General features: G+C 67.4%; 52 protein-coding genes and 2 tRNA genes (2 of these 54 running past the window's edge). 17 read left to right on the top strand and 37 right to left on the bottom strand.

What is annotated here, in order from left to right:
- From rodA to C1A15_RS08420, 15 genes are all read right to left on the bottom strand, one after another.
- A protein-coding gene (gene rodA / locus C1A15_RS08490) for a rod shape-determining protein RodA (RefSeq protein WP_101722159.1) crosses the window boundary here: on the bottom strand, positions 1-732 show its 5' portion. The gene continues 462 nt to the left of window position 1, outside the view; only the first 732 of its 1,194 coding nucleotides appear in the window; its start codon is at positions 730-732; the stop codon falls past the left edge of the window.
- Positions 733-755: 23 nt separating this feature from the next.
- On the bottom strand, positions 756-2,951 hold the full coding sequence (gene mrdA, locus C1A15_RS08485) for a penicillin-binding protein 2 (RefSeq protein WP_101722158.1): 2,196 nt from the start codon (positions 2,949-2,951) through the stop codon (positions 756-758).
- Between the two features lie 12 nt (positions 2,952-2,963).
- Positions 2,964-3,491, bottom strand: coding sequence for a rod shape-determining protein MreD (gene mreD, locus C1A15_RS08480; protein ID WP_101722157.1), 528 nt, complete (start codon positions 3,489-3,491; stop codon positions 2,964-2,966).
- Positions 3,488-4,375: a rod shape-determining protein MreC gene (gene mreC / locus C1A15_RS08475; RefSeq protein ID WP_101722156.1), complete on the bottom strand. Its 888-nt coding sequence runs from the start codon at positions 4,373-4,375 to the stop codon at positions 3,488-3,490. Before mreC ends, mreD begins: the two co-directional genes overlap by 4 nt.
- Before the next feature lie 18 nt (positions 4,376-4,393).
- Complete coding sequence (gene mreB, locus C1A15_RS08470) at positions 4,394-5,449, bottom strand: rod shape-determining protein (RefSeq protein WP_101722155.1); 1,056 nt, start codon at positions 5,447-5,449, stop codon at positions 4,394-4,396.
- A gap of 130 nt (positions 5,450-5,579) precedes the next feature.
- Positions 5,580-5,909 (bottom strand): hypothetical protein, encoded by a 330-nt coding sequence (locus C1A15_RS08465; RefSeq protein WP_101722154.1) that lies wholly within the window; start codon positions 5,907-5,909, stop codon positions 5,580-5,582.
- A gap of 3 nt (positions 5,910-5,912) precedes the next feature.
- Complete coding sequence (locus C1A15_RS08460) at positions 5,913-6,203, bottom strand: type II toxin-antitoxin system Phd/YefM family antitoxin (protein ID WP_101722153.1); 291 nt, start codon at positions 6,201-6,203, stop codon at positions 5,913-5,915.
- A 142-nt stretch (positions 6,204-6,345) separates the two neighbouring features.
- On the bottom strand, positions 6,346-7,638 hold the full coding sequence (locus C1A15_RS08455) for a Ni/Fe hydrogenase subunit alpha (RefSeq protein ID WP_101722152.1): 1,293 nt from the start codon (positions 7,636-7,638) through the stop codon (positions 6,346-6,348).
- Between the two features lie 11 nt (positions 7,639-7,649).
- Complete coding sequence (locus tag C1A15_RS08450; RefSeq protein WP_180953043.1) at positions 7,650-8,435, bottom strand: NADH-quinone oxidoreductase subunit B family protein; 786 nt, start codon at positions 8,433-8,435, stop codon at positions 7,650-7,652.
- Positions 8,436-8,451: 16 nt separating this feature from the next.
- Positions 8,452-9,363, bottom strand: coding sequence for an FAD/NAD(P)-binding protein (locus tag C1A15_RS08445; protein WP_101722150.1), 912 nt, complete (start codon positions 9,361-9,363; stop codon positions 8,452-8,454).
- Positions 9,353-10,390, bottom strand: a complete 1,038-nt coding sequence (locus tag C1A15_RS08440; protein ID WP_101722149.1) for a 4Fe-4S dicluster domain-containing protein — start codon at positions 10,388-10,390, stop codon at positions 9,353-9,355. Before C1A15_RS08440 ends, C1A15_RS08445 begins: the two co-directional genes overlap by 11 nt.
- A 112-nt stretch (positions 10,391-10,502) precedes the next feature.
- Positions 10,503-10,907, bottom strand: a complete 405-nt coding sequence (gene ndk / locus C1A15_RS08435; protein ID WP_101722148.1) for a nucleoside-diphosphate kinase — start codon at positions 10,905-10,907, stop codon at positions 10,503-10,505.
- A gap of 105 nt (positions 10,908-11,012) precedes the next feature.
- Positions 11,013-12,368, bottom strand: a complete 1,356-nt coding sequence (locus tag C1A15_RS08430) for a tetratricopeptide repeat protein (protein WP_101722147.1) — start codon at positions 12,366-12,368, stop codon at positions 11,013-11,015.
- A 45-nt stretch (positions 12,369-12,413) separates the two neighbouring features.
- Positions 12,414-12,947, bottom strand: coding sequence for a peptidylprolyl isomerase (locus C1A15_RS08425; RefSeq protein ID WP_101722146.1), 534 nt, complete (start codon positions 12,945-12,947; stop codon positions 12,414-12,416).
- Positions 12,948-13,142: 195 nt separating this feature from the next.
- Positions 13,143-13,218: transfer RNA gene (locus tag C1A15_RS08420), tRNA-Arg, on the bottom strand.
- Positions 13,219-13,286: 68 nt separating this feature from the next.
- Between C1A15_RS08420 and rlmD the strand changes: the two genes are divergently transcribed.
- Together rlmD and dcd are read left to right on the top strand one after the other, a co-directional pair.
- Complete coding sequence (gene rlmD, locus C1A15_RS08415) at positions 13,287-14,630, top strand: 23S rRNA (uracil(1939)-C(5))-methyltransferase RlmD (RefSeq protein WP_101722145.1); 1,344 nt, start codon at positions 13,287-13,289, stop codon at positions 14,628-14,630.
- Between the two features lie 23 nt (positions 14,631-14,653).
- Entirely contained in the window at positions 14,654-15,193 is a 540-nt protein-coding gene (gene dcd, locus C1A15_RS08410) for a dCTP deaminase (RefSeq protein WP_101722144.1), read from the top strand.
- Positions 15,194-15,245: 52 nt separating this feature from the next.
- Here the strand turns inward: dcd and C1A15_RS08405 are convergent, their stop codons facing one another.
- Both C1A15_RS08405 and C1A15_RS08400 read right to left on the bottom strand, forming a co-directional pair.
- Positions 15,246-15,665 carry a GtrA family protein gene (locus C1A15_RS08405; protein WP_101722143.1) on the bottom strand — a complete coding sequence of 140 codons (420 nt, stop codon included), beginning with the start codon at positions 15,663-15,665 and terminating at the stop codon, positions 15,246-15,248.
- Between the two features lie 15 nt (positions 15,666-15,680).
- Positions 15,681-17,930: an ATP-binding protein gene (locus C1A15_RS08400; RefSeq protein WP_245864978.1), complete on the bottom strand. Its 2,250-nt coding sequence runs from the start codon at positions 17,928-17,930 to the stop codon at positions 15,681-15,683.
- Between the two features lie 186 nt (positions 17,931-18,116).
- Here C1A15_RS08400 and C1A15_RS08395 point away from each other — a divergent pair, with 186 nt between their 5' ends.
- Positions 18,117-19,100 (top strand): glycosyltransferase family 2 protein, encoded by a 984-nt coding sequence (locus tag C1A15_RS08395; RefSeq protein ID WP_101722142.1) that lies wholly within the window; start codon positions 18,117-18,119, stop codon positions 19,098-19,100.
- A gap of 742 nt (positions 19,101-19,842) precedes the next feature.
- Here the strand turns inward: C1A15_RS08395 and C1A15_RS08390 are convergent.
- Both C1A15_RS08390 and C1A15_RS08385 read right to left on the bottom strand, forming a co-directional pair.
- A complete protein-coding gene (locus tag C1A15_RS08390; RefSeq protein WP_101722141.1) occupies positions 19,843-23,334 on the bottom strand; it encodes a UvrD-helicase domain-containing protein in 3,492 nt (1,163 codons plus the stop codon).
- Positions 23,331-26,267 carry a PD-(D/E)XK nuclease family protein gene (locus C1A15_RS08385; protein WP_101722140.1) on the bottom strand — a complete coding sequence of 979 codons (2,937 nt, stop codon included), beginning with the start codon at positions 26,265-26,267 and terminating at the stop codon, positions 23,331-23,333. Before C1A15_RS08385 ends, C1A15_RS08390 begins: the two co-directional genes overlap by 4 nt.
- A 50-nt stretch (positions 26,268-26,317) precedes the next feature.
- Here C1A15_RS08385 and C1A15_RS08380 point away from each other — a divergent pair, with 50 nt between their 5' ends.
- Complete coding sequence (locus C1A15_RS08380; RefSeq protein ID WP_245864977.1) at positions 26,318-27,241, top strand: EamA family transporter; 924 nt, start codon at positions 26,318-26,320, stop codon at positions 27,239-27,241.
- On the opposite strand, the gene C1A15_RS08375 is transcribed toward C1A15_RS08380, so the two are convergent.
- Positions 27,221-28,117 (bottom strand): LysR family transcriptional regulator, encoded by an 897-nt coding sequence (locus tag C1A15_RS08375; protein ID WP_101722138.1) that lies wholly within the window; start codon positions 28,115-28,117, stop codon positions 27,221-27,223. The genes C1A15_RS08380 and C1A15_RS08375 overlap by 21 nt on opposite strands.
- 239 nt (positions 28,118-28,356) lie before the next feature.
- On the opposite strand from C1A15_RS08375, the gene C1A15_RS08370 reads away from it, so the two are divergent.
- Positions 28,357-28,431 (top strand) — tRNA-Glu (locus tag C1A15_RS08370).
- 134 nt (positions 28,432-28,565) lie between these two features.
- Positions 28,566-29,984 (top strand): glycosyltransferase, encoded by a 1,419-nt coding sequence (locus tag C1A15_RS08365; RefSeq protein ID WP_245864976.1) that lies wholly within the window; start codon positions 28,566-28,568, stop codon positions 29,982-29,984.
- A 56-nt stretch (positions 29,985-30,040) separates the two neighbouring features.
- On the opposite strand, the gene C1A15_RS08360 is transcribed toward C1A15_RS08365, so the two are convergent.
- A complete protein-coding gene (locus tag C1A15_RS08360; protein WP_180953042.1) occupies positions 30,041-30,250 on the bottom strand; it encodes a helix-turn-helix domain-containing protein in 210 nt (69 codons plus the stop codon).
- Positions 30,251-30,384: 134 nt separating this feature from the next.
- Here C1A15_RS08360 and C1A15_RS08355 point away from each other — a divergent pair, with 134 nt between their 5' ends.
- From C1A15_RS08355 to C1A15_RS08345, 3 genes are all read left to right on the top strand, one after another.
- Positions 30,385-30,810 carry a cytochrome c3 family protein gene (locus tag C1A15_RS08355; RefSeq protein ID WP_180953041.1) on the top strand — a complete coding sequence of 142 codons (426 nt, stop codon included), beginning with the start codon at positions 30,385-30,387 and terminating at the stop codon, positions 30,808-30,810.
- Between the two features lie 45 nt (positions 30,811-30,855).
- Entirely contained in the window at positions 30,856-32,391 is a 1,536-nt protein-coding gene (locus C1A15_RS08350; protein ID WP_101722134.1) for an FAD-dependent oxidoreductase, read from the top strand.
- Positions 32,392-32,645: 254 nt separating this feature from the next.
- Positions 32,646-34,115, top strand: coding sequence for a DEAD/DEAH box helicase (locus C1A15_RS08345; RefSeq protein WP_101722133.1), 1,470 nt, complete (start codon positions 32,646-32,648; stop codon positions 34,113-34,115).
- Positions 34,116-34,554: 439 nt separating this feature from the next.
- On the opposite strand, the gene C1A15_RS08340 is transcribed toward C1A15_RS08345, so the two are convergent.
- From C1A15_RS08340 to C1A15_RS08330, 3 genes are read right to left on the bottom strand one after another with little or no spacing between them, the layout of a single operon-like run.
- Positions 34,555-34,821 (bottom strand): hypothetical protein, encoded by a 267-nt coding sequence (locus tag C1A15_RS08340; protein ID WP_101722132.1) that lies wholly within the window; start codon positions 34,819-34,821, stop codon positions 34,555-34,557.
- Between the two features lie 49 nt (positions 34,822-34,870).
- Complete coding sequence (locus C1A15_RS08335; protein ID WP_101722131.1) at positions 34,871-35,242, bottom strand: DUF1667 domain-containing protein; 372 nt, start codon at positions 35,240-35,242, stop codon at positions 34,871-34,873.
- Positions 35,242-38,160 (bottom strand): FAD-dependent oxidoreductase, encoded by a 2,919-nt coding sequence (locus C1A15_RS08330; protein ID WP_101722130.1) that lies wholly within the window; start codon positions 38,158-38,160, stop codon positions 35,242-35,244. Before C1A15_RS08330 ends, C1A15_RS08335 begins: the two co-directional genes overlap by 1 nt.
- Positions 38,161-38,260: 100 nt before the next feature.
- On the opposite strand from C1A15_RS08330, the gene C1A15_RS08325 reads away from it, so the two are divergent.
- Entirely contained in the window at positions 38,261-38,617 is a 357-nt protein-coding gene (locus tag C1A15_RS08325; RefSeq protein ID WP_101722129.1) for a NifB/NifX family molybdenum-iron cluster-binding protein, read from the top strand.
- Positions 38,618-38,712: 95 nt separating this feature from the next.
- Here the strand turns inward: C1A15_RS08325 and rplT are convergent, their stop codons facing one another.
- The 4 genes from rplT to C1A15_RS08305 all read right to left on the bottom strand — a co-directional run bounded on the left by rplT (position 38,713) and on the right by C1A15_RS08305 (position 40,918).
- Positions 38,713-39,066: a 50S ribosomal protein L20 gene (rplT, locus tag C1A15_RS08320; RefSeq protein WP_009304642.1), complete on the bottom strand. Its 354-nt coding sequence runs from the start codon at positions 39,064-39,066 to the stop codon at positions 38,713-38,715.
- Positions 39,067-39,089: 23 nt separating this feature from the next.
- Positions 39,090-39,287, bottom strand: coding sequence for a 50S ribosomal protein L35 (rpmI, locus tag C1A15_RS08315; RefSeq protein ID WP_101722128.1), 198 nt, complete (start codon positions 39,285-39,287; stop codon positions 39,090-39,092).
- Positions 39,280-39,876 carry a translation initiation factor IF-3 gene (gene infC, locus C1A15_RS08310; RefSeq protein WP_101722127.1) on the bottom strand — a complete coding sequence of 199 codons (597 nt, stop codon included), beginning with the start codon at positions 39,874-39,876 and terminating at the stop codon, positions 39,280-39,282. The genes rpmI and infC overlap by 8 nt, the downstream gene beginning before the upstream one ends.
- 256 nt (positions 39,877-40,132) lie before the next feature.
- The gene (locus C1A15_RS08305; RefSeq protein WP_101722126.1) at positions 40,133-40,918 is read right to left on the bottom strand and encodes a class I SAM-dependent methyltransferase; all 786 of its coding nucleotides are present in this window, start codon (positions 40,916-40,918) and stop codon (positions 40,133-40,135) included.
- A 172-nt stretch (positions 40,919-41,090) separates the two neighbouring features.
- Here C1A15_RS08305 and C1A15_RS08300 point away from each other — a divergent pair, with 172 nt between their 5' ends.
- A complete protein-coding gene (locus C1A15_RS08300) occupies positions 41,091-41,504 on the top strand; it encodes a DUF454 family protein (protein ID WP_101722125.1) in 414 nt (137 codons plus the stop codon).
- A 295-nt stretch (positions 41,505-41,799) separates the two neighbouring features.
- On the opposite strand, the gene C1A15_RS08295 is transcribed toward C1A15_RS08300, so the two are convergent.
- From C1A15_RS08295 to C1A15_RS08250, 9 genes are all read right to left on the bottom strand, one after another.
- Positions 41,800-42,123: a VOC family protein gene (locus tag C1A15_RS08295; protein ID WP_101722124.1), complete on the bottom strand. Its 324-nt coding sequence runs from the start codon at positions 42,121-42,123 to the stop codon at positions 41,800-41,802.
- A gap of 21 nt (positions 42,124-42,144) precedes the next feature.
- Positions 42,145-42,987, bottom strand: coding sequence for a class II fructose-bisphosphate aldolase (locus C1A15_RS08290; protein ID WP_101722123.1), 843 nt, complete (start codon positions 42,985-42,987; stop codon positions 42,145-42,147).
- Between the two features lie 9 nt (positions 42,988-42,996).
- A complete protein-coding gene (locus tag C1A15_RS08285; RefSeq protein WP_101722122.1) occupies positions 42,997-43,995 on the bottom strand; it encodes a dihydroxyacetone kinase subunit DhaK in 999 nt (332 codons plus the stop codon).
- Between the two features lie 73 nt (positions 43,996-44,068).
- Positions 44,069-44,701: a DAK2 domain-containing protein gene (locus tag C1A15_RS08280; protein WP_101722121.1), complete on the bottom strand. Its 633-nt coding sequence runs from the start codon at positions 44,699-44,701 to the stop codon at positions 44,069-44,071.
- Between the two features lie 252 nt (positions 44,702-44,953).
- Positions 44,954-46,093, bottom strand: coding sequence for a histone-lysine N-methyltransferase (locus C1A15_RS08270; RefSeq protein WP_101722120.1), 1,140 nt, complete (start codon positions 46,091-46,093; stop codon positions 44,954-44,956).
- Between the two features lie 33 nt (positions 46,094-46,126).
- The gene (locus tag C1A15_RS08265; RefSeq protein WP_101722119.1) at positions 46,127-46,474 is read right to left on the bottom strand and encodes an SURF2 Surfeit locus protein 2; all 348 of its coding nucleotides are present in this window, start codon (positions 46,472-46,474) and stop codon (positions 46,127-46,129) included.
- 26 nt (positions 46,475-46,500) lie between these two features.
- Entirely contained in the window at positions 46,501-47,307 is an 807-nt protein-coding gene (locus C1A15_RS08260) for an ABC transporter permease (protein WP_101722118.1), read from the bottom strand.
- Positions 47,304-47,960 (bottom strand): ABC transporter ATP-binding protein, encoded by a 657-nt coding sequence (locus tag C1A15_RS08255; protein WP_180953040.1) that lies wholly within the window; start codon positions 47,958-47,960, stop codon positions 47,304-47,306. The genes C1A15_RS08260 and C1A15_RS08255 overlap by 4 nt, the downstream gene beginning before the upstream one ends.
- Positions 47,961-48,070: 110 nt before the next feature.
- Entirely contained in the window at positions 48,071-49,456 is a 1,386-nt protein-coding gene (locus tag C1A15_RS08250; RefSeq protein ID WP_101722116.1) for a TrpB-like pyridoxal phosphate-dependent enzyme, read from the bottom strand.
- 609 nt (positions 49,457-50,065) lie between these two features.
- On the opposite strand from C1A15_RS08250, the gene C1A15_RS08245 reads away from it, so the two are divergent.
- From C1A15_RS08245 to C1A15_RS08220, 6 genes are all read left to right on the top strand, one after another.
- A complete protein-coding gene (locus C1A15_RS08245) occupies positions 50,066-51,700 on the top strand; it encodes an ABC transporter substrate-binding protein (protein WP_101722115.1) in 1,635 nt (544 codons plus the stop codon).
- 259 nt (positions 51,701-51,959) lie between these two features.
- The gene (locus tag C1A15_RS08240; protein WP_101722114.1) at positions 51,960-52,979 is read left to right on the top strand and encodes an ABC transporter permease; all 1,020 of its coding nucleotides are present in this window, start codon (positions 51,960-51,962) and stop codon (positions 52,977-52,979) included.
- Between the two features lie 5 nt (positions 52,980-52,984).
- Entirely contained in the window at positions 52,985-53,917 is a 933-nt protein-coding gene (gene nikC / locus C1A15_RS08235; RefSeq protein ID WP_180953039.1) for a nickel transporter permease, read from the top strand.
- Between the two features lie 4 nt (positions 53,918-53,921).
- A complete protein-coding gene (locus C1A15_RS08230) occupies positions 53,922-55,049 on the top strand; it encodes an ABC transporter ATP-binding protein (RefSeq protein ID WP_101722112.1) in 1,128 nt (375 codons plus the stop codon).
- Positions 55,046-56,095 carry an ABC transporter ATP-binding protein gene (locus tag C1A15_RS08225; RefSeq protein ID WP_101722111.1) on the top strand — a complete coding sequence of 350 codons (1,050 nt, stop codon included), beginning with the start codon at positions 55,046-55,048 and terminating at the stop codon, positions 56,093-56,095. Before C1A15_RS08230 ends, C1A15_RS08225 begins: the two co-directional genes overlap by 4 nt.
- Positions 56,096-56,567: 472 nt before the next feature.
- Positions 56,568-56,630, top strand: the 5' portion of a protein-coding gene (locus C1A15_RS08220; RefSeq protein ID WP_101722110.1) for an insulinase family protein. The gene runs 2,934 nt beyond the window's last position; 63 of the gene's 2,997 nt are visible here — the first part of the coding sequence; the start codon lies at positions 56,568-56,570; its stop codon lies off the right edge, out of view.

Below are 56,630 nucleotides of genomic sequence, written 5' to 3'. Positions count from 1 at the left end.
GAGGAACACGAGCAGACGGTTGCGCTGGTACTGCTTGAGCAGCTTGTATTCGCCGGTGGCATCGTGGATCACCTGGTCCACGACAAACACGGCGACGATGGCAGCGATGAACAGCCCGAGCGTGATCAGCAGGTACTTCGGACGCGCGCCGCCCACCACCAAGGCGACCGCCCCGATGAACAGGTACACGAGACCCGTGCCCAGGTCGGGCTGCGTCATGATGCAGGCGAACGGGATGAGCATGAGGCCGAGCGCCTTGGCGTACTCGCGCGGGTCGTCGAGCCTGCCGCCGTAACGCGCCATGATGCTGGCGTCCAGCAGGATGACGGTGATCTTGGCGAACTCGCCGGGCTGCACCTGTATGCCCAGCTTGATCCAGTTCTTCGCGCCCATGCCCGCGTCGGTTCCCAAGCCCGGAACATGCGGCGAGAGGATGAGCACGATGCTGACGACGAGGAAGATCGTGGTGAAGTCCGAGAGCCGTCGGTAGTCGAAGCGCCAGACCAGCACCATGAACACGACGCCCAGGGCGACGCCTGTCAGCTGGTTCGTGAACGAGTAGTCGGGATCGTTGGCTATCGCCGACATCAGGATGACGAGCCCGTACGACACCAGCAACGCGATCACGAGGATGAACGGGAGGTTGAGCCAGGGGAACCGGCGCGTGCGCGTGGCCTGCGCCACGATCTTGTCGGGCGCCTTCACGGAATCGATCTGCGGCAGCTGCGGCATGACGCCTCCTTTCCTCGTCTCGTTTAGTCGGTACGTCCGCCGGACGTCGCGGCGCCCGCGCCCTCGAGCGATTTTCCCGTAGATCCGGCGACCACGCCCATGCCGGCGCCCGGATCCTCCTCGGCAGCGGCATCGCTCGCAAGCGCCGCCGCCAGCACCTTCGCACCGAGCGGGGCGGCCACGGCCGAACCGCCGCCGCCGTGCTCGACCACGCAGGTCACCACGTACCGGGGGTCGTCCACCGGCGCGTAGCAGGCGAACCAGGCGGTGTCGGCCATGTCGGTGTACTCGGCGGTACCCGTCTTGCACGCCACGGTGGCCGGATCGATGCCCTGCTCGCCCAGCAGCTTCGACACGTCGGCGTTGTCGGTGGCCACGCCGTTGAGGGCATCGCGCATGAAGGCCAGGTTCTCCTCGGGGACGTCGAGCTCTCCCGCCGTCTCCACCTTGCGGGTGGCGGCCACGTCGCCGCTCGCGTTGCGCACCTCTTTGAGCAGGTGCGGCTTCAGCAGCTTGCCGGTGGCGACGGCGCCGTAGGCCACGGCCACCTGCAGGGGCGTGACGAGGACGTAGCCTTGGCCGATGATCATGTTCGTCATATCGCCGCCCTTCCACACCGCCTCCTCAGGCGTGTTGCGGAAATGCTCCGCCTTCCACTCGGGCGTGGGGATGACGCCCACGGATTCGCCGCCCAGATCGATGCCGGTGTACTGGTCGAAGTGGAACTTCGCGAGATAGTCCTGCAGAGCGGTATTGCTCGCCGTCGGCGACGGATTGTTGGAAAGGGAGCTTGCCTCAAAAAAATCGTGCGCGATCTGGTAGAACACGACGTCGCACGACTGTACGATGCCGCCGCGCAGGTCGAGCGTGCCATGGCCCGAGTGGTTCCAGCACATCTGCTCCTGGCCCGTGCCCCAGCCGTCCCACGAACCGCCGCACGTCCACGTGCGCTTCATGTCGGCGAAGCCGTTCGCCAGCGCCGCGAGGCCCGTGAACGTCTTGTACGTCGATGCCGCGGGGTATGTACCCGCGATGGCACGGTTGAGCAGCGGCTTCTGCGCTTCTACGGAATTGTACACAGCGTACACGTCCTCTGAAACGCCGCCCGTGAACTCATCGGGCGAAAAGGTGGGGTAGTTCGCCATGGCGACGATGCCGCCGTCGCGCAGGTCCATGACCACCACCGAGCCAGCCACGCCACTGCCCGTGCCGATCGTCCCGTTCTCGGGCGCGATGAGCGCGGCCAGCTCGCGATCGGCCACGTACTGCACCGGCCCCTTGAGGGCGAGGTACACGTCGGATCCCTTCGTGGGCTGGGTCTCGCTCACCACGCGCACCACCTCGCCATCGGCGTTGGCCACCACCTTGCGCTTGCCATGCTCGCCCGCCAGCAGACGATCGTACTGCAGCTCGATGCCCGACGTTCCCATGTCGTCGCCCAATTCCACGTCGCGGCCTTCGCCGACGGTCTTCAGACCGTCTTCGGTAACCGAACCCGTATACCCCACCACGTGCGCCGCGAGCGCGCCGTAGGGATAATCGCGCACGTAACGCTCCTCGGTCTTGATGCCGGGGAACGCGTCGGAGTGCTCGGTGATGAAGGCGACGTCGCGCAGCCGCACGTCGCTCGCCACGACGCGCTGGCTCTGGGCGCCGCCCGTCGCATCCTGGATGCGCTGGCGCACCACGTTGTACGGGATGCCGAGCACTGCGGACAGGCGTTGCACGACGTCGCGGTCGTTGGCCACTTCCGCGTCGGCCAGCACGGTGAGCGACACGCGGTTCTTCACGAGCGGCAGCCCGTTGGCATCGCAGATGTAGCCGCGCGGCGCGGGCGTGGACACGGTGGCGTATTGGTTGTCGTCGGCCTTGCTGCGATACGCGTCCGACGACAGCACCTGCATGGTCCACAGCTTCGCCGTCAACGTTCCGAAGATGCCGGCGGCCAGCACGCCCATGGCCACGAACCGCGATTTGAGGTTGTCGGCCGGGTTGGATGCCGGGCGCTGCGCGGAGCCGGGGCGCGCCTGCATCGAGCCGTTGACGTGGCCGCCCGCGTTCCCAAGGCTCGACTTCACCCCCACCGAGCTGATGGAGCGGACGTCCTTCTTCACGCTCACGTTCGACGACTTCGTGTTGTTGCGCACGACGAACACGACGGAAACGACGATGATTGCCACGACGAGCGTGACGATGGCGGCGGCGATGGCGGCGATCACGGCAAACGCCCCCTACCGCAGCCGAGGCGTGCGCGGTCCGCGGTCCTGCGCGCCGTCGGCAAGCAGGCGCGCGATGATCGGATACAGCACGAGGCCGATGGCGCAGTCGTACAGCGTGCACGGCAGGGCGCGGTACAGAAACGCGTCCACGGGGCTCACCGACAGGCCCAGCCCGATGAGCAGCGCGCCGTACAGCATCTCCACGGCGAACGTCGCGATGACGAAGATGGTCAGGGGCATGAACAGCGTATCGTTGTCGAGCACCGAGAACGCGCGCGACGCGACGAACGACACGATGACGAACAAGAACGCGTAGCCGCCGACAGGGCCCGAGCCCAACAGGTCGCAGACGAGTCCCAATGCGAAAGGCAGCACGGGGCCGGCATCGAGCGGACGCACGATGGCCACTACGAGCACGTACGCCAGCAGGATGTTCGGCTGCGCCGAGAACAGCGCGATGTTGGGAGCCACCACGATCTGCAGCAGCAGGGCGACCACCGCGCCGACGGCGATGACGATGCTCTCGCGTGTCAGGTTCACGACGCATCGCCTCCTTCGTTGCCGTCGTTTTCGTCGGTGTCGTCTCCGGCGCCCACGCCGAACACGACGAGCACCTCTTCGAGGGCTCCCGTCGTGTCGTTCGGCGACACGACCACGCGGCGCGTGGACTCGCCTTGGCGGGTGTCGACCTTCACCACGGTGCCGATGATGAGGCCGGGCGCGTAGCTGCCGCCCAATCCGGACGTGACCACCACGTCGCCGGGGTTGACCACGGCATCGGCGTCGAGGTTCTCGAGGTACAGCAGCCCCTCGAGCGATCCGCGCACCACGCCTTCGGCGCGGCTCGACTCCACGCGCGCCGCGGCGCCGGAATCGGGATCGGTGAGCAGGCGCACCTTGGCGGTGTGCTCGGCAGCGCTGTACACCTGGCCGACGACGCCGGAGGTGCCCATCACCGTCAAGCCGGTCTCCACCCCGTCGGCGGTGCCCTTGTCGATGGTGACGGTCTGGCTCCACGCCTCGTCGGGGTTGCCAACCACGCGCGCGCCCACGCCGTCGATCTCGTACAGGTCCTTGAGGTCGAGCAGCTGCTGGAGGCGCTGGGCCTCCTGCTTGTACTCGTCGGCCTGGCTCAGCAGCTCGCGCAGCTCGGCGTTGCTCTCGCGCAGGCCCGACAGCGTGCTCTCGTCGGCCGTGAGGTTGCCGAAGCTCTCGCCGGCGCTGTTCACGCCCGAGTTCGCGACCGCGCCGACGAACTTCAGGGGCGCGACGGCTCCCGACACGCCGCTCTGGATCGCGTGCAGCGGGCCGTCCTGGCCCTCGCGCGAGTACAGCGTCACGAGCGCAAGCGATATGACGAGGAATGCGACGAGCAGAACTCGGCGCAGGAACACCGAGCTTCTCTGTTGGAAATTAAGCGCCATAGACGAGTCGGCTCAGCCTTATTTCGAGCGCATGAGCGTCTGCTTGAGCGCCGTCGGCGTCTCGAGCACCTTGAGGCAGCCCATGACCACGTTCGTGAGCGCCGTCTCGCTCGTCCACACGGGGATCTCCAGCTTGTCGGTGAGGTAGCGGTCGAGGCCGGACAAAAGGCCGCCGCCGCCCGTCAGCAGGATGCCGTTCTGGATGATGTCGGAGGCGAGATCGGGGTTCGTCTTCTTGAACGTCTCCTTGATGTGCACGACCATTTCCTCGCAGGGGGCCTGCAAGGCGGCGCGCACGTCCTCGGACTGGATGGTCACTTCCTTCGGCTGCTCGGTGATCACGTCCTGGCCGGAGATGATCATGTCGCGCTCGCGGCCGTCCTCGAACGGCAGGATGGAGCCGATCTTGATCTTGATGATCTCGGCCGTGCGCTCGCCGATCTTGATGCCCAGAAGGTCGCGCAGGTGCATGGCGATGGCCTCGTCCATGCGGTTGCCGGCCAGGCGCAGCGACGACGAGGTGACGATGCCGCCGAGCGAGATGACGGCCACTTCCGTGGTGCCGCCGCCGATGTCCACCACCATGGAACCCGTGGGCTCGGTGACGGGCAGGTCGGCGCCCATGGCCGCGGCCATCGGCTCCTCGATGAGGTAGGCCTGGCGCGCGCCGGCCTGGACGGCGGCCTCGAACACCGCGCGCTTCTCCACCGAGGTGGCGCCGCACGGGATGCAGATGACGATGCGGGGCTTGGCCTGCCAGGGGTACTTGCGCGGCGCCGCCTTGCCGATGAACGCCGAGATCATGGCCTCCGTCACGTCGTAGTCGGCGACCACGCCGTCGTGCAGCGGGTGCTCGGCGGAGAACGCCTCGGGCGTGTGGTTGATCATGTTCTTGGCTTCATGGCCCACCGCGAGCACGCGATGGGTGGCCTTCTCGATGGCGACGACCGAGGGCTCGTTCACAACGATACCCTCGCCAGGGATGGCGACCAATGTATTAGCAGTTCCGAGGTCGATGGCCATGTCCGTGGACATCTGGCCGGTCAAACCCGAAAACATATCTAAGAAGGACATACAGGAAACCCCTTGAATCTCGATTCCAGGTGAAACCGAATTCTAGCACAGGCGTTGACTCGATGATGAAAATCCACGAGGGGCACACCCGCCCCGGCAGACGGACCCGGGACCCGGGCGAACCCGCTCGTCACCAATCCACGACCGACCAATCGAATGACGAGAAGCGCGCGTTGGGTTCGGTTCGTTGATATTCGATGCAGAAGACGACTATGCGGCGCAGGTCGTCGTCCTTGAGATAGTACAGCGAAAACGGCGTATCGGGAACGGCGATGCAGCGACACGGAAACGGAGGGCGCGCAGCGGGATAATCCGGATCGTATGCCCGACCGAGATCGGGGGCGGTTTCCAGCAGCGCGCGATACGAGAACAGCTTCTCCGCAACGCGTTCGCTCCGTACCTCGGCCACGATGAAATCGATGGCGCTTCGGGTGTAGACCGTCGTCCAACCCTCGTCCATAGCCTACGACCAGCCCTTCGCGCGCCTGATCTCCTCTTCCGCCCGATCGGCATCGACCACGCGTCCCTGCCGGACGTCGTCGTACCCCTTCATCAGGCTGTCGTACACGCGCATCTCGTTCGCGTAGGCGCTCGCGCGAAACGACATGGCCCGATCGAACGCCCCAGCGTCCATGACCACGATCGACGCGGTCCCATTGCGCGTGAGGTATATGGGCCGTTGCGTCTGTTCGAGCTCGTCGATGATCGACGACTGGTTGCGGTTGAAATCCGAAAGCGGTTTGACGATAGGCATGGCTGCTCCTCTCTTTTGCCGCCATTATACCGCCAGCAAGAAGCAGCTGCAAATATACTATGAATTTACAACATATGGTTACCGAGCGCTGGAGCGCAAAAAAAGGCGCCGGTTCCGGACCGGCGCCTTCGTCGGGGCTCACTCAGTGCACGCTGCAGCTGAGGCAGGGGTCGTAGGCGCGGACGAGCTTCTCGATCTCGAGGCGGACGACGTCCTCCGCCGCCCCGTCGGCGACGAGCGTCTCGGCCAGAAGGCGCATGTCGGCCTCGAGGTTCGCCACGTTCTGGGCCGTGGGCGTGAGGATGGACGCGTGCGTCACGCGGCCCTCGCCGTCCAGCGTGAGGTCGTGGAACAGCGCGCCGCGCGGCGCCTCGGTGAAGCCCACGGCGCGGCCGGCCTTCACCTCGAAGGGCACGGGCTCGCTCGAGCTGGCGATGGCGCCGGGCTCGGCCAGCATGCGGCAGAGGTTGGCGCAGCGGTCGAGCGCGTCCACGATCTCCACGGCCTGGGCCACGTTGTTCATGAACGGGTTGGCCTCGGGCGGGCGCAGACCCGCCTTCGCCGCGGCCACCTTGGCGTTCTGGCCGAGGTTCTGCCACGAGGCGTTGATGCGGGCGAGCGCGCCCGTGAAGTACGGCGACCCGGTCTCGCGCACGCGGGCCAGCAGCGCGGCCGAGTGCGGCACGCCGTACTCCTCGATGCGCTCCTGCACCTCGTTCGCATCGAACACGATGCCGGCGTTCAGGAAGAACGCGTTGTCGGAGCACTCCACCGGGTAGTAGTCGTCCTCCACCATGGCCAGCATGTCGCCCGCCGTGGCGATGGCGGGCACCTTGAAGCCGCGGAACAGGTCGACCGCCTCCAGGGCGAAGTCCATCGCGGCGTCCATCTTGGCGGCCAGCTCGAGGTACTCCGACGGCTCGATCTCGTGCGTGAAGCCGCCCACCACGGCGGTGATGGGATGGATGCTGCGGCCGCCCACCCGCGTGCACAGCTCGTTGCCGAGCGCCTTGAGGCCGAGTGCCTGCTCGAACAGCTCGGGGTCGGTCTGGGCCAGCGGGAACACGCTCGGCATGCCGAGGAAGTCGGGAGCGGCGAACACGAACAGGTGAGACGCGTGGTTCTGCAAGTAGGAGCCGTACACCAAAAGCTCGCGCAGGGCGCGCGTGCGGTCGGTCACCTCCACGCCGAAGACGCGCTCGATGGCCTTGAGGTCGGTCACCACGTGGCTCGACGAGCAGATGCCGCAGATGCGCGAGGCGATGTAGGGCACCTCCTCGAAGCGGCGGCCGCGCACCATGCTCTCGAACAGGCGGGCGGGCTCGACGACGTTCATCTCGACCGTCTTCACCGCCCCGTCCTCGATGACCACGTGCACGTTGCCATGGCCTTCGACGCGGGCGATGTGGTCGACGTGAATTGCGGTTTTCGTCATGGGATCCGTCCTCACTCGCTGCCCGCAAGGGCGGGATTCGTCTGGTTGAACATCTCGAGCGCCTGATCGAAGTCGGCGACCGACACGCCGTAGCGCGCCACCGCGTCGCGGGCCGATTCGAGGTTCGCGTCGGGCGACAGCCCTCGGCAGCCGTTGCATGGCCGTCCCAGGTTCACGCACTTCGCGCCGCAGCCGGCCCTGGTCACGAGGCCCAGGCACAGCTGGCCTTTGCCGAAGAAGCAGCTCGTCTCGTTGCGCTTGCAGTCGCCGCACATCGTGCGCGAGGGGTAGGCTTTGTTCGAGCCGTACAGCGCGCGCTGCAGCACGTCGATGAAGTCGTACGAGTCGATGGGGCATGCACGCACCTCGTAGTCCACGTCGATGACGGCTCCCACCGCGCGCGGGGCCACCATGTCGCCGCAGGCCGACGGCACCCGCTCGTACACCTGGCCCGGTCGCTCGAGGAACCCGTCGGCGGCCATGCCCGGGATGCCCGCCGTCGTGGCGCACGCGCCCACGGCGATGACGGCTCCGGCCTTCTCGCGCAGGCTGCGCACGAGGCCTTCGGCCTCCTCGGTGGTGACGGCGCCCTCTATGACGGCCACGTCGAAGTCCTCGGGCATGGGATCGCTCGAGGCCAGCTGCCAGTAGCGCAGGTCGATCTGACCGAGCACGTCCAGCAGGTGCGCCTCGGCGTTCGTGACCTGCAGCTGGCAGCCGAAGCAGCTGGCCAGGCCCACGACCACCACGCGCGGCGCGGACGGCTTGTCCTGGCATGCTATGCAGTTTCCGCTCATGTCGCTCCGCTCCATCCTACATCGACCCCTGGATGTTCTTGGCTTCCCAATAGTTGAACACGGGCCCGTCGATGCACACGTACTGGTGCCCGATCTGGCAGTGGCCGCACTTGCCCATGCCGCATTTCATGTGACGCTCGAAGCTCACGTAGATATGATCGTAGCTGATGCCCTTCTTGCGCATCTCGTCGATGGCGAACCGGTACATCACCGGAGGCCCGCACAGCGCGCCGAACGTGTTGGACGCGTCGATCTCCAGATGCTCGAACGGCTTCGTGACCAGGCCCACTTCCCCGTCCCACGAGTCGTCGGGCCGGTCGACCGTCAGGTACAGGTCGAAGTCCTTGCGGTGGCGCCACATCTCGAACTGGTCGCGGAACATCACCTCGGAGGGGTTCTTCGACCCGTAGATGATGGTGACCTTGCCGAATTCGGAGCGCTCGTCGTGGATGTTGTTGATGAGCGAGCGCAGCGGCGCGATGCCGAGGCCGCCGGCCACGAGCAGGATGTCGTGCCCCTTCATGTCCTCGAACGGGAAGCCGCGGCCGAAGGGGCCGCGCAGCCCCACGATGTCGCCGCACTGCATCTTGTGCAGCACCTCGGTGAAGCGCCCGGTGCGGCGCACGCACAGCTCGATGAAGCCGCGCTTGGACGGCGAGCTGGATATGGAGATGGGGGCCTCGCCCACGCCGAAGATGGACACCTCGACGAACTGGCCCGGCTCGTGCGAGAACGCGTCGCGGATGCGCTCGTCGATGAGGCGGAACTCGAACAGCTTCTCCGTCTCGGTGAGGTCGATGATGGACGTGATGCGCGCCGGCCAGGGCCGGTACGGGTTCGCCGCCATCATCTGCGCGCCCGTGAGGGGCGCCGCCTCGTCGAAGAACGGCTTGACCTGGACGGTGGACACCGCGCAGCTACTGGGCATCGTCGGCCCCCTTCCTCTCGAAGAACTCGAGCACCTCGATGGGGTTGATGTTCGCCTTGCAGGCCTTCACGCAGCGCCCGCATCCCACGCACAGCATGCGGTCGTGGTTCGCGAGGAAGCCGTTGAGCTTGTGGTACATGCGGTGCCGCACGCGGTTGCGGCCGTCGCCGCGGAAGTTGTGGCCGCCGGCCACCTCCGCGAACTGCGGCGCGGTGCACGCGTCCCACACGCGCTCGCGCCGTCCGGTGCGGCCGGAAGGGTCGAGCGAGTCCTGGATGTCGAAGCAGAAGCACGTGGGGCACACGGCCGAGCATGCCGTGCACGACAGGCAGCGGCCGCCCAGCTCCTCCCAGAACGGATCCTTGTGGAACGCATCCATGAGCATGGCCACGTCCTGGATGTCGGGGATGTCGCCGTTGAACGCCTCCTGGCGACGACGCGTGGCGTGGCGGAACTCGATGCGGTCCTCGTCGGTTGCCACGCGCGGGTTGCACGCGGCCTCGAGGATGTTCGCCGCCTCGACGCTCGAAATGCTGACCAGGTACTTGTCGCCGATGTCCTGCAGGAACAAATCGTAGCCGAAGCGCGCCTCGTCGGCGCCCCACAGATGGCAGAAGCACGTCTCGGTCGGCGTGCAGCTGAGGCCCACGATGAGCGTGGCGTTGCGCCGGGCGACGTAGTACGGGTCGGGATAGCGCCCGTCCTTGAACACGAGGTCGAGGCGGTTCACCGCGTTGATGTCGCAGGCGTGCGCGCCGAAGATGACGCGCGGCGTGATCTCGGAGGCGAAGTCCGTCACGCTGTTCGTGCGCGCGTCGAAGGACATGAGCGTCTCCTCGGGCGGCAGGAAGTACTTCTTGGGCGATGCCATGGTGGTGGGATAGCCGAGCTCGATGTCGTCCGGCGACTGGACGGCCTCGAAGGCGTAGCCCTGGTCGCGTTTGACCGGAGCCACCACCTCGTAGGTTTCCATGAACGCCGAAACGAGCGCTGGCAACTCGGATGCATCGATGACACGATAGAGCATGCTCTCGTCCGTTCTCTCGGGAGACACAGGTCGTTCGTAGAGTCAGCGAGAAGGGCCCCGGTGCCGACAATCGGTCCCAGGGCCCTTCGCAGCGTCAAACCGGAGCAACACCTTACGCGAAGAAGATGCCGATCTCGCGCTCGGCGGACTCGGGGGAATCCGACCCATGGATGACATTCTCGTCCATGATGAGGCCGAAATCGCCGCGAATCGTGCCGGGGGCAGCTTCCGCCGGATTAGTGGCGCCCATGAGCGAGCGGCACTTCGCCACCGCGCCGTCGCCGGACACGACCATCTTCACGACCGGGCCGCTCGTGATGTAGGAGATGAGGCCGTCGTAGAACGGCTTGCCCTCGTGCTCGGCGTAGTTGGCCTTCGCCTGCTCGTCGGTCACCATGCCCAGCTCCATGCGCTCGATCTTGAGGCCCGCGCGCTCGAAGCGGTTGACGATCTCGCCGACGTGGCCGTTACGCACGCCGTCGGGCTTGATCATCGTGTAAGTCTTCTGCTGTGCCATGTTTCAGTGCCCTTTCTCTCTCTTTCGAGTACGAACGCTCTTGGGGTGACGCAGAAAACGGCCCCGTCGTCCCGCGCGTCGGCGCGGGCGGCAGGGCCGCGCGGGTTAGTTCTGGCTCGGGGAGTAGATCTCGGCGTTCGAGACCTTCCACCCGATCATGTTGCGGACGAGCGACACCTTGAACTGCATGTCGCCGCCCTCGGCCGTCTTGGCCGTCACGTAGACGGTGGAGTCGCTCATGGACTTGTCCATGCCGTCGATGACCGGGCTGCTGACCAGGTCGAGGACCTCGGTCATGTCCGCGGCGTTCTCCTCGGTGACCTCGCTGGCGAAAGCAGCCTGCGGATCGGAGAACAGCTGCTCGACCACCTGCTCCTGCGACGGATAGCCCCAGCCCTGCGTGTACAGGAACACGGCGGCGCCGAAGGCGACGAGCACGAGCAGGATAATGGTGACGAGGATCTTGAGGCCCACGTTGCGGCGCTTGCGATCCTGCTTGGCGAGGCCCTTCGACCACTGCTCGAGCTCCTCGTCGCTGGCGTTGAAGAAGTGGTCCTCCGCGCCCGGGGCGCCGTAGGGGTTCGTCTGCGCCTGCGAGTACGGATCGGCGTAGTAGTACGGGTCCTGGCCGCCCGCGTAGGGGTCCTGGTCCACGTACACGGCCGTGCCGTCGGCGGCCACGTCGAGGCCCGACATGTCGGCAACCGGCGCGACGGGGGCCATCACCTGGGTCACTTCGGAGGTGCCCTGCGCGACGGCGGCGATGGCGCGCTGGTAGTCGACGCTGGCCGAGTCGCTGAGGAAGTACGTCTTGTCGGCGATGGACTCGTCGAAGGCGTTCACGGCCTTCTGCATCTGGCCGCTGGCCACGTAGGCCTGCCCGAGGTTCGCGTACAGCTTGTTGCGCGTGTCGGGCTGCATGTCGAACTGCAGCGCGCTCTCGTAGGAGGCCACGGCATCGGCCGGGCGGTCGAGCGCCATGAAGCACACGCCGAGGTTGAGCAGCGCCTTCGTGGGATCGGGGTTCGCCTCGTCGAGCGCCGCCTCGCGGAAGGCCACGCCGGCCTCCGCCGACTTGCCCAGCTTGAGCAGCGCGTTGCCCATGCCCGAGTACGCCTTGTACGACGCGTCGTACTTGGCGTCGGACACGGCGATCTCGAAGTGCTTGACGGCGTCCTCGTAATCGTGGAGCGACGCGTAGGCCATGCCGAGGTTGTAGTTCACCGCGCCGCACGCGTCGTAGGCCGCGTCAGCGGTGGCCTGCGTGTAGGCATGGATGGCCTCGTTCGGGTTCTTGAGCTTGACCAGGCAGTTGCCGATCTGGTGGTACAGCAGGCCCACCTCGCCGGGAGCGAGGGAGCTGCCCGCATCCTGCAAGCACTGCGTGTACGCCGCGAGGGCGCCTTGGAAGTCCTTGCGCGCGTACGCCGCACGGGCTTGCTGGAATAAGTCGTTGTTCATCTGCTTCCTTCGTATCTTCGCGGAATCGCCGTGGCGGCAAGGGCGCTATTCGGCGGCGTTCTCGATCTCGATGCTCTCGATCACGTCGCCCACGCGCAGCTCGCCGATGACGTCCATGCCGTCGATCGTCTGGCCGAACACCGTGTAGCCCGAATCGAGCATGGGCTGGGCGCCCAGGCACAGGTAGAACTGCGAGCCGGCGGAGTTGGGATCCTGCGAGCGCGCCATGGCCAGCGAGCCGTCGAGGTGCTTGTTGTTGGGGTTCGTGGAGAACTCCTCCTTGATGGAGTAGCCCGGGCCGCCCGTGCCGAGGCCCGCGAACGGGTTGCCGGCCTTCTTCACGACCTCGTCGGAGGACAGGTCGCGGGTGTTGGGGCAGCCGCCCTGGATCACGAAGCCGGGGACGTGGCGATGGAACTTCAGGTCGTTGTAGAAGCCTTTGCGCGCCAGCTCGACGAAGTTGCCCACGTGGATGGGGGCGTCCTTGCCCGCCAGCTGCACGCGGATGGTGCCCTTCGACGTGGTGATGACGGCGATCTCGTCGCCGGTCGGCTGGTATTCCGGAGTGTACTGCGCCATAGGTCGGCTCCTTTTCGTTTGCTTGCTATCATGCGCCCACGCGAAACGGGGCGAAGGTATCGCATACAAGGGTGAAGTTTAGCAGGTCAAGCCCGCCCAACCGGAAAAATCGTAGAACATCCACGGCATGATTCGACGCGGAAGGGGTTCGCGTGCGTCGAGACGTTTCGGCGGCCGCAGCCGGGAAAACGAAGATGGTGCCCTTGACAGGATTCGAACCTGCGGCTTTCTGCTCCGGAGGCAGACGCTCTATCCCCTGAGCTACAAGGGCACGGTGGAGGAGATTATACGCTATCATGGACGAAACGGAAAAACAAAAACAAGATTTGGGCGTATTCAATGGAAGAAACCATAACGATAGAGCGCATGGGCTACGGCGCACAAGCCGTCGGCCGGCTCGAGAACGGCAAAACCGTGTTCGTGGAAGGCGGCGCGCCCGGAGACGTGGCCGCCCTCGAGATCGTCGAGGACAAGCCGACGTTCGCCCGCGCGCGCATCGCGCGGCTCGAGGAGGCCTCGTCCCTGCGCGCGAAACCGCGCTGCGACGCGGGCGCCGTCTGCGGCGGCTGTCCGTGGCAGCACCTGGCCTACGACGCGCAGCTCGAGGCGAAGCGGGCCAACGTGGTGGCGGCCCTCGAGCGCACGGCGAAGCTCGGCGCCGAGCGCGCCGAGGAGCTCGTGCGCCCCTGCCTGCCGAGCAAGCGGCAGTGGGGCTACCGCAACAAGCTGGAGCTGGGCGCCGCGTTCGACGGACACGGCACGTTCCAGCTGGGATTTTACCGCGAGGGCACGCACGACATCGCCTCCCCCGGCGCCTGCCCGCTGGCCCACGACGCCATCGCGAAGGCGCCCAAGGCGCTGCGCGGCGCGCTCAGGTTCGCGCAGGGGTCGGCCGACCTCGGCATCTTCCGCGTGGGCGTGCGTCACAGCCTGCGCACGGGCGACCTCGAAGTGGCCCTGTGGACGACCCCCGGCTCGTTCCCGCGCGGCCATATCGCGAAAACCGTCAAGAGCGCCGTCAAGGCGACGAGCATCGTGCGCGTCATGGCCGACCCCGGCAAGGCCCGCAAGATCAAGGGCGTGGAGACGCTCGACGGCAAGGGCTGCTGGGAGGAACGGCTGGGCAGCGCCCGCTACCTGACCAGCGCACCGTCGTTCTTCCAGGTGAACACCGCGCAGGCCGAGAAGCTCGTCGCGTGCGTGATCGAGGGCCTGGGCGGCCGCATGGGCGAAGACGGGCCCGAAGGTCTCGACGACCTTCTCGTGGCCGACCTCTACGCCGGAGGCGGCACGTTCTCGATCCCGCTCGCGCAGGCGGGCGCCGAGGTGCTGGCCGTGGAAGCCGCCGGATCGTCGGTGCGCGACCTGCGCCGCAACGCCGACATGAACGCCGTGGACATCGAGGTGATCGGCGGCGACACGGCGCGCGAGCTGCCGGAGCTCGGCGACCTCGACGCGCTCGTGGTGGACCCGCCGCGGGCGGGGCTGGCCGACGGCGTGGTGGGGAGCATCGCCGCCGCCGGGCCGACGCGCGTGGCCTACGTCAGCTGCGATCCTGCCACCTGGGCACGCGACGTGGCGCGCTTCGAAGCCTGCGGCTACCGCCTGGAGAGCGCGCAGCCCGTCGACCTGTTCCCGCAAACCTACCACGTCGAAGTGGCCAGCGTATTCACGCGCCTTTAGCCGCACGCACGAAAGGAACGATCATGATCCTGTCCGACGCCACCATAGAACGCCTCCTCGCGGAGGGCAGCTTGGCCATCGAACCGCTCGAGCCCGAGCAGATCCAACCCGCCAGCGTGGACATTCGCCTGGGCGACACCTTCAGCATCGTCGAGGACACGCCGAGCGGCATCGTGGGGCTCGAGGACGAGATCGCCTACAAGACGATCCGCACCGACCGCTACATCCTGCTGCCGGGCCAGTTCGTGCTGGCCACCACCATGGAGTACGTGCGCCTCGGCGCCGACCTGACGGCCTTCGTGGAGGGCCGCAGCTCGCTCGGGCGCATGGGGCTGTTCGTGCAGAACGCCGGCTGGGTGGATCCGGGCTTCGAGGGCGAGATCACGCTCGAGCTGTTCAACGCGAACCGCTGCGCGCTCGAGCTGCGCCGCGGGCGGCGCGTGGGCCAGCTCGTGTTCGCCCAGCTCGACGAGGCGGCGAAGAACCCGTACGCCGGCAAGTACCAGGGGCAGCGCGGCGCGACGGGCTCGCGCGTGTTCCTCGACCCGGAGGCGGCGCGCTAGCACGCTCCCGCCAGCGCGCCCCGGATGCTTCCGCGGCGCGCGCCCGCGCGGGCTACTCGATGTCCGAGAGGATCTCGCCGGGCTGGTCGCCCGCGTCGAGGAACATCTTGCGCGTCACGAAGTTCCACACCATGACGATGAACGTGGCGCCTATCTTCACGAGCAGGTAATGCACGCCCAGAAGCTCCACGCCCGCCCACATGCAGCCGTTGTTGATCAGCAGGCCGATCACCGACAGCACGACGAAGATGGCGAACTCGCGCCGACGGCTCATGCCCTCCTTATGGGTGAACACGTAGCGCATGGACGCCACGTAGTTGAACACGACCGAGGCCGTGAACGAGATGGTGGCGCTCACGAGGTAGTTCACGCCGAACACCTCGGTGAGCAGGGCCAGAAGGCCGTAGTCGATGACGAATGCGATGACGCCCACCACGCCGAACTTCATGATCTGAGCAATGAGCTTCTTCACCGCGCGTCCTTTCGCCTACGCTCCCCCGCCCCGGGGCCGCTCCCTCAAAAACCCGTCTATTGTGGCATATACGAGCCGGATATCAAGGGGTTTGCTCAGATGGCCATCCATTCCGCTCATGCGGCTGCGCTCCTCGTCCTCGACGAACGCGTTGGCCGTCATGGCGATGATGGGCACCGAGCGCGCGTCGTCGCGGTCGAGCGAGCGGATGAGGCGCGTCGCCTCGTAGCCGTCCATCTCGGGCATCTGGATGTCCATGAGCACCAGGTCGATCGACCCCGGGCGCGAGCGCTCGAACGCGCGCACGGCCTCGGCTCCCGTGGATGCCGCGACCACCTCGGCCCCCGTCATGGCGAGCACCTCGGTGGCGATCTCGCGGTTGAGCTCGTTGTCCTCGGCGACGACGATCCGCTTGCCGGAGAAATCGTAGGCGGCGTTCGCATCCGGGCGCAGTTGGCGAGGCGAGCCGAACGCGTCGCCGCGCTCCGCGGCGCCGTCGCGTGCGCACGCGCGGCCGAAGGGGATGTCCACCGTGAACGTCGATCCCTTCCCCACCTCGCTGGCGAGCGCGATGGAGCCGCCCATCATCTCGGCGAACCGCTTCGTGATGGCAAGGCCGAGGCCCGTGCCGCCCCGCATGCGCGAGGCGTCGTCGCCCTGCTCGAACGACGAGAATATCCGCTCGCGGTTCTCCGGCTTGATGCCGCAGCCGGTGTCCGTCACCGAGAAGCGCAGCCAGATAGGGTCGTCGTGGTGCGCGGCGTCGCCCGGCGGCACGGGCAGCTCCTCGATGCGCAGCGTGACCCTTCCCCCGCACGGCGTGAACTTGAACGCGTTGCCCACGAGGTTGTAGATGATCTGGTTGAGCCGCAGCCCGTCGCCGACGAGCAGCGAAGGCAGCGCGCCAACCTCCTCCGTCTCGTAGCGGATGCCCTGCTCGATCGCCTGCGTGCCGAACACGGCGCTGAGCGAGCCCACGAACGCCTCGAAGTCGAACGTCTCGCGCTTGATGTCGATCTTGCCGCTTTCGATCTTGCTCATGTCGAGGATGTCGTTGATGAGCGCCATGAGGTGCTCGGACGTCACGTCGATCTTCTCGAGGCAGGCACGCGTCTTCTCCTCGTCGTGCGCGTTCTCCAGCGCGATGGCGGTCATGCCCATGATGCCGTTCATCGGCGTGCGGATCTCATGGGACATGCGCGAAAGGAACTCGCTTTTCGCCAGGCTGGCGCGCCGGGCCTCCTCGGAGGCGCGCTCGGCGCGGTCCTTCTCGTCGGATAGGAGGCGCGTGTTGCGCTTGACCAGCCGGTAGTAGATCAGGAAGAAGATGATTATGACCGCCACGATCATGGTTGCCATGAGGACGGCGTTCTGCATGAGCACCATGCTGAGTCCCGCGATGTCCTCGTCCACCACGCCGTAGGGCATCGCGGTGCACAGGTACCAATCCTGGTTTTCCATCGGCCGGAAGTACAGGTACTCGTGATGATCCCCGTACCAGAAGGGGAGCAGGAACGACTCTCCGTCGTCCACGGCCTTGCGCACCTGCTCCATGGTGTATCCGTCATCGAGGCTCGCGTTCGCCTCGAGCGCGTCGAACAGGTTGTCGCCGTTGCACAGCCCCTCGGCGTCGCAGCCGGCGATGCAGGTGCCGTCGAAGCCGATGACGCTCGATCGCGAGCTGCCCTTGACCAAGTCGAGGTTGAGCCTTCCGGAGATGATGTTCACGTCGTAACCGGCAACCACGGCGGTGAAGGTCACGTCCCCGCAGGTGACGGGCTCGAAGGAGTCCACGAGCGCGATCGTTCCGTTATAGAGCATCACGTCGTGCCCGTTCGCGTCGCGGTACGACAGCGACAGGTCGCCGCGCGCGGCCGCGTTGCTTTCGGAAGCCGTCGAGCCCTGCGCCGTGTAGTAGCGCCCGTCGCTGCCGCGCAGCGCGAGGTAGGCGTACTCCTCGTCGTCGGCTTCCATGCAGGCGAGGAAGTCCCGCACTTGGCCGAGGTCGTCGGGCCGGTAGAGCGACAGCGAGCTGCCCACGGTGTCGATCTGGCAGAACTTGCCGTCGATGCCGGTGTTGAAATGGGCGATGACCTGATCGCTGAGTTCCTGCAGGTACACTTCGCTCATCGTCTCCACCGCATTCGACGTCGCCTCGCGGGACGACACCACCGTGTAGACGAGCGCGATCAAGAGCGTGAGGACGAGCACGATCGCGACAAGCGCGATGCGCCGCCGCTCGCGCGAGCGGGTAACCAATTCCATGGGAGGACGCCCCTCTTCCTATCGTCGTGGGCGTTCCCCATTGTAACAGGAGGTTACAGGCGCAATATTACCGGTCGAAAACAGCTTCCTTACCGCGTTTCGTCTGGAAAACAACGGAGCCGTCTGGCGCGGGGCAGCCGTTTCGAGTAGGATGAACCTCACCTATACAGAACCGAGGAGTGATTCGTGGACCAGAAGAACGATACGCCGCGCGACACCGCGGACGCCGGCACCGTCGCCGTGCTCATCCCCTGCTACAACGAGGCCGTGACCATCGGCAAGGTCGTCGACGACTTCAAGCGCGTGCTGCCCGAGGCGACCGTGTACGTCTACGACAACAACTCCTCCGACGGCACCGCGGCCATCGCCCGCGAGCACGGCGCCGTGGTGCGCACCGAGCGCCGCCAGGGCAAGGGCAACGTGGTGCGCCAGATGCTGCGCGACATCGACGCCGACTACTACGTCATGGTGGACGGCGACGACACCTACCCCGCCGAGGCCGCGCCCGAGCTTTTGGCCCCGCTCATGGCCGACGAGGCCGACATGTCGGTGGGCGACCGCCTGTCCAACGGAACCTACGGCGAGGAGAACGACCGGGCCTTCCACGGCTTCGGCAACGACCTCGTGCGCACGCTCATCAAGTGGATCTACGGCTTCGAGTTCTCCGACGTCATGACCGGCTACCGCGCGTTCAACGCCGTGTTCGCCAAGACCATGCCGGTGCTCTCGCCTGGCTTCGAGATCGAGACGGAGCTGTCCATCCATGCCGTGGACAAGCGCTGGCGCATCGCCGAGGTGGCGATCGACTACCGCGACCGCCCCGAGGGGTCGGAGAGCAAGCTCAACACGTTCTCGGACGGCATGAAGGTGCTCGCCATGATCATGTCGCTGTTCAAGGACTACCGCCCGCTCGCGCTGTTCAGCTGGCTCGCGCTCTTGTTCTGCGTGCTGGGACTCGCGGCCGGCATCCCGGTCATCTGGGAGTTCGCGGCGACCGGCCTCGTGCCGAAGCTGCCCTCGGCGCTTCTGGCCGTGGCGCTGGTGTTCGTGGGCATCCTCGCGTTCGCAAGCGGCCTCATCCTGGACACCGTGGTCAAGGGCACCCGCAAGGAGTACGAGCTGCAGGTGACGCAGGCCTACGAGCGCTACGGGAAGAAAGGCCGGGCGTAAGGACGCAAACGACGAGAGCGGCGCTTTCGGAAGGAAAGGCCCGGCACATGCCGGGCCTTTCTATATAGGACGCGAATCGCACCATGGCCGCCTCGCCGCGCACTCTCCCGATCCGCGCCCTTTGCAGCCCACATGCTAGCAAACGGCCTGCTCGAAATGCAGTCGTGATTTGTGACCGAATTGCTGAGAGAATTGAAATTTTGGGTGTTACGCCTGATGAATGGGCAATATGTAGTCTTATGATTACATCATAGCACGTTGGGATGGAACAGGGAGTCGTCCGAGCGAAACCCACAGCCGCAGCGGTTCGCATGCTTCAAGCGCGCATGCGACGGCGATGTCGCGCCGGTCGCCGCGGTCGCCGCTACGAAGCGCCTGCGAGCACTCGAAGGGGAACGCGGCGGGCAGGGTCCCGACGTTTCGCGGGCGGTTCTTCTCGACGGATCGCCGTTCAGGAGCCCAAACGCTTCACGGCGGCGATTCGAGCAGAAACGCGCCTGCATCGGAACGCGCAGAAACCCTCGGCCCTATCTGATGCAAAACCGGGTTTTTGGCAGCATTTCCCCGTATCGGCCGCCGCTGAGAGCGTTCGGGCGCGGCGCTCGCCGAAGAAACCGCAGGTCGCGCTTCGCTTGACCTCCGAGAGGGCCGAACGAGGCTGCCAAAAACCCGATTCTGCAACGTATCGCGGCGGAAGTCTTGCACGAGCCGGACGCGCAATCGGCGCCGCCCCGGGTTCGAGCTACGCCCCCCGCGCTTGCATGATGCTGGCGGCCAACCCGTCACGATCGGCGGCGGCGAAACGATACCGCACCGTCTGCACGTCGTCGGCATCGGCGTGCTCGACGCGCGCGAAACGCAGCTCGACCTCCGCGCACCCCTGCGACAACAGCGCGTACGCGTAGCATTGCGCCTGCAGGAGGTGCTTGCCCCTCAGCGTTTCCGGCAGCTCGTCGTCGCTGCCGCCGGTCTTGTAGTCCACGACGAGGGCGCGGGCGCCGTCGAGATCCGGGCCGTCGGTGCACAGGAGGTCGATCTCCCCCTCCATGAGCGCGCCGCCGACCTCGACGCCGAACGGCACCTCCGCGCGCCGCAGCTTCCAGGCGCGCGTCTCGGCGCACGTCGCGCTGGCGAACCAGCGCGCGCAGGCGTCGGCCAAGCGCGCGCGTTGGGCGCACGATAGGCCGTACGCCGCCCCGAGCGCTTCGAGGCGCTCGGGGCCCGGCTCGCGCCCGGTTTCGACGGCCAGCTGCGCCGCCCGATGGAAGGCGCTGCCGAGATCCGTCGCCTTGTCGGCGTCCGCCGCGCGGGACGCGTCGCCCTCGAGCGCCACCAGGCTCGGGGCGATGGACGAGTACGAGAACGCCCCCTCGCGCGCGGCGTTCCATGCGAAGCGGACCGGTGCGGGCGCATCGTCCACAACGGGGACGAAGAACCTGGCCGGCTCGTCATCGGGCCCTGCGCCCTGGTCGCCCGGCTCTTCCGGCGCCTGCACGAGAATGCGCTCGAAGCGCGCCGGGGCGGTGCCGCCGTACGCGAGCTCGGCCTCCCCCTCCGGGAAATCGCCCGAACCGCACAGCGCGCTGCGGATGTCGTCCACGAGCGGCGCGTACGTCGGGAGCTTGCCCGCAGCAGGGGCCTTCGCGTCCATCGCCACGACGAGCGCCTCGCTAGCGCGCGTGAGGCCCACGTAGAGCTTGCGGCGCGCCTCGGCCAGCTCCTCGTCGGCGGCGCGGCGGGCGAGCTCGGCGCGATAGGCCGCCTGCGTGCACGACGGCGCGCCGGGCGCGCAGCCGGAGACGTCGGCGCCCTCGACGTAGCGGCGCGCCGCCAGCGCGTCGGCGTCGTCGGGCTCGTCGCCGGCGGAAGCCGACACGCCCGAGCGCTTCGCCAGCTGCGGGAAGGATTCGAGCGACACCGCGGGAGCAACCGAGGCGCGCGCGACGGGGCCGCACGTTTCCACGAGCAGCTTGCCGCCGCCGGCGCGCGCGTCGGCGAAGTCGGCCAGGGCCACGATGGGGAACTCGAGCCCCTTCGAGGCATGGATGGTCATGATCTTCACGACGTCGCCGCCGGCGCCCGACAGCGCGCCGGGAGCCTCCTTCAGTCCCACGGCCAGCTCGTCGGCCAAAGCGCGCGCCGTCGAGGCCAGGCCCAGATGGCGTTCGGACTCGAGGCTCTCGATGAGCCGGATCGTCTTCAGCACGTTCGCGGCGCACGCCGTTCCGACCGCGCCCTGCCGCTCGAGCCGCGCCATCCATCCCGAGCGCACCACCGCGTCGCGCACCACGTCGGCCACGGGGCGCGTGCGGGCTTCGGCGCTCGCGCGGTCGAACAGCCGCACGGCATGGGCGAGCCGCGGCGGCAGGTCGTCGACCTGCGACGCGAGCCGCGCGAAGCCGCGATCGAGGTCGCGACGCCGCACGCATCCGGTCTCGGGATCCTCCTCGGTGGACAGCGCGAGGAAGTCGTCGGCCGCGAGCCGCACCATGTCGCTGGTCAGCACCTCGAACAGCGCGGCGGTGTTCGCCGGGTTGGCGAGCGCCTCCACGAACCGCGCCACCACGCGCACCTCGGGCGCCGACGCGAACAGCGACCCGCCCGTCACCACGCACTCGAATCCCTCGGCGCGCAGCGCCTCGGCGTACATGCCCGCACGGCTCATCTTTCCCAGCAGCACCACCATGTCGCCGGGAGCGTGGCCGTCCTCGCGCAGCGCGGCGAAGCGGCGGGCGATGGCCTCGGCCCCGGCGCGCTTCGCGTCGACCGTCCGCACCCCGGTGCCGCGACCGGCGGGCTGCATCGACAGCACGAGGTCGATGCGCGGCGCGCGGCCCCGGTAGCGCGATGCGCGGCGCTCGTTCGGGGCGAGCGACATGAACGCGTCGCCGAACACCGTAGGCTGCTCGAACACGCGGTCGACGAACGACAGCACGTCGCCGTGGCTGCGGAAGTTCTTCGTGAGCTCGACGTAGAGCGCGCCCACCTCGTCGGAGCGCATCGCGCGCTTGTGCGCCTCGTACACGTTCACGTCGGCGCCGCGGAAGCGGTAGATGGACTGCTGCGCGTCGCCCACGGTGCACAGGTGCGCGCAGTTCGGGCCGGCCAAGCGCGCGATCATGTCGATCTGCAGCTGGCTCGTGTCCTGGAACTCGTCCACCATCACGAGCTTGAAGCGGTCTTCGTAGCGCGCGGCGATGTCGGGGCAGCGTTCGAACGCGTCGAGCGTCCGCACGAGCAGGTCGTCGTTGTCGAGCTTGCACGCGACGCGCTTCGCGTCCTCGTAGCGGGCGGTCACGTCGCGGGCGAGCGCAAGGAGCTCGGCCGACAGCGGGTACGCCAGCGCGAGCGCGATGCCCTGGGCGACGCGCGCGTGCACGGCCTGGTACGCCTTGACCTCCGCCTTCACAGCCGCGCCGCCGAAGGTGCACGGCAGGTAGGCGCAGCCGTCGACCACGGAGGCCAACGCACGCGCGTCGTCGGCTGCGGACGCGTCGGCCAGAAACGCGCCGAGGGCGCGCACCGCGTCGGCCGCCTGCACGCGCGCCCGCTCGGCCGACGCGCTCTTCCCCGCCTGCTCGAGCGCGGGCAGCACGCCCTCGTACGCCAACAGCAGCTCGCGCGCCATCGCCGACGCCCGCGCCGGCTCCGGCCCGAAGTCGAGCGCATCGAGGCCGCCGCGCAGGCCCGCCGCCTTGTCGAGCAAGGTCTGCAGCATCGAGGCCACCGACGGCGCGAGCGGCATCGCCGAGCGCGCCGGGTACTCGTCGAACAGCGCGGCGTACGAACCGCGTGCGACGATGTCGTTGTCCTCGCCGAGCGCGCCGTCGATGGCGTCGGCGATGAGGTCGGCGCGCTCGGCGTCTCCCAAGATGCCGAACGCCGGGTCGAGCCCCAGGTCGAGCGCATGGGCGCGCAGGATGCGGGCGCACATGCCGTGGATGGTGGATATCCAGGCGCCGTCGACGCGCAGGGCCTCCTCGGCCAGGCCTTCGGCGCGCAGCGTGCGCTTGACGCGCGCCTTGATCTCGGCCGCGGCCTTCTCGGTGAACGTGATGGCCAGCACCTCGTCGATGCCCGACACCGCCGGGCCGCTCTCGGGCAGCAGCGCGTAGGCGATGCGCTGCGTGAGCGTGAAGGTCTTGCCCGAGCCGGCGCCGGCCGACACGAGCAGCGGGCCGTGCACGTGCTCGACGCTCTGGCGCTGGCCGGGCGTGCAGGTGGCGAGGTTCATAGCGCGCGCCTCCTCTCGCAAGCGAGCACGGGACAGTAGCCGCACGGGTCGCCTCCGCGCGGGTCGGGGCCGATGCAGCCGCCGGCCAGCGTGCGCACGGCCTCGGCGATGCGTTCCTCCACCGCGTCCACGAGCTCGTCGAACGACGAGACGCCCAGGGCCTCGCCCGCCGGCCCCGGCACGCCGCAGCGCTCGACGTCGATGCCCGGCGCGTCCCCCTCGCCGAGGACCGTACGGTCGAACGCTCCGGACAGGCGGCGGTCGCGCCCGTACGACACGTACAGCGCGCCCACGACGTCGAGGCCCAGCACCCTGCGCGCCACCTGGGCGTACATGAGCGTTTGCACCTTGTGGGGCAGCGGCGCGCCGCCCGCCTGCGCGGCGCTCGACGCCGAATCCAGCAGGTAATCGCCGTTGAGGGAGCCCTTGTAGTCGATGACCACCGCCTGGCCGGCCGCGTTCACGTCGATGCGGTCCACGCTGCCGCGCAGCAGGCAGCCCGCGTACGGAAACGGCTCGCTCGAGCCGAAATCGAGCTCGAAATGCGTCGGCTCGAAGCCCGGCAGCAGCAGCGCCTCGCGATCGAGGAACGCGACGAGCTTCTTCCTCAGGTCGTTCGTCTCGGCCTGCTCGAACGCGGTGCGCGGAATGAGCGGGTTGGCAGAGCGCTTGAGCTTCGTCTGCGACTCCAAGTGGCGGTCGAACGTCTCGCCCAACAGCGCCCGCGCCTCGGGCAGCACCGCGGCCTCCACCTTCGCGTGGCCGGCGGCGCGAAAGCGCTCGTAGAAGCTGCGCAGCACATTGTGGGAGAAGCTCCCCATCTCGAGCGGGCCGAACCCGGCGTCCGGCTCCGACAGGCGCAGGCGGCGCAGGGCGAACCACTTGTAGGGGCACTCGAGGTAGCTCTCCAGCGCCGACGGCGACAGCGCGAGCGGTGCTCCGGCCGCGGGCAGCCCCTCGCGCGGCGAGCGCGGCAGCACGATGCGCGAGCGCTGCTCGGCCGACACCGCGCCGGCCGCGGGAAGCTCCCAGGACCGCGTGGCGAGCTCGTCGCCCGGGCGCGTCCGCGCGCCGGCGCACGCGAGCGCGAGGTTGTCGTGCAGGGCATCCTCCCCCGCCTGCGCCGCGAACGGCGCGAGCGCGGCGGGAAGCCCCGTGGCGCGATCGTCTTCGGCCGCATCGGCATCGGGGGCGCGGTAGCAGTCGAGCAGCTCCTCGTACATCACCGCCGCATACGCCTCGTCGGCGTCCACCGTGTTCAGCACGCGCTCGCACACCACCGCGTCGCGCGCCGTCGAGAGCGCGCGGAAGAACCGGCGGCGCGCGTCGGCCAGCGCGTCGGCGGGACGATGGAGGCCGAGCTTCCCCATCAGCAGCGTGCCCCCGTCTTCCGCCGAGCGCACCGGGTAGGCGCTCGCGACGAGGTCGCACAGCACGAGCGCGCAGCACGAGCACGAAGGCCGCTCGGCCGCATCGGCCAGCGACATGAACAGCGCATCGGGAGCGTCGTCCCCGTCTGCCGCCGTGCGGGCGCACGCGGAAACCGGCGCGCGCTCCAGCAGCGCCGTCGCGTCGGCGAACGAGGCTTTCGTGCGAGCGCACGCCGCCGCGAAGGCGCGGGCGCTCGACACCGCCGCCAGCTGCTCGGCACGGAACGCTGGGTCGAGGTCGATGCGGGCGCGCAGGCGCGCCTCGAAGCTCGCGAGCGCCCCGTCCACATCGTCGGCCGCGAGCGCGGCGAGGGCCTCGGCCGCAGCCTCGCTCTCGCGGGAGAGATCGGCGACGATGCGCTCGCGCTCCACCGTGCGGTCGCCGCGCCATGCGGCGTCCAGCTCGCAGGCCGTGCGTCGCCCGATGCCCGAGAAGGGGCCGAACGCGAAGTCGGAGGCCTGCGCGATGCGCCACGGGCCGTGCACGAACGCGTGGAGGGCCAGGAAGGCGCGGCCGAACGCGGTGTCGGCGAACGGGCGGGTCGCCTCCACCGCCGAAGCCGTGCCGTGCTCGGACAGCGCGTCCGCCACTTCGTCGAACAGCGCGCGCGGATCGCGCGCCGCGACGACGACGGGCAGCGCGGCGCGCCCCTCGGCCGCGGCGAGCGCGCGCTCGCAGGCCGCCGCCCGCGCCACCGCGCCCGCCACGAGCGCGGGCACGGCGTAGCGCCCGGCCGGAAGCAGGAAGCGCACGCGCCCCGTCGGCTCGAGCGGCTCGGCCGTCGTCTGCTTGAACAACCGCCCCAACAGCCCCTGCAGCTCGGGCGCTCGCGAACCCGTCGGGGACGGGGCGCGGCATCCGTCGTCGAGGCGCACGACGTCGACCTGCCGCGCGAGCGCGGCGACCATCTGCTCGTCGGCGTAGCCCAGCTCGTCGAACCCCGCCAGCACGAGCGGCTCCGCGGCGCAGCCCGTCGCTTCCGCGCCGTCCGCGAACGCCGCCGGCAGCCATGCTGCCGCCTGCGACGATTCGCACAGGCCGCTTTCGACCAGCAGGTCAGCGTAGCGCCCAAGCGCCGCGAGCACGTCGCGCTCGGCAGGGCTGAGCCCGGCCGTCGCGCCGTCCGCCTCGAGCAGGTACGGCAGCGCCTCGCGGGCCAGACGCGCGAGCAGGTCCACGGTGCCCGCCGTGACGTCGAGGGCCGAGCGCTCGGTTTCCAGACAGGCGCGGCGCACGAGCAGCGCGCGCTCGGACGACGAGACGATGCGGCGCCCGTCGCCGAACAGGTCCCAGCGATCGCGTACCCACGACGCGGGGGTCTCCACCCGCACGCCGAGCGCGCAGGGGCCCTCTGCGAAGACGCGCCGCGCACGAGCCGCCGCCGCTGCGCTCGGCACCAAGAGCGCGGGAACGCGCCCCGCGGCGCGCTGGGCGTCCAGATGGTCGCGCGCCGCTTCGAGCACGGCGTCCGCATGGTCGAGTATGTAATGATGGAGGGGCATGGCGTCTATTGTACTCGCATACCGCACAAACGTGCGCTACAATGGCCGCCATGCAGAAGAACACCTTGAAATACTCGACCATCGTCTTTCTCGGCGGCGCCAGCTACGGCGTGATGGCCGCCACGGTGAAGTCCGCGTTCGCCGAGGGGTTCGCCTGGGCGCAAACCGCCGCCAGCCAGGCGTTTTTCGGCGCTCTTCTGTTCGCCGTCGCGCTGGTCGCGCTCGCCGCGTTCGGCAAGCGCCCCGTGCCGCTGTCGCCCAAGCGCGTTTTCGCCCTGCTCGGCCTCGGCCTCACCACGTGCACCACCTGCGTGCTGTACAACTTCGCCCTCACGATGCTGCCCGTGTCGGTGGCCATAACGCTGCTGTTCCAATTCACCTGGATCGGCATCGTCTTCCAGGTGATCGCCACCCGGCGCAGGCCGCATCCCGCCGAGCTCGGCGCTGCGGCCATCATCCTCGCCGGCACGCTCTTGGCAAGCGGCCTGTTCTCGTCCACGGTGGGCGACCTCAATCCGCTCGGCATCGCCTGCGCGCTGCTGTCGGCCGTCAGCTGCGCGACGTTCATGTTCCTGTCCGCCCGCGTCGGATGCGACGTGCCGCCCATCGAGCGCGGCCTCGTCGTGTGCCTGGGCGCGTGCATCCTCGGGTTCGCCGTATGCCCCGACTACTTCGCCAGCGGCGCACTCGAGACGGGCATCTGGAAGTACGGGCTGATCCTCGGCGTGTTCGGGCTGTTCGTGCCCGTGGTGCTGTTCGGCATCGGAACGCCGCACCTCTCGGCGGGGCTGTCCACCATCATGGCGTCCTCCGAGCTTCCCTGCGGCATCGCCGTCTCGGTGCTCATCCTGTCCGAGCCCGTGGATGCGTTCCAAGTGGCCGGCATCGTCGTCATCATGCTGGGGGTGGTGGTGTCGCAGCTTCCCAACCTCGTGCCCCGGCGCAGCGCGACCCTACAGGCCGAAGAAGGATAGCCCGACCGAGAAGAGCCCTTGCAGAAGGTCCTCGATCGCCTTCTTGCGCTCCTTGAGGTAGACGGCGCAGATGGGCACCGTCACCGAGTCCTGCGGCGCGAACGGGCGCACGGCCGTCATCCCATGCGTCTTCTCGAGCGCCGGAATGCCCGTGGTGAGGATGACGCCGCCGCTTTTGAAGTGCTGCTCGATGCCCGCCAGGTCCAAATCCACGAAGCGGAGGTTCGTCTTCTTCGCACGGTACTTCGAGGCGATGCTGTCGTTCGATGCATCGAACCAGCTGGAGGCGGCCACCGGGTAGGGCTCGACGTCGGCCAGCGTCAGCTCCCCCTTCATGGCCAGCGGATGGCCCTTACCCATGATGACCGCCGATGGGACGGTGCCCACCGGGCGGCATTCAACGTCGGGATGATCGAACGTGCCGACCGTCACCAACACGTCGAACGCGCGCGACCAGAGCCCGACGAGCCCGTCTTCGCCCGTGGCCAGCGCCATGGAGGTCTCGACGCCCACCTGCGCCTGCACGAGCGCGGCCGTGTTCTCGCGCACCACCTCGTTGCCCAAGAACGGCGGCGTGTTCAGCGCCAGGCGCAGCCGGTCGATCCTCTCGTCCGCCTGCCGGTAGCGGGCGGCGAACGTCTCGAGCTCGGAGAACTGGACCAGCACGGGGACGGCTTGCTCGTATAGCGTCTGAGCGAACGAGGTGGGCCTCATGCCCTGGTTGTTGCGCACGAACAGATCGCATCGCACCTCTGATTCGAGGTCGGCCATGCTCTTCGAGATCGCCTGCACGGTCACGTGCCGGCTCTTGGCGGCGGCGGAAAGGCTGCCTTGCTCGACCACTGCGGCGAAGTATTGAATCTGTTTGATATTCAAGGGCGCGACCTTCGGAACACGGGCGATTGTAATGGAAAAAATCCTACCACTCCGGCAACGGGCAGCCCGAGCAGCCCATCGTGTTCAACTAATTTTTGAATCGCCCGCCCCCTCGCAGGATCGACGCGCTGTTCGCCCTCACGAGAAATCGCCGTATCGCAGGAAAAAAGAGCTTGCAATGACGCGCCCGCTTTGTAATAATGTTCAGGCTGCTTTTCCAGCTTGGAATCGCGCAGACCGTCCCCATAGTCTAGAGGTCAGGACGCGGCCCTTTCAAGGCTGAGACACGGGTTCGATTCCCGTTGGGGGCACCACATTCGATACGCGCGCAGGTTCGCCCTGCGCGCGTTTTCGTTTTCCCGGGGGTCTGCGGCGGGCAAGATACGGCGATGCGATGAGGACGCGTCGGAGCCCTTCGCTTGCGGCCCGTTTGCGGTATGATGGAAGCATGAACACCGACGAGAACACCATACGCCCGCTCGCAGCGGAAAGCGGCCCTACCCCCCTCGAGCTGGCGATCGCCGACGACCAGGGCGAGCTCGCAGCCGCCGAGCCCGAAACCGAAGCCGAACCGGAGCCCGAGCCTGTCAAGCCCACCGTCATCGTGATGCACGCGTCTGTCGGCTCCGGCCACCGCAGCGCCGCCTACGCGGTGGCGCAGGCCTTCGAGCTCATGCGCGACGCGCGGGCCGACGACGGCGAAGGCGAGGGCTCCGCCGAAGGCGCGCAGACCCCCATTCCGGACGACCTCGACATCGAGGTGATCGACGTGCTGGACTACGGGCGCATCGTGTTCGACGGCAACAACGCCGCTTCGCTGTTCACCGGCGCCACACGCCCCATCTACGACCTCACCTGGCGTTTCACGCTCACCGGGCGCCTGTTGTGGGGAGGCGGCTCCATCTGGTCGCACCTCATGTACTCCAAGTTCACCGACTACGTGCGCGAGAAGCGGCCCCTGGCCGTCGTATGCACGCACATCACCGCCGCCAACGTGGCCGTGGCGGCGCGCATGCTGACCGGGCAGCACTACCCTATCGTGTGCGTCCCCACCGACTACGAGACCGAGGGCCTCTGGCCGCACCGCGCCGCCGACCTGTTCTGCGTCGCCAACGAGTCGATGGCCGAGACGCTGCGCCCGCGCAAGGTGCCCGAGGAGAGCATCCTCATCACCGGCATCCCCACGCGCGACGACTTCCGCCGCACCTACGACCGCGCCTCCACGCGCGAGCAGCTGAAGCTGCCGCAGGACCGCCGCGTCGTGCTGGCGCTGGCCGGGGCCTACCTGCCACGGCCCTACGTGCACTTCCGCACCGCGCTCGACAAGCTGCTGCCCTACCTGCACGGCTTCGACGACACGCTGCACTTCGTATTCGTTGCGGGAAGCGATGCCGACTACGCGCGCCACCTGCGCCAGGAGTGCGCCGATCTGGGGCTGGCCAACGCCACCGTGCTCGACTACGTCGACGACATGGCGGCGCTCATGGCGGCCAGCGACCTCGTCATCTGCAAGTCGGGCGGGCTCACGGTCACCGAGTGCCTGTGCGCCCAGGTGCCCATGATCCTGCTGGGCAAGGCCTACGGCCAGGAGAAGGTGAACGTGCAGATGCTCACCTCGCTCGGCGCCGCCATGCACGTGACCACCGCGCGCGAGCTGCTCGACACGCTGCGCCACGTGGCGCGCAACCCCGAGAGCGCCCACGCCATGCTGATCAACGGCAGCTTCCTGCGCCACCCCGACGCGGCCGAGGACATCGCGAAGGCCACGTTGCGCCTGATCGCCGAGCCGAAGAACCCCGACGACCCCCGCTACCGCAAGCACTTCCTGCACTTCTACTGGGGAAAGAAGCCCGCCCACATCCGCTAGGGACGCGTCGAAGCGGACCGATCAGGGAGCCGTTGCAGGGAGAAATTCGTGACGGATCAGAAGTCGATGAGGTCGCGCACGCTCACGTCCAGAGCCTTCGCGATTCGGCACAGCACGTCGATGGTGGCGTTCTTGTCGCCTTTTTCCAGGGCTGAGATGTACTGCTTGGTATTGTTGCCGATCATGGCGGCCAACTGACCTTGCGTCAGGCTCTGCCCCTCGCGCAGCGTGCGGATCCTGCTGCCGAGCATCTGTCTCTGTGTCATTCCCATTGGACAAGCTTAGGGTTCCCCGGTATCATATGGTCATCCCATGGGATGACTTTTGCCGTGCAGTGGGGATACCGGCACCAGCTGGAAACGAGAAAGGCGGCAACGGTCGAGACATTGAAGGAGGAGCAGTGAGAAGAGTACTAGCAGGCTTGGTCGTCGTTTCGCTTGCGGCGGGAGCGCTCTGCCTCGGGTGCGCGAGCAGCCAAAACGTCGAGGGTTCCGCCCCTGCGAGCCAAAAGGAGCTCGCGGCCGCCTGGCCGCTCAGCAACGAACAGCACGCCAAGAGCAACATGAAATGCACGGCCTGCCACGACGAAGAGGATCCGACCCAAGGCGTCGGCGCGGTGCCCACCGAGACATGCCTTTCATGCCATGGCAGTTACGAGAAGGTCGCCGAAAGAACGGCGGCCATCGGCGACGAGATCAATCCGCACGACAATTTCCACTACGACATGCAGCTCGATTGCACCACCTGCCACAAAAGCCACGGCGAGTCCGTCAACCTCTGTCTGAGCTGCCACGACGCGGATCTCTGGATGAACGACATCCCGTAGCCGCACGAGCACATCGAGCATGCCGACACAATAGGAAGGATTCGCATGGACAGGAAATGCTTTCTGAAAACCAGCCTGATCGCAGCAGCCGCCACCGTCGCGTCGGTCGCCGGCGCGGGCCAGGCTTTCGCATCGCCCGCGCAGCAGGACGACGAGACCGAGGGCTTCGATGAAATCGTCGACGTCGTGGTCGTGGGAAGCGGCCTCGCAGGCACGGTTGCCGCAGTCACCGCTGCGGAAACCGGCAGCACGACCCTGCTGCTGGAGAAGATGGACCAGCTCGGCGGAACCTCGCGCGTCAGCGGGCTGAACTTCGCCTGCACGGGAAGCGACGAGCAGGCCGCCGAGGGCATCGAAGACGACCCCGAATCGCTCTACCAGGACATGAGGAAGGTTGCCGAAGACTACGGCGATCCCGAACTCGCCCGCATCGTCGCTTCGAAGTCGGCGGAATTCTACCGATTCCTCACCGAGCGCGGCGTCGTCTTCAAGCAGTTCAAGAACGGCGGCGGCCACAGCGTCAAGCGCATACTGTGGGCGGGAGGCGGACGCTTCCTCCTCGATCCTCTGCTCGCCCACGCCAAGCAGAACCTCCCCGACGCCCTCGAGACGAGAACGCGCTGCAAGGTGGACGACCTCATCATGCGCGACGGTCGCGTCGTCGGGGTGACCGCGCGGGAGAGCTACTCGTTTCGCTACGAATCGCCGGAGAAGGACGATACCGAGAATGCGGGCGGGCAAGCGCGTCGCATCGGAGCACGAAAAGGCGTGGTGTTCGCGACAGGCGGCTACGCGCGCGACAAAGACCTGCTGCGCGCCGAAAGCGCCATCCTCGCCCAAGCGGATTCCATGACCAACCCCGGCGCGACCTCGGGGACGTTGAAGATGCTCGCGTCGCACGGCGCGCAAGCGGTGAACCTATCGCTGTTCAGGCTCTCCTATCCCATCCCCACCGAGGACGTGTGCTGGGGCATGCTCGTGAACCCCGACGGCGAGCGCTTCGTCAACGAGCTGGGAAGCCGAAACGATCTCGGCGTCATCATCTTGAAGGAGATGCTGGACCACGACGGAAGGCCTCCGCTGCTCATGTACGACTCCGTGGGCATCGAGTTGTTCCGCGACAAGCAGCGCCTCGAGATGTCTCTTGCCGGGAGGAACTTCAAGAACGGCAGCATGTACGCGTTCGACACCGTCGAGGAGGTCGCCGAGCACTTCGGCTACGAGCCTTCGGTGCTTTCCGCGGCCGTCGACCGCTACAACCGGATGTTCGACGAGGGAGCCGACGAAGACTTCGGCAAGGACATGGCCGCCTTGAACGGAGCCGCCCTCAAGCAGCCGCCGTTCTACGCCATGAACCTGATCCCGAACAACAACTACACGCCCGGCGGAGTGCGCATCGACACGTCGGCGCGCGTGCTCGACGCGTACGGCAGCCCCATCGACGGCCTGTACGCCGCCGGCGAAGCCACGGGAGGCGTGCACGGGGCGCAGCGCCTCACCGCCTGCTCGTGCCCCGATTGCGGCGCGTTCGGCATGATCGCCGGCGAGGAGGCGGCGAAGCGGAGCCCCGTCGAGCTGTAAGGGTCGAGGGCAAGGCGCGGCGAACGTCCCGCGGCAACGCCGCAGGGCGTTCGCCGCGCTCGTCGGGATGGTTCCAGGTTTGTGCATTATGCGCTCATCGGCTGAAACGTCGGCTGATGAGCGTATACTGGTTGCTCGGCGCCCGACGCTCGTTCGGCTGCGCCTCGATCTTCCGACATGCATGACGCGGCGGATCGACCCCGCACCTGCAATCAGCGGCGCCCGCGCCGCACCGACACAGAAAACAGAGACATATGAAGCAATTCAACGAACTCGGCCTGTCCGACCAGGCTCTGCAAGCCGTCGCGCGCCTGGGCTACGAAGCGCCCACGCCCGTCCAGGAGCAGGCCATCCCGCTGGCGCTCGAAGGGCGCGACCTCATCGCCGCCGCCAAGACCGGCACCGGCAAGACCGCGGCCTTCTCGCTGCCCTCGCTCGACCGCCTCGGGCACGCCAAGGGCGGCCAGGGCCCGCTCATGCTCGTGGTCACGCCCACGCGCGAGCTGGCCCAGCAGATCGGCGAGGTGTGCACGGCCATCGCCGCGTCCACGCACCACCGCATCCTCACCGTGGTAGGCGGGCTGTCCTACACCCCGCAGATCAACAAGCTGAAGCACGGCGTGGACATCCTCATCGCCACGCCGGGACGCCTCGTCGACCTCATGGAGCAGGGCGCTGTGCGCCTCGGCGACGTGGAGGTGCTCGTGCTCGACGAGGCCGACCGCATGCTCGACATGGGCTTCTGGCCGGCTATGAAGAAGATCATCGGCGCCACGCCCTCATCGCGCCAGACGCTGCTGTTCTCGGCCACCATCGACGCGTCCATCAAGAACAGCGTTGGCAAGCTGCTGCACGACCCGGCGTTCGTCGAGATCGCGCACAAGGGCGAGACGGCCGACACCGTGGACCAGTACGTCGTCCACGTGGCGCAGACGCTCAAGCCGGCGCTGCTCAAGGCGCTGCTGGCCGAGAAGGGCGCCGAGCGCGTCATCGTGTTCGCCCGCACGCGCAGCCGCGCCGATTCCACCTGCCGCCGCCTCAAGCGCGCCGGCTACACCGTGGAGGCCATCCACTCCGACCGCAGCCAGGCGCAGCGCCGCCGGGCGCTCGACAACTTCGCCAGCGGCAAGACCGGCGTGCTCGTGGCCACCGACGTGCTGGCGCGCGGCATCGACGTGGAGGAGGTGGACTATGTCGTGAACTTCGACCTGCCCACCCAGCCCGAAGACTACGTGCACCGCATCGGCCGCACGGGCCGCGCGGGCGCCGCGGGCTTCGCCGTGTCGTTCGTGAGCCCCGAGACCGCCGACGCGCTGCGCGACATCGAGAAGCTCATCAAGCGCCCCATCCCCGTCACGGAGGTGGCCTCGTTCGACGCCGAACAGGCCGCCGAGGAAGCCGCCGGCAAAGCCGCGCGCGCCGATGCGCGCCGCGACCCCGAGATCAAGCAGGCCGCCAAGGAAATGGCCGCGCGCGAGCGCAAGAAGGCCAAGGCCCGCGAGCAGAACCAGGCCGACGCCGCCGGGTCGGGCAAGCGTCCGCTCGCGAAGAAGAAGCCGTCGGGCGGCCAAGGCGGACAGGGCGGTCGTCCGCAAGGCCCGCAGGGCAAGAAGCCGAACGCCCCGCAGGGCGGCGCGCCGAAGAAGCGCGGCGGCTCGGACCTGCGCCCCGGCCGCACCCATCGCGCCGCCGTCGCCCAGCAGAGGGGCAAGCGCAGCAGGTAGAACGAAAGAGGGTCGCCGTTGCGACCCTCTTTTTTTACGTTCGGGGCGAAGGTGGCGCGCATTCCGAAACGGCGCCGGAAACGCTGCACGCGATCTCGCTCGCGGCAAGCAATTTTTTCGTTTTGCGTGTCCCAAAGCCGTTCGGATCGCGTTTCGATAGACACTCCGAATCTTCGACCTGGGCTTTTGCACGCATCCTGCAGCTGGTTCCCCCTTTCGGGAGAAGAAAAGTTCGCAAAACGAAAAAACTGCTTGGAATAGCCCGTTTTGCGTGCCGAAACCAATTCCGCCTCCCCCGTCGCTCGATCCGCGGCGCCGCGCCGACCGCGTGCCGTCCCTTATCGCGAATCGACGCGGACGCACGTCACAAACCGCACGCTTTCCTCCGCGCTAAGGGGAATCGCATCGACGCTCCCAGGTCGGGGCGAGGTCGTCCGTCTTACCCCAGCGGGTCCTTGTTCTGGTTGGCGGCGACATGGACGAGGCGGTTGCCCAGCCACAGCAAGAACGCGAGCACCACGACGGCGCTGCCGGCCAGCATCCATTCGCCCTGCAGCAGCTCCGCGATCAGCAGGAACACCGCCACCGCGGCGGCGAACAGCAGCGCGAGCGTGCCGAGCGCCACCAGAGCCGTGGCCGCGAGGCGCGCCCGGTCGCCTCCGGCGCGCCCGGATCCCTGCGTTTCGTTCAAAGGTTCATCGCCCATATCCGAAAGCCTCCCTCCATCGACAACGGCCCGACGGGGTCGCTTTCCCTCAGCATACGCTCTTCGTGGCGACGACGGCCACGCCGGTGCCGCATACGTCCTCTATGAGCACGTCGCCGGCAGCGACGGGCGCGGAGAGGTCGAGCACGGCGATGGCGGCCAGCACGTCGCGCATGGCGGCCTTCGGCACCGGGCGCTCGGTCTTCACGCTGACGGGCTCCAGGCAGCCGGACACGCACAGCACGGCCGTCACCATGCGCTCGGGCGCCACGGCCTCCTGAGCCGCATAATCCGCGCCGCGCTTGCACGTGTAGCCCGAGACGTCGGCAACCCGGCCGTCCTCGTCGAGCGCCACCTCCACGCGGCAGCCCAGCGGGCAGCAGATGCACGTGAAGGCGACGATGTCGGTGGCGAATTGCATCAGTCGGCCCCTCCCCCTGCGATGTGCGCCTCGTTTGCGGGCGCCGCGGCCGCGTCGCGGCCCTCCACGCGCACGCGCACGGCCGAACAGCCCGCCACGGCGCCGGCGGGCAGGATGACGAGCACCATCTCGGCAGGCACGGCGATCATCGTCTTCGCGCGCTTGAGCTCGCGCACGCGCCCTGCGGCGTCGATGCCCTCCACGATGAAGCGCGGTTCGCTCACGGTGCGCGTCACGCGCAGCGACAGCATGAGCTTCTCGTCGGGCCGCATGGCAGCGTCCACGGCCTGCGGCACCACGTAGCGCACGCCGTCGCCCGCCATCACGGGGATGCCGTCTCCGGACGCATCGACCGGCTCGGCGCCGTCTTCGCAGCCCGCAACCCGACGCTTCGCGTAGGCCGCCGCCGCGGCGCCGGCGCGCTCGCCCTCCTGCGAGGCATGGTCCACCAGGTCGTGCACGTGCAGCGCGTTGCCGCAGGCGAACACGCCAGGCACGTCGGCGGCCAGACGGTTGTCCACGCGCGCGCCGCCCGTGACGGGGTCGAGCGACACCCCGGCCGACTTCGCCACCTCGTTTTCGGGCACGAGGCCCACCGACAGCAGCAGCGTGTCGCAGGGGATGCGCTGCTCGGTGCCGGGGATCACCTGGATCGTCTCGGGATCCACCTGCGACACGTACACCGCGCTCAGGCGCCCCTCCCCTTCCAGGCGCGTCACCGTCGAGCTGAGGTGCAGCGGGATGCCGAAGTCGTCGAGGCACTGCACCACGTTGCGGCGCAGTCCCGACGGATGCGGCATGAGCTCGTGCACGCCGACGACCTCGGCGCCTTGGGACGCCAGACGGCGCGCCATGATGAGCCCGATGTCGCCGGAGCCGAGGATGACCGCGCGGCACCCCGGCAGGCATCCTTGGAGGTTCATGAAGTTCTGCGCGCTGCCCGCCGAGAACACGCCCGACGGGCGGGAGCCCGCCATGTTGAGCGCGCCGAGCCCGCGTTCGCGCGAACCGGTGGCCAGCACCACGGAGCGCGCCCGATACGCGTGCGCGCCGCGCGCGTCCACCGCGTGCACCGTGAGCGGCGAGCCCGCGCCGTCGTCCGGGCGTCCCGGATCGACGGACGTCACGCTGGCCCCCGCCAGCACGTCCACCGCGCCTTCGGCTGCAAGCGCGTCGATCTCGCGCTGCGCGTACTCCGGGCCCGTCAGCTCCACGCCGAAGCGGTGCAGCCCGAAACCGTTGTGCACGCACTGCTTGAGGATGCCGCCCAGCTTCTCCTCGCGGTCGAGCAGAAGCACGCGCGCGCCTCGGCTCGCGGCCGCCTGGGCTGCGGCGATGCCGGCGGCTCCGCCGCCCACCACCGCCACGTCGTACGTGTCGCCCGCGCCCGTCGAAGCCTGTGCGCGCGCAGCGGCGTGGGCGTCGGCGCAGGCCAGCTGCGCGTAGTCGGGGCGCGCCTTCGCCACCACCGGCGAGCCCGCCAGGCGCTTGTCCAGCGCGTCGGGAGCGACGCCCGTCTCGCGCGCAACGATGCGCGCGATCTCCGGCGAGCAGAACCCGCCGTGGCAGCGGCCCATCATCGCGCGCGTGCGCCATTTGAGCGCGTCGAGCGACAGCACCGGCAGCGGCCCGTGCAGCGCGGCTGCAAGCTCGGCCTCGGTCACCTCGCAGCAGCGGCACACGACGTGCCCCCAGCGCGGATCGGCCTCGATGGCGCGGGCGCGGGCGGCCTCGTCGAGATCGGCGAACGGCGCGCAGCGCTCGCGGCGCGCCCGGAACGCCCCGTTGGGCTCGGCCCCCAGCTGCTCCGCCACCGCGCGCGCCACATGCTCGGCCACGGCAGGCGCCGAGGTGAGCCCCGGCGAATCGAAGCAGGCGATGTTGAAGAACCCGGGCGCGTCGTCCGGCTCGCCGATGACGAAGTCGTCGCCGTCGGCATTCGAAGCGCGCAGCCCTGCGAAGTTCGCGATCATGCCGCGCGCGCTGGCGTCGGGCCATGTCTTCCTCGCGGATTCCAGCACGAACCGCAGGCCCTCCGCGCTCGTCGACAGATCGGTCTTGCTCGCCTGCTCCACCGCGTTCGGCCCCACGAGCAGGTTGCCGTGCACGGTCGGCGTCACCAGCACGCCCTTGCCCGCCGACGACGGCGCTTGGAACACCGTATGGGAGAACAGCGGTCCGTACTCGGAATCGTACAGGCAGTACTCGCCGCGCCGTGCCGTGATGTGCAGACGGCGCGCGCTCACCATGTTGTTCAGCTCGTCGGCGAACACGCCGGCGGCGTTCACCACCGCGCGCGCCGCGTAGCGCGCGCCCGAAGACGTGACCAAAAGGTAGCGCGCGGACGTCGCCGATGCGGCCGAGAGCCGCTCGACGGACACGACGCGCTCGTTGAAGCGGAACGCCGTGCCGTGCAGCGCAGCCTGCTCGGCCGAGAAGAGCGCAACCTCGTACGGGTCGCAGATGGCGCCCGTCTCAGCCACGAGGCCGCCGCGCACGAGCGGGCTCACCTGCGGCTCGAGCGCCCGCACGTCGGCCGCGTCCAGCTCGCGCACGCCCTCCACGCCGTTCTCGGCCGCACGCGCCACGAGCCGGCGCACGGAGGCCCGCTCCTCGTCGGAGAACGCGAGCACGAGCGAGCCGTTGCGCACGTAGGAGAATCCCAGCTCGTCGGCCCATTGCGGGAACAGCCGCGAGCCTTCCACATTGAAGCGGGCCTTGAGCGTTCCGGGCAGCGGGTCGTGCCCTGCGTGCACGATGCCGGAGTTCGCGCGGGTCGCCCCGCACGCCACGTCGTTGCCCGCTTCGAGCACCACGGCGGACAGGCGCCATCGCGCCAATGCGCGCGCCGCCGTCGCACCGGCGACGCCGGCTCCCACGATCGCAACGTCGACGCTCTGTAGAGGTTCGGTATCCATGTCGTTCAGCTTACTATTTATCCCCGTTGAGCGAAAGGGCAGACACGCAATCCGCCAAGCGCGGTATCGTACTTTTCAACGAAGCGATGAAAGGAACCTTATGAGGATAGCGGTGGCAAGCGAGGGGCTTGCGGTCTCGCCCTATTTCGGGCATTGCGCGAGCTTCACCTGCTACAAGATCGAACGGGGCATCATCGTCGAATGCCAGAACATGCCGAACCCCCATCAAAGCCCCGCCCGCATCGCCGCCGTGCTGCGCGAGCTCGACGTGACGGCGGTCATCACCGGCATCATCGAGCGCGATGCCGTGGAAGCGCTGGAGGCGGCCGATATCGAAGTGGTGGCCAACGAGAAGGGAAGCGCCCGCGGCGCGGCCGAAGCGTACCTGGCCCACACCCTCATCGGCGCCGACGAATGGCACAACGACGAGGAGACGCTCAACGCCCTCGAAGCGTGAGAAGCCCCTCCCCCGAACGCACGAAGGCCCCGCAGATGCGGGGCCTTCGTCATATCGTCGTGCGGTTCGCAGGCCGTAAGCCGCGAAACGAGAAACTACAGGGCCTTCTTGGCGACCTCGGTGATGGCGGTGAACGCCGCGGGGTCGTTGATGGCCATGTCGGACAGCACCTTGCGGTCCAGCTGCACGCCGGCCTTCTTGAGGCCGTTCATGAGCACCGAGTAGCTCATGCCGTTGATGCGAGCGGCCGCGTTGATGCGGGTGATCCAGAGGCGACGGATCTCGCGCTTCTTGTTGCGGCGATCGCGATACATGTACTGGAGCGAATGCTGCACCTGCTCCTTCGCGGCACGGTAGGAACGGGACTTCGCACCGTAGTAGCCCTTGGCGCGGTTGAGGACGGTACGACGCTTCTTATGGGCGCTGACTGCGCGCTTGACACGAGGCATGTTCTATCACTGTTCCTTTACGATTAGCGGAGGCCGAGGTTGCGGGCGATGACCTTCTGGTCAGCCGTGGCCACTTCGGTTTCATGGCGGAAGTTGCGCTTGCGCTTGGGGCTCTTCTTCGTCATGATGTGGCTCTTGTAGGCCTTCGAGCGCATGATCTTGCCGGAACCGGTAACGCGGAATCGCTTCGCGGTGCCGCGATGAGTCTTCATCTTAGGCATGGTCGTTCCCTTCTTCTTTCTTCTCGTTCTCTTTCTTTTTCTTCGCCGCAGCCGCCGCAGGCAGCGGGGCGATGAGCATGTGCATGTTGCGGCCTTCCATCTTGGGCTGGTTCTCGATGACCGCTTCGTCCTTCAGGTCGTCGGCCAGACGCTCCAGGATGGTGAGGCCCAGCTCCGGGTGCGCCATTTCGCGGCCGCGGAACATGATGGTGATCTTCACCTTGTTGCCGGCTTCGAGGAAGCGCATGACGTGCTTCTTCTTCGTCGTGTAGTCGCCCACGTCGATCTTCGGCCGGAACTTCATTTCCTTCGTCTCGACCTTGCTCTGGTTCTTGCGGGCCTGCTTGGCCTTGATGGCCTGGTCGTACTTGAACTTGCCATAATCCATGATGCGGCACACGGGCGGTTCCGCGTTCGGCGCGATCTCCACGAGGTCAAGCCCCTGGTTATCGGCGACGCGCTGAGCCTCCGCCGTGACGTAAATGCCCATCTGTTCGCCATCGAAGCCGATCAAACGGCACTCGCGAACCGTAATCTCTTCGTTGAGCCGAGGCTCCTGAGCAGCTATCGCGCTCACCTCCCAATCCATCGCGCTTCCGCGCATAATAAAACCCGTAGCTTTGGCAGCGTACGGGTTTCGCATTCGTTTCGGGCTTTTCAGCCGGTATTCGAGCGACCCATCAGCAGCCAAAGCGCCGAATCAGGTGGAGGGTTTCCCCTCACTTGAATAAACAACTTGCCTATTGTAGCACGCCGATGAGCAGATGCAAGCGTTTTGCGCAGCTTTTCGCCGCTTTTTCGCCCAACTTCTTAACCTCCTGCCGCTCCCGACGCCGCGCCGGGCTTCACTTGCGCGCCGTCAGCAGGAACGAGAGCGGAAGGCCCCGGCCATCGTAGGCGTCGGTCAGGCCGACGTCGTAGTCGAACTCGTCGAGCTTGGTCACGTGCAGGCCCGCGCGGCACACCGCGTTCACGATGGCCGACATCGTGTGCGAGAAGCTCGTGAACGTCTTGGACTCGTAGCATCCGGACATGTAGCCCATGCCCTCGTTCTCGATCCACGGCTCGCTGCGGAAGTAGGAGTACGCCAGGCTCGGCCGCTCCGCGTCGAAGCCGGGCTCGCCGGGCAGCGGCAGCATGTTCATGACGGGGTGGAAGTCGTGGAGGACCACCGCGCCGCCCGGCTTCAGGCACGTCGCCGCCTTGCCGAACAGGGCGTCCAGATCCTCGATCCAGGTGACGGCCCCGATGGTGAACAGCACGAGGTCGAACGCCCCGTCGTAGGCGGGAGGGATGGCGAGGACGTCGCCGGCGACGAAGGAGCAGCGCTCGACGCCGGCCCCCCGCGCGGCGTCCCGAGCCTGCCCGAGGACGTTCTCGGCGATGTCGAACCCCACGCCGCGCGCAGGGCCCAGCTGCATGAGCGACAGAAGCTCGCGGCCGTTGTTGCAGCAGAACTGCGCCACATGCTTGCCCGCAAGGCCCATCGAACGCAGCTCGCGCGCCAGGTCGGGGTTGAGGAACGGCAGCTCCTCGCGTTGCAACCGCTCGGCGACGTCTTCGCCCCAGCCGGGAAGCCGATGCTCGAATGCCTCCTCCCACGCTTCCTTGTTCGCCTCGATGTATCCCATAGCGCCCCCTCGCCCGTCCGATTCCGTTTCCCGCAGTATACGCGAAGGAGTCGCCGGCCCGCGTGCGGGTAAAACCATCGATTCGGCGAGCGCCGCCTTTCGACACGATGCCGATTTGTTATACTCGAAGAATCAGATGCCCGAAGCCCGCCTTTCGCGACGGAAGGACACCATGAATCGATTAACCCGCCTCCTCACGCTCGCCGGCGCCTGGACGGCTTGCATCGTCGGCTGCATCGGCGTGTTCGTGCCGGTGCTGCCCACCACCCCGCTGCTACTGCTCGCGACGTTCTTGTTCGCGAAGTCCTCGCCGCGCTGCCATGCCTGGATCGTCTCGACGCGGGTGTACCGCACGTACGTCGCCGCATTCAAGGAAGCCGGCGGCATCCCGATCGGCACGAAAGCGCGCATCCTGGCCGTGTCGTTCACGCTCATGGGGCTGTCCGCATGGTTCGTGCAGAAGCCCCTCGTCTGGGCCGTCCTCGGCTGCGTCGGCGTGTTTCTGCTCTACCTCATGTTCGTCCGCATCCCTACCATCGGCATCGAGCGCGTCCAGCGCGTCCGCCGCGCCGAAGAGGAAGGCTAGGGGCATCCGCGATCACAAGCGCCAGCGGGATGGGCGCCGCGCGCGAATTCTGGCAAGTTCGCGCCGTTTTGCGAGCCTTTCGGCACCCATACGCCGCCCCGCTTCATCATAGCTTCGGGAAAACACCTGGTCAGCATCGCTCGACTTCGTTTTATAGCTGATTGAGGATAGCCAAAACGGCTCGAACTTGCCACGATCCGCGCGAGGCGAGACGCTGCGCGAGAGCCCCCGACACGATGAAGCGCGCACCCGACGATACCGGGTGCGCGCTTCCAACGGCTATCGGATCGAAACGCTAGTTCTTGTCCTCGTAGAGCTCGATGACGGCGCCGTCCTTCTCGACGAAGGCGAGGCGCACGCCGGGGCCGGCGTCCAGGGGGCCGCAGATGATGCGGTCGGCATCGTCGGCGTAGCGGTCGAGGTCGTCCACCGCGTAGGCCACGTGCCAGCGGCGGTGCAGCTCCTCGGGGAAGGGCGTGCCCTCCTCGAATTTGAGGTACTCCACCTTGTAGTCGTAGTCGTCGACGTTCGACACCCAGAACTTCATGGCCTCGTTGTAGGTCATGTTCGGCTTCTTCTCCGTGATGGGGATGCCGATGTGCATATAGGTTGCGGTCATACGCGCTCCTCTCGCTCGACGCTAGCGCATCGAGAACATGTCCATGGCGGCTTCCGCGTCGGCCTGCATGGCGGCGGTCGCCGCGTTGGCCAGCGCGTGGAAGTACTTCGGATGCTCTTGGGCGATGAGCGCCTCGACGGCGCGCACGCCCGCGTTGCTCATGTAGCTGAAGTAGTTGATCTTGCGGATGCCGGCGCGGATGGCCGCCCGCGTGTCCTCGCACGACAGGCCGCTGCCGCCGTGCATGACGAGCGGCACGCCGCAGCGGATGCGCAGCTCCTCGATCAGCTTGAAATCGAGGTTCGGCGCCGCCTTGTAGAAGCCGTGCACCGTGCCCACGCTGGCCGCGAGCGCGTCGATGCCCGTGTCGGCCACGAAGCGCGCGGCCTCGTCGGGGTCGGTGTACACGTTCTCCCGGTCGTCGTCGGCGTTCTCGAGCCCCTCGTGGCCCGTGGTGAAGCCGATCTCGGCCTCCACGTCGGCGCCGTACTCGTGGGCCAGCTCCACCGCTCCCAGCGTCAGCGCCACGTTCTCCTCGTAGGGCAGCTGCGAACCGTCGATCATGACGGCCGAGAACCCTAGTTCGAGGGCGCGGCGCACGTAGCCCACATCCTCGCCGTGGTCGAGCATCACGCACACGGGAACGCGCGAGGCCTCGGCGCGCGCCACCATGATGGGGCCGATCACGTCGATGGACGTCTCCTCTTCGTGCAGCTGCGCGTGCTGGATGATGACCGGCTCGTCGCGCTCCTCGGCCGCGCCGATGGCGGCGAGCAACAGCTCGAGGTTCGGCGTGTCGAAGGCGGCGGCCGCGCAACCGTTCTCTTCCGCCCAGGCGAGGACGGTTCTCAAAGATACGAGCATGGGCCTCCCCTACTTCTTCAGGTACGGCGTGGTGCAGGGAGCGTTCCACAGACGCAGCAGCTCGTCGTCCATGCGCGCCATGAACATCTGGAATCCGGCCTGCTCCTGCACGGTCAGCATCTCGCCCACGAAGTTCGCCACCACTTCGATGTCCTGCTTAGCCAGCTCCTTGACCGCGGCGCGGTACACGATGAGCTGCTCCATGAGCGTGGTGGCGCCCGAGCCGTTGACGATGAGCATGACCTTCTCGCCCGGCTCGATGCCGATGTCCTTCACGAGCGCGTTCACCATGATGGCGGCCGTCTCGTCGGCGGACTTCATGGGCTGGCGGCCGCCGCCCTCCTCGCCGTGCTGGCCCATGCCGATTTCCATCTCGTCGTCGCCGAGCTCGGCCAAGAGCGTGCCCGTCTGCGGATGGGTGGCGCCGCGCACGGCCACGGCCAGCGTCGCCATGTTGTCGGCGAAGCGCTGCGCGACGGCCGCCACCTCCTCGAGGCTTCTGCCCTCGGCGGCCGCGGCGCCGGCGATCTTGTACGTGGGGATGCAGCCCACGAGGCCGCGGCGGTCGTCGGCGTTCTCGCGCGAGGCGTTCGACACGTCCTCCTGCGTGACCACCTTGACCACGTTGAGGCCCTGCTTCTTGCACTGCTTCATGGTCATGTTGCCCGTCAGCATGTCGCCGGCGTGGTTGAGCACGATGTAGAGCACGCCCTTGCCCTTGTCGGCCAGCTTGATGGCGTCGACGCAGGCCTGCGGGCCGGGCGCGGCGAAGATGTCGCCCACCACGTCGATGTCCACCATGCCCTCGCCCACGAAGCCCTCGATGGCCGGCTCGTGGCCGCTGCCGCCCTGCGTCACGATGGTCACGCGGTCGGCCTCGGCCAGCTTCTTGTTGATGACCATGTTGTCCTCGCCGAGCTCGAGGATGTCGGGGTTCGCCAGGGCCAGGCCCTCGAGCAGCTCCGTCGTGAGGTTGTCGGGGTCGTTGATGAACTTCTTCATCTGCATGGTGCTCCTCCTCAGTCGTTTGACAGCCGGAAAAGAAAGGCCCGCCGCACGCTGCGGCAGGCCGGGTTCCCCTCTAGTGCGCGGCACCCTGCGCCAGCCCCCGCAAGAACAGCGAGGTGGACACGGCGCCCGCGTCGGGCGTGCCGATGGTCTGATCGCCGTAGCTGCGCGCGCGGCCGAACTTCGACGCGAAGCCTTCGGAGGCCCGCGCTCCCGCCTCGGCCGCCTCTGCCGCTGCGGCGAACACGGCCGCCGCATCGTCGTCCGCGGCGGGGCACGTCTGCGCGGCTTCCACGGCGGGGATCAGGGCGTCCATCATGGTCTTGTCGCCCACCTGCGCGTTCGTGATATCCTGCATCTCGGCCAGGCAGCCGGCGAACATGCGGCGCGCGGCGTCGGCGGAAAGCTCGTTCTCGTCGTCGTCGAGCCGGGCGCCCAAGCCGCCGATGAGCGTGCCGTACAGCGGGCCCGCGGAGCCGCCGCGCACGGCCATCACGTCCATGCCCAAGTCGTCGAGGAAGTCTTTGACGGAGGCGTCGTCCCACTGCTCGACGCGCTCGTTCACGAGCTTGGCGATCTTCGTGATGGTGATGCCGTGATCGCCGTCGCCGAACTTCGAGTCGATGTCGCTTAAGCGCTCGGCATGCTCCAGCATGAGCCGCGCGCCTTCGCGCAGCATGGCCTTGCACGTGCCCCGATCGATCATAGGTGCCCCTCTCCCTCTCGGTTATCGCTTCGCGGTCAACTCTACCCGCAACGTTCGAGAAGGTCAATGGGCGAAAAGCGCGCAGGTTGGCGCAGTAAGTCAGCGAGGCTGGTCGTGGTGCCCGAGATCGTGGGAAGGCCGAGGGCGAAGCGTACTTCGGTACGCGAGCCCTCGGCCTCGCCGCGAGATCGGGTGCCACGGCCGCCCGCAGCATCGGCGCGTTCCGCCGGCCGTCAGGCCGGCGGAACCCTGTTACGCGTTGATGTAGACGTAGACGATGCGGATGGTGTCGGCGAGGTTGCCGGACGTGTTCGCGGTCGAGTAGTTGTACAGCAGCACCGCCGACCACTCGTGCGCGGCGCCGTCCATCTCGACCGTTCCGGAGAACGAGTACGACTCCTTGACGAGCGTCGTGCCGTCGCTCGCGTACTCGGAGTACGCGGTCTTGTCGGCGGGCAGCTCCGCGGAGCCCTCGGGCACGTCGACGCCGGCTTCCTGCAGCGTCTTCTCGATGAGGTGCTCGTTCTTCACCGCGTCGACGAAGCTGAGCGAACCGTAGCCGAGCGAGGCGGTGGCGGCGGAATAACCGGCCTGCACGACCGCGCCGTCCTCATCGAGGCCGAGGTACACCGTCGGCGTGCCGGAGCGCGTGTCGGCCGGCTCGTCGGTGAGGGCCACCGTCACGTTCGTCTTGACGGGATTGCCCTCCTCGTTCACTTCCTTCGAGGCGGTCTCGGTCGCGCCGTGCTTGAGCGCCGTGATGGCGTCGTCCTTCGTCATGCCGAGCACGGCGGCCAGATCGGGCACGTCGGTCTTCTTGGCGGTGACGGTGGCGGCGTCCTTCGTCTCGTCCTTCTGCATGGATCCTACCTCTTGGGAGCTCTGCTGCTCCTGGGTCTGCTGCGAAGCGATCAGCTGGCTTTCCTCGAACCACTGCCACGCGAAGTAGCCCAGCGCGCCGATCAGCGCGATCAGCAGCACGACGATGGCGATGAGCACGCGGCGCATGCGGCGCGACTTGCGCTGGTAGGCGGGGATCTGCTGCTTCTGCTTCTTTTCCTTCCGCTTCTTGCCGTGGCGGCCCTGGGGCTCCTCGGGCTCGACCGGCAGCGTCTCGTCGCCGAACAGCAACGGCGGCGCGTCCACCGGCTCGAGGGCCTCGATGGCGTCGGGGTACTCGTCCTCGTTGTCGCCGCGGTAGCTGAAGCCGCCCGCGTGCGCGCCGTCGGCCACCGGGGAGAACGCCTCGGTCAAGCCGATGCGCTCGTCGGATCCGTCAGCGGGCGCTTCCGACCCGTTTCCCACCGGGGAGAACGCCTCGGTGAGGCCGATGCGCTCGTCGGAGCGGTCGGCGGGGGTGCCTTTGGGTACGTTGGGAGCATGTTTGGGCATCGTTGAGCCTTCCTGACAGGTGGAACGGAGGTGCTAGCGCAAGAACAGGTACCACGCGACGACGGCGATCACGCCCACCACGCCGAGGGCGATCACGATCTTCTGGGCGACGGGCATGGGAGCGGACTCGAGATCGTCCAGGGTCGTCTCCTGGAAGCCCGCGTCTTCGGCGGAATCCTCGTCAGCCGGCTCGGGCGCGGCAGCATCCTCGACGGCCTGCTCGACGGCCTCGTCGTCGACGGTCCGGGCCGCCGGGGCAAAAGCCTCCTCGGCAGCCGGTGCGGCGGCTCGCGCGGGGCGCGCGCCCGCCTGGATGACGACGTCGTCCTCGTCGTCGGGCGTCACGGTTATATGGGAAAACTTGGGTTCGCCTGCAGCCACGGGATCATCCTTTCACGTCAATGCGATTATAGATGATAATCTTCGCGGATTCCCCTGTCCAAATAATATCCATCGGGGGCGAAGCGCTTGCGGTACGTGAGGTAGCAGGCCATGACGATGGCGATGGTGTTGGCGGCCGACAGCATGAGCATGACCACGATCTGGTACTTGGCCGCAGCCAACGGGTCGGCCCCCGCGAGCAGCTGGCCGGTCATCATGCCGGGAAACGTGACGATGCCGGCGGCCGACATGTTGGCGAGCACGGGCGTCATGCCCGCGCCGATGGCGGCCCTGAGCGAGGGGGCGGCCGCCTCGCCCGGCGTCGCGCCCAGGGCGATGAGCGAGAACATCTCGGGCTCGCGCGCATCCATGTCCGAGAACAGCCGGTCGATGGCCACGGCCACGGACGCCATGGCGTTTCCCATGATCATCCCCACGATGGGCACGAGCTGCCGCGCGTTGTACCAAGGCTCGGCATGCACGACGCCCTCCACCACGATGAACCCGATGGCGGTTGACGACACGAAAAGCGACGCGAACACGGCGGGCGCGAGCCCGGGGATGCGGCTCTTCACGCGCGACGTGGCGATCTGCGTCGCAGCGGCCACCATGACCGCCAGCACGACCAGCACGAGCTGCCACGTCTGGTACTCGAACAAGTACCCCAGCAAAAACCCCGCCGCCAGAAGCTGCACGAAGCAGCGCACCGACGAAACCGCGATGCGCCTGGTCTGCCCCAGCTCGAGCTTCCACGACACGAGGCCCGCCACCAGCATGAGGGCGCTCGCCGCAAACAGCTCCAGGTAGCCGATGTCCACCACGCCCTCGCTCACGGACGCGCCCCCTTCCCTGCCGCGGAGTACGACAGCGTCCCGCCGTCGAGCGCGAACACGCCCGAAGCGAAGCCGTCCGAAGCGCGGTGGCGGATGCGCAGGCAGGTCGTGCGCTCGTCTGCGAGACGGCGCGTGAGCAGGCCCACCGCCAACGCGGAGCCGTCGTCGAGCGCGGCGTCCACCTCGTCGAGCAGCAGCACGCGGGGACGCGTGGCGAACGCGCGCAGCAACGCCACGCGCGCGGCCTGGCCGCCGGAAAGCTGCGAGGCGTCGCGGGAGAGGCCCACGTCGTCGAGCTCGACCGCCTCGAGCAGGCGCTCCAGCTCGTCGTCGCCGGGCGGCGCGGACCCCGCGTTCGCCTTGAGCTTCCACGGCAGCACGAGGTTGTCGCGAACCGTGCCGACCACGAGCGTGCTCCGCTGCGGCACGAGGCACACCCGCCTGCGCCACTCGACCGGCTTGAACGCCGACGAGGGGCGATCGTCCAGGAAGAGCTCGCCCCCATCGCGCGCCAGCATGAGGGCGCATGTGCGCAGCAGCGTCGACTTGCCCGAGCCGGACGGCCCCGTGAGGTCGTACACGCATCCCGCCTCGAGCGCGAACGACGCGTCGAGCACGAGCGGCACGGCTTCGCCGCCGCGACGGTAGGACACGCTGATATGCTCTGCGCGGAAAAGGCTCATGGGGCCATGGTAGCACGAGGCCCCCGCCGCAGCCAGGCGGCGGGGGCCGGACGGGCCCGATGCGCGCGGGGGCGCGCCCGCTACTGCACGCCCTCGATGTGCGGGATGCTGGCGAAGCCCGCCTCGAGCTCCTCGTCGGTGGGGATATGGTCGCTCATCTCGCCGCGGTTGTAGGCGTCGTAGGCCTTCATGTCGAAGTAGCCCGTGCCCGTGAGGCCGAACAGGATCGTCTTCTCCTCTCCCGTCTCGGCGCAGCGCTTGGCCTCCTCCATGGCCTGGAAGATGGCGTGGGCGCTCTCGGGCGCCGGCAGGATGGTCTCGAGGCGCGCGAACTCCACGGCCGCCGCGAACACGTCCGTCTGCTTCACGGCCACGGCGTCCATGTAGCCGTCGTGCTTGAGCTTCGACACGATGGGGCTCATGCCGTGGTAGCGCAGGCCGCCGGCGTGGTCGGGGCTGGGAAGGAAGCCGTTGCCCAGCGTGTACATCTTCGCGAGCGGGCAGGTGCGGCCCGTATCGGCGAAGTCGTAGGCGTAGCGCCCGCGCGTGAGCGAGGGGCAGCTGGCCGGCTCGACGGCGATGAAGCGCGTGTCGGGACGGTCGCCTTTGATCTTGTCGCGCATGAACGGCGCGATGAGGCCGCCGAGGTTCGAGCCGCCGCCCGCGCATCCGATGACGACGTCGGGGTACTCCCCCAGCTCCTCGAAGGCGGCGTAGCTCTCCATGCCGATGACCGACTGGTGCAGCACCACCTGGTTGAGCACCGAGCCCAGCGTGTAGCGGCCCTTGTTCCCGGGGATGTTGAGCGCGCGCTCCACCGCCTCGGAGATGGCCGTGCCCAGCGAGCCCGTGGAGTCGGGGTGCTGGCTGAGCATCTTGCGGCCGATCTCGGTGGTGTCGGACGGCGAGGGCGTCACGTGCGCGTCGAACGTCTCCATGATGTTGCGGCGGAACGGCTTCTGCTCGTAGGAGCACTTCACCATGAACACGTCGAGGTTGAGCCCGAAGTGCGCCGACGCCTCGGCCAGCGCCGTGCCCCACTGGCCCGCGCCCGTCTCGGTGGTGATGCCGCTCAAGTCCTGGGCCTTCGCGTAGTACGCCTGGGCGATGGCCGAGTTCAGCTTGTGCGAGCCGGACGTGTTGTTGCCCTCGAACTTGTAGTAGATCTTCGCGGGCGTGCCGAGGGCCTTCTCCAGGTTGTACGCGCGGCACAAGGGCGACGGACGGTAGATGCGGTACATCTCCAGCACGGGCTCGGGGATGTCGACGTAGGCCGTGTCGTCGTCGAGCTCCTGGCGCACGAGCTCGTCGCAGAACACGGGTGCCAGATCCTCAGGTCGCGCGACCTGGCCGTTCGGCAGCCGGATGGGCTCCGGCTTCTCCGGCATGTCGGCCCGCAGGTTGTACCACTGCGTCGGGATCTGGTCTTCGCGCAGGTACAGACGATGCGGTGCTTGTTCGGTCATGGTCGTTTCCTTTCCTTGCAGTCGGTTCCGCGGCTTCCCGCCGCGGATCATCGTGATCGGCCTCGCGCACGCACGGCACGCACGAAAAGAGCCCCCGGATCTCCGAGGGCTCTTCTGATAAGTATGTATGCGTGGACAGAAGCCAGGGGACCCGGGATTAATGCGTTCTGTTCCACCACCATGCGCCGACGGACGGCGTCGCGAGGACGTTGTCGACGAGAACGATGTTGGCGGCAGTTCGCAAAGGGAGCCTTTCACGCTCGGGTTTCCGGGTACGCCCGCCAGTATAGCCCTTCCCTCCGTCGGATGCAAAGCCCTTTTTTCGGCGTTTTCGCCGTCCTTTCACGGCGAAAACGGCCGTCGACGCAGCGAAAACGGCTGCGCAGGGCCGGGCCTCCCTCGGCGGAACCTACCTTTCAGGGGCCATTCGGGCGCGCTCGCGGAAGGAAACCAACGCTCGAATGTTAAATTTTCGTCACGACGTGCTTTATTGCACTAAAGTATGCTGATACGCTTAGTACCGCAACGATGCGCAAAAGCGTCAGCAAAGTCGCATGACTCGCTGGAGGGCCCCGCACAAGGCGGGGTGCGAGGGAAGGAGACCGACCTATGGAAAGCAAGAGCACATTCAGCAGGCGCCAGTTCGTCGAGCTGCTCGGCGTGTCTGCTGCAGGCTTCGGCCTGGTCAGCATGGCGGGCTGCAGTGGCGGCGGCGACACGAGCACGCCGGCCGCAACCGGCGGCGACACGGCGGGCGGCGGCGCGGCCGATGCCATCACGTACAGCCTGACCGCCGATCCGCGCGCGCTCGACCCGGCGTACTTCGACGACGGCGAGTCCGCGGTCGTCGCCTGCAACATCTACGAAGGCCTGTACCAGTACGGCGCGAAGGACGCGAAGGTCGCCCCGTGCCTGGCCACCGACCTGCCCGAGATCTCCGACGACGGCCTGGTGTACACCATCAAGCTGCGCGAGGGCATCAAGTTCCACGACGGCGCCGAGTTCAACGCCGAGGCCGTGAAGAAGTCCATCGAGCGCCAGCTCGAGCCCAACCGCAACTCCGACATGCCCTACGCGTCGTTCGTGTTCGGCGAGAAGGAAGCGGGCAACGGCGTGGAGAGCGTCGAGGCCGTCGATCCGACCACCGTCAAGATCACCATGCGCGCGGCATCCGCCCCGTTCGTGAAGAACCTGGCCATGGCGCTGGCGTCCCCCATCGTCTCGCCCACGGCCGCCGATGCGGCGACCCCCGGCCAGCCCATCGACAAGCCCAGCGGCACCGGCCCCTTCAAGTACGTCGACTGGACGAAGGGCGCCTCGGTCACGCTCGTCGCCAACGACGAGTACTGGGGCGACGCTCCCAAGGTCAAGAACCTCGTGTTCAAGATCATCGCCGAGGGCAACACGCGCCTGACCTCGCTCATGAACGGCGAGTGCGACATCATCTCGAGCGTCGACCCCTCGTCGGCCGACCAGGTGACCAGCAACGGCTTCGAGCTGTTCTCCGAAGACGGCATGACCATCAACTACATGGCGTTCAACACCGAGACCGGCCAGTGCACCGACCAAGAAGTGCGCAAGGCCGTCGCCCAGGCCATCAACGTCGAGGAAATGGTGCAGGCCATCTTCGGCGACTACGCCACCGTGGCGAACTCGGTCATGCCCACCTGGATGGCGCCCTACACCAAGGACGTCAAGCAGACGGCGTACGACCCCGAGGCCGCCAAGAAGACGCTGCAGGAAAAGGGCATCACCTCGCTGCAGTGCATCACCTACACCACCGCGCGCCCCTACAACCAGAAGGGCGGCAGCCAGCTGGCCAACATGATCCAGGGCTACCTGTCCGAGGTGGGCGTGGACGTGAGCATCACCGAGTACGACTGGACCACCTACAAGACCAAGGTGCAGACCGATCCCTACGACATCTGCTTCTATGGCTGGACGGGCGACAACGGCGACCCGGACAACTTCATGAACCTCCTGGCCGACACGAACTGGTCCATGAACGTGGCCCACTTCCAGGACGAGGAGTACAAGAAGCTCATCGCCGAGGGTCTGACCACGCCTGATGGCGACGAGCGCGACGCCATCTACCTCAAGTGCGAGGAAATGGTCGCCGAGAAGCAGCCGTGGGTGCTCATCTCCCACTCCAAGAACCTGCTCGGCATCAACCCGAAGGTCAAGGACTTCTACTACCATCCGACGGGCGTCGCCTTCTTCAAGGGCGTGTCCAAGGAGGCGTAAGGCTCCCACCGGGTTCGGACGGGGCCGTTCATCTCGAACGGCCCCGTTTTTTGGTTCCATTACCGTTTGGCGTTGCATTCTTGCCGCTAAACGATAGCAAGTGCGCTACACTGTCATGCGATCTTTTTCGATCCGATGACTGCGCGCAGAGACGAGTTTTGGCGCGCGCTCGAAGCCGAAGGCATCGCCTCCGGCTTCATTCCTGTTCAAGCGGTAAAGACGGCCTCTTGGACGGGTCCAGCTAAGAAAGGAGCAGCAGTTGCTCAAATACATCCTCAAACGAATCCTCATGGTGATTCCCGTTTTGCTGGGTGTGACCGTCATCATCTTCCTCATCACCCGCGTGTTGGCCCCGGACCCGGCTCCGGTGGTTCTGGGCGAGCACGCAACGGCCGAGGCGATGGTGCAATGGCGCGCCGACAACGGGTTGGACAATCCCATCTGGCTTCAGTACGTCAACTTCATCGTCGGCGCCGTCCAGGGCAACCTGGGCACCTCGTACTACACCCACCAGCCGGTCACGGCCGAGATCGCGGCGCGCTTCCCCGCCACCGCCGAGCTTGCCATCTGTGCCATCATCGTGGCGTCCATCGTGGGCGTGGCGTTGGGCGTGCTGGCCGCCGTCAAGAAGAACAAGGCTGCGGACAACATAAGCATGTTCGTCGCGCTCATCGGCGTGTCGATGCCGATCTTTTGGTCGGGCATCCTGCTCATCCTGCTGTTCTCGGGCATCCTGCACTGGCTGCCGTCGAGCGGCCGGATATCGCCTCTGCTCCAACCGTCGGGAGGAACCGGATTCTTCATCATCGACACCATCGTGCAGGGTAACTGGGTGGCGCTCGGCGACGTGCTCGTCCACCTCATCCTTCCCACGTTGGCGCTGTCGCTGTACTCGATGGCCATCATCACGCGCATGACGCGCTCGAGCATGCTCGAGACGCTCAACGCCGACTACATCCGCACCGCGCGCGCCAAGGGCCTGTCCAAGGGCTCCGTGAACATCAAGCACGCGCTGCGCAACGCCATGCTGCCCGTGTCCACGGTCATCGGCCTGCAGTTCGGCAGCCTCCTGGGCGGCGCGCTGCTCACCGAGACGGTGTTCGCGTGGCCGGGCATCGGCAAGTTCGCCGTCGACTGCGTGCTGAAGAGCGACTTCCCCGTCGTCCAGGGCATCGTGCTGTTGGTGGCGGTCATCTTCGTCATCATGAACCTCGTCGTCGACATCGTCTACGCCTACCTTGACCCCCGCATCAAGTACGGCGCGAAGGAAGAGGGGTGATCCGCATGGCGAAGAACAAAGCGCTCGCTACCGAGCCGGCCGGCGAGGCAACCCTGCTGAACGGCCAGCCGGCCAAGGAGAAGCACGAGAGCATCTGGAAGGACGTGTTCGCGGGCATCGTGTCCAACAAGGCATCGCTCGTCAGCGGCATCTTCATCCTCATCCTCGCCACCATCGCCATCGTGACGAAGGTGGCGCCCGGCATCCTGCCCTACGACCCGTACGCGCAGAACCTCAGCGAATCGCTGCTCGCCCCGTCGGCGCAGCACTGGTTCGGCACCGACATCCAGGGCCGCGACATCTTCTGCCGCGTGCTCGTGGGCACCCAGATCACGCTGACCGTGGGCTTGGCCGCCGTGGCCATCTCGCTCACCGTGGGCGTGATCCTCGGCTCCATCGCCGGCTACAAGGGCGGCAAGTGGGACACTGTCATCATGCGCGTCATGGACATGATGCTGGCCATCCCCTCCATCCTGCTGGCCATCGCCATCATGGCGGCGCTCGGGCCCGGCATCGAGAAGGCCGTCGTGGCCATCGGCCTCGTGGCCATCCCCGAGTACGCGCGCATCGTACGCTCGGAGATCCTCTCCATCAAGGAGAACGACTACGTGGCCGCCGCGCGCGTCATCGGCGACTCGAACTTCAAGATCGTGTTCAAGCACGTGCTTCCCAACGTGCTGCCGTCCATCATCGTCCGCGCGACGCTCGGCATCTCCACGGCCATCCTCGACGCGGCCGCCCTCGGCTTCTTGGGCCTCGGCGTCCAGCCGCCTGCCGCCGAGTGGGGCGACATGCTCGGCCGCGGCCGCAACGAGCTGTTCCGCGCCCCGTGGCTCATGATCTTCCCCGGCCTGGCCATCACGCTGACCGTGCTCGCGTTCAACCTGCTGGGTGACGGCGTGCGCGACGGTCTCGACCCCAAAGCAAGGAAGAGGTGATCCCGTGCTTCTTTCGGTGAAGAACCTCTCCACGGAGTTCCCCGTCAAGAAGGGCATCGTCCGCGCCGTCGAAGACGTGAGCTTCGACGTGGACGCAGGCGAGATCCTGGCCATCGTGGGCGAGTCGGGTTCCGGCAAGTCCGTCACCAGCCTGTCGGTGATGGGCCTCCTGGCCGAACCGGGCCACGTGGCCGGCGGCTCCATGGAGTTCGAGGGCAAGGACCTCGCCACCCTGTCCGAGAAGCAGTACCGCGAGCTGCGCGGCAACGACATGGCGATGATCTTCCAGGAGCCCATGACGTCGCTCAACCCGGTGTATAGGGTGGGCAACCAGATCGTCGAGGCCATCCGCACCCACGAGAAGGTGTCGAAGGCCGAGGCGAAGGCCCGCGCCGTCGATCTGCTGCGCAAGGTGGGCATCCCCAGCCCCGAGGCACGCATCAACGACTACCCGCACCAGATGTCGGGCGGCATGCGCCAGCGCGTGATGATCGCCATGGCGCTGGCCTGCAACCCGAAGCTGCTCATCGCCGACGAGCCCACCACGGCCCTCGACGTGACCATCCAGGCGCAGATCCTCGATCTGCTGCGCCGCCTGCGCGACGACACCGGCATGGCCGTGCTGCTGATCACGCACGACCTGGGCGTGGTGTCCGAGACGGCCGACCGCGTGGTGGTCATGTACTGCGGCCAGGTGGTGGAGGAGGCCGAGGTGCGCACGCTGTTCGATCATCCGATGCACCCCTACACCTTGGGCCTGCTGAAGTCCATCCCCCGCCTGGAGGACGACGACACGAAGCGCCTGTACATGATCAAGGGCATGGTGCCGAACCCGTTGGAGATGCCGCCGGGCTGCCACTTCTCGGACCGCTGCGATTCCTGTATGGACATCTGCCGCACGAAGGTGCCGGACCTGGTGGACCTCGACGGCCACAAGGTGCGCTGCTTCCTGTACGAGAACGCCGACGGCGACGCCCTGAGCGCCGCAGCCATCGCTCAGGGCGAGGCTGAGGCGCTGGCCGACGTCGAGGCGGCACGCGAGATGGAAACCGCCGAGGCGCTGCTGGCGGCCGAGGAGCTGCGCGAGGCGGAGCTCGAGGAGCAGGCGACAGAAGAGGAGGCGAACCGATGAGCGAGAACACCGCGAGCAACGCGGGAGCGTCCGCGCAAGCGGACGCTCCCGAGCAGGATATCCTGCTCGACGTCCAGCACCTCACGAAGCGCTTCGCCGCCGACACGAACTTCTTCGGGAAGGCGACTTCCTACGTGCAGGCCGTGGACGACGTGAGCTTCCAGATCCGCAGGGGCGAGGCGTTCGGCCTCGTCGGCGAGTCGGGCTGCGGCAAGACCACCGTGGGCAAGATGCTCGTGAACCTTTTGAGGCCCACGTCCGGCAAGATCTTCTTCGACGGCAAAGAGCTGACGGCCATGAAAGCGGCCGAGCGCAAGCAGTACTGCAAGGACATCCAGCTGATCTTCCAGGATCCCTACGCGTCGCTCAACCCGCGCATGCGCATCGGCGACATCATCGCCGAGCCCATCATCACGAACAACATCCTGCCGAAGGACCAGGTCGAGGATCGCGTGAACGAGCTGCTGGAACGCGTGGGCCTGGCGAACTACATGCGCAACCGCTACCCCCACGAGTTCTCGGGCGGCCAGCGCCAGCGCGTGGGCATCGCGCGCGCCCTGGCCGTGAACCCGAAGCTCATCGTGTGCGACGAGCCGGTTTCCGCCTTGGACGTGTCGATCCAGGCGCAGGTGCTGAACCTGCTGGACGAGCTCAAGGAGCAGTTCGGCCTGACGTACCTGTTCATCGCGCACGGCCTGAACGTGGTGAAGCACGTGTCCGACCGCGTGGGCGTCATGTACCTGGGCAAGATGATGGAGATCGCCCCGAAGAAGGCGCTGTACGCCGACCCGCTGTCGCCGTACACGCAGGCGCTGCTGTCGGCCATCCCGTCGGTCGACCCCGCCGCCAAGAAGGACCGCATCATCCTCGAGGGCGACGTGCCCTCGCCCATCGACCCGCCGCCGGGCTGCCGCTTCGCCAGCCGCTGCTTCGCGAAGGTGGACGGGTGCGACGAGATCATGCCCGACCTCGTGGAGGTCAAGCCCGACCATTGCGTGGCCTGCCACCGCTACGACGAAGGCGGCCCCGGAACGGCTGTCGTCTAGAAGCACCTCAGCTGACAGCACCATAGCTTCTGCAACGAGCGAAGGCCCCCGTCGAGGGGCCTTCGCTCGTCGAGGCCGTCTTCGCCGCGCGCGAGCAACTTCGGCGGACGTCCTCGCCGCGTGCGCGTCCGCTGCTGCATCTTTGGCACAAATCGCACGATATGAACGATTTTAGAGCGCGTCGGAAATTCACGACCTGGGCTTTCTCCAAAAAGCAGACGAACAGGGGGCTCAAAATCGTTCATATCGTGCGATTTGTGCCATCGACGGATGCTCGGAAGCGAGGGGAATAGCAGGAGGTGGAATAGCGCGCGGAAGGGTGCGCCGAGAGCGAGGCGGCGAGCGGGAACGGCGAGGCAACGGTAGTTTGCGGATGAGGTGATGCGGCCCGCGCACGGGCGTGCGGGCGGCGGCGTTGTGAGACAATGGGGGAAAGCATAAGCGACCTGCACATACGAAAGGCGTGAATCACATGGATCTGACCCCCGGTTCCCAGCTGCACGGGTTCACCGTGCGCACGCGCGAAGATCTGCCC

The sequence above is a fragment of the Eggerthella timonensis genome (assembly GCF_900184265.1).
Classification (GTDB): Bacteria; Actinomycetota; Coriobacteriia; order Coriobacteriales; family Eggerthellaceae; genus Eggerthella; species Eggerthella timonensis.
This window is presented reverse-complemented; position numbering and strand designations above follow the sequence as displayed.

What these genes read in the sequence shown, in the direction of transcription:
- mreC (WP_101722156.1), bottom strand. Translation starts at nt 4,375, where the DNA reads ATGGCGCTTAATTTCCAACAGAGAAGCTCGGTGTTCCTGCGCCGAGTT.
- mreB (WP_101722155.1), bottom strand. Translation starts at nt 5,449, where the DNA reads ATGTCCTTCTTAGATATGTTTTCGGGTTTGACCGGCCAGATGTCCACG.
- C1A15_RS08465 (WP_101722154.1), bottom strand. Translation starts at nt 5,909, where the DNA reads ATGGACGAGGGTTGGACGACGGTCTACACCCGAAGCGCCATCGATTTC.
- C1A15_RS08460 (WP_101722153.1), bottom strand. Translation starts at nt 6,203, where the DNA reads ATGCCTATCGTCAAACCGCTTTCGGATTTCAACCGCAACCAGTCGTCG.
- C1A15_RS08455 (WP_101722152.1), bottom strand. Translation starts at nt 7,638, where the DNA reads ATGACGAAAACCGCAATTCACGTCGACCACATCGCCCGCGTCGAAGGC.
- C1A15_RS08450 (WP_180953043.1), bottom strand. Translation starts at nt 8,435, where the DNA reads ATGAGCGGAAACTGCATAGCATGCCAGGACAAGCCGTCCGCGCCGCGC.
- C1A15_RS08445 (WP_101722150.1), bottom strand. Translation starts at nt 9,363, where the DNA reads ATGCCCAGTAGCTGCGCGGTGTCCACCGTCCAGGTCAAGCCGTTCTTC.
- C1A15_RS08440 (WP_101722149.1), bottom strand. Translation starts at nt 10,390, where the DNA reads ATGCTCTATCGTGTCATCGATGCATCCGAGTTGCCAGCGCTCGTTTCG.
- ndk (WP_101722148.1), bottom strand. Translation starts at nt 10,907, where the DNA reads ATGGCACAGCAGAAGACTTACACGATGATCAAGCCCGACGGCGTGCGT.
- C1A15_RS08430 (WP_101722147.1), bottom strand. Translation starts at nt 12,368, where the DNA reads ATGAACAACGACTTATTCCAGCAAGCCCGTGCGGCGTACGCGCGCAAG.
- C1A15_RS08425 (WP_101722146.1), bottom strand. Translation starts at nt 12,947, where the DNA reads ATGGCGCAGTACACTCCGGAATACCAGCCGACCGGCGACGAGATCGCC.
- rlmD (WP_101722145.1), top strand. Translation starts at nt 13,287, where the DNA reads ATGGAAGAAACCATAACGATAGAGCGCATGGGCTACGGCGCACAAGCC.
- dcd (WP_101722144.1), top strand. Translation starts at nt 14,654, where the DNA reads ATGATCCTGTCCGACGCCACCATAGAACGCCTCCTCGCGGAGGGCAGC.
- C1A15_RS08400 (WP_245864978.1), bottom strand. Translation starts at nt 17,930, where the DNA reads ATGGAATTGGTTACCCGCTCGCGCGAGCGGCGGCGCATCGCGCTTGTC.
- C1A15_RS08390 (WP_101722141.1), bottom strand. Translation starts at nt 23,334, where the DNA reads ATGAACCTCGCCACCTGCACGCCCGGCCAGCGCCAGAGCGTCGAGCAC.
- C1A15_RS08385 (WP_101722140.1), bottom strand. Translation starts at nt 26,267, where the DNA reads ATGCCCCTCCATCATTACATACTCGACCATGCGGACGCCGTGCTCGAA.
- C1A15_RS08380 (WP_245864977.1), top strand. Translation starts at nt 26,318, where the DNA reads ATGCAGAAGAACACCTTGAAATACTCGACCATCGTCTTTCTCGGCGGC.
- C1A15_RS08365 (WP_245864976.1), top strand. Translation starts at nt 28,566, where the DNA reads ATGAACACCGACGAGAACACCATACGCCCGCTCGCAGCGGAAAGCGGC.
- C1A15_RS08360 (WP_180953042.1), bottom strand. Translation starts at nt 30,250, where the DNA reads ATGACACAGAGACAGATGCTCGGCAGCAGGATCCGCACGCTGCGCGAG.
- C1A15_RS08350 (WP_101722134.1), top strand. Translation starts at nt 30,856, where the DNA reads ATGGACAGGAAATGCTTTCTGAAAACCAGCCTGATCGCAGCAGCCGCC.
- C1A15_RS08345 (WP_101722133.1), top strand. Translation starts at nt 32,646, where the DNA reads ATGAAGCAATTCAACGAACTCGGCCTGTCCGACCAGGCTCTGCAAGCC.
- C1A15_RS08340 (WP_101722132.1), bottom strand. Translation starts at nt 34,821, where the DNA reads ATGGGCGATGAACCTTTGAACGAAACGCAGGGATCCGGGCGCGCCGGA.
- C1A15_RS08335 (WP_101722131.1), bottom strand. Translation starts at nt 35,242, where the DNA reads ATGCAATTCGCCACCGACATCGTCGCCTTCACGTGCATCTGCTGCCCG.
- C1A15_RS08330 (WP_101722130.1), bottom strand. Translation starts at nt 38,160, where the DNA reads ATGGATACCGAACCTCTACAGAGCGTCGACGTTGCGATCGTGGGAGCC.
- C1A15_RS08325 (WP_101722129.1), top strand. Translation starts at nt 38,261, where the DNA reads ATGAGGATAGCGGTGGCAAGCGAGGGGCTTGCGGTCTCGCCCTATTTC.
- rplT (WP_009304642.1), bottom strand. Translation starts at nt 39,066, where the DNA reads ATGCCTCGTGTCAAGCGCGCAGTCAGCGCCCATAAGAAGCGTCGTACC.
- rpmI (WP_101722128.1), bottom strand. Translation starts at nt 39,287, where the DNA reads ATGCCTAAGATGAAGACTCATCGCGGCACCGCGAAGCGATTCCGCGTT.
- infC (WP_101722127.1), bottom strand. Translation starts at nt 39,876, where the DNA reads ATGGATTGGGAGGTGAGCGCGATAGCTGCTCAGGAGCCTCGGCTCAAC.
- C1A15_RS08305 (WP_101722126.1), bottom strand. Translation starts at nt 40,918, where the DNA reads ATGGGATACATCGAGGCGAACAAGGAAGCGTGGGAGGAGGCATTCGAG.
- C1A15_RS08300 (WP_101722125.1), top strand. Translation starts at nt 41,091, where the DNA reads ATGAATCGATTAACCCGCCTCCTCACGCTCGCCGGCGCCTGGACGGCT.
- C1A15_RS08295 (WP_101722124.1), bottom strand. Translation starts at nt 42,123, where the DNA reads ATGACCGCAACCTATATGCACATCGGCATCCCCATCACGGAGAAGAAG.
- C1A15_RS08290 (WP_101722123.1), bottom strand. Translation starts at nt 42,987, where the DNA reads ATGCTCGTATCTTTGAGAACCGTCCTCGCCTGGGCGGAAGAGAACGGT.
- C1A15_RS08285 (WP_101722122.1), bottom strand. Translation starts at nt 43,995, where the DNA reads ATGCAGATGAAGAAGTTCATCAACGACCCCGACAACCTCACGACGGAG.
- C1A15_RS08280 (WP_101722121.1), bottom strand. Translation starts at nt 44,701, where the DNA reads ATGATCGATCGGGGCACGTGCAAGGCCATGCTGCGCGAAGGCGCGCGG.
- C1A15_RS08270 (WP_101722120.1), bottom strand. Translation starts at nt 46,093, where the DNA reads ATGCCCAAACATGCTCCCAACGTACCCAAAGGCACCCCCGCCGACCGC.
- C1A15_RS08250 (WP_101722116.1), bottom strand. Translation starts at nt 49,456, where the DNA reads ATGACCGAACAAGCACCGCATCGTCTGTACCTGCGCGAAGACCAGATC.
- C1A15_RS08245 (WP_101722115.1), top strand. Translation starts at nt 50,066, where the DNA reads ATGGAAAGCAAGAGCACATTCAGCAGGCGCCAGTTCGTCGAGCTGCTC.
- nikC (WP_180953039.1), top strand. Translation starts at nt 52,985, where the DNA reads ATGGCGAAGAACAAAGCGCTCGCTACCGAGCCGGCCGGCGAGGCAACC.
- C1A15_RS08225 (WP_101722111.1), top strand. Translation starts at nt 55,046, where the DNA reads ATGAGCGAGAACACCGCGAGCAACGCGGGAGCGTCCGCGCAAGCGGAC.